Raw genomic sequence first — 57671 nt, 5'->3', positions numbered from 1 at the left:
GTATTCAAAACAACACCATGGATCGCTTCCGTGATAAATACCGCAATTGTGATTATCTCCTCATTGATGATGTGCAGTTTTTTGGGGGGAAAGAGGGCGTGCAAGAAGAGTTTTTCCATACCTTCAATGAACTCCACAACAAAAAAAAGCAAATTGTTATGACAAGCGATAAACCCCCTAAGCAAATCCTAGGATTAGAAGAAAGGCTCAAATCAAGGTTTGAATGGGGGATTATCGCAGATATCCAACCCCCGGGCTTAGAAACAAAAATCACAATCATCAATCAAAAATGTCGGCTCAATCAAATCGAAATCGACAAAGAAGTGATTGATTATCTCGCTGCAAATATCAATGACAATATCCGCCAGCTAGAGGGCATTATCCTCAAACTCAACGCTCAAGCCTCTATCATCGGTCAAAATATCACGCTCATTATGGCAAAAAACGCTATCAAAGATATCCAAGCAGAAAATTTAGAAAACATCACACTAGAAAATATCATCAAAATCGTTTCCAAAGAGCTCAACATCAAGCCCAGCGAAATCAAATCAAAATCCAGAAACAAAACCATAGCAAACGCTCGCAGAATCGTCATCTATCTAGCAAGGACGCTCACGCCCAATTCAATGCCTGATTTAGCGCGATTCTTAAATCTCAAAGACCATAGCTCTGTGAGCAAGGCAATGAAAGTCATCAAAACAGAAATCGATGAAAATATCCATATGAAAACAATGGTCGAAGAAATCAAAAGCAAAATGCAAAATGAACGCACCAGCAAAGAAAGCTAAAAAAGTGGATTTCTTGGATATAATATTGAGATATTAAAAGTAGGCAAAATGTGAAAAAATGTGAAAAGAAATCGCAAAATTTTCACATTACAACTCCCATTGTTGAGGTTGTTTTATAGCATTTTTCACCATTTCACTCAATCCTACTACGCCCACTAAAATTTTATTCTAATAAGGAGATACAATGAAAATCATCATAGGGAAAAGCACTTTAGAAATGCATCTGCGATATTTGCAAAATTTCTTAGACAAAAGAGATTCTTCTCAGATCACCTCACACCTTTACTTTGAAGTGATAGACAATCACCTCACAATGAAAGCTACAGATTATGAGATGGGATTAGAAACAAAAATCAATATTCCCAAAAAAGAATCCGATGGCAATGCTACTGTCAATGGAAAAAAAATCCTCGATATCATCAGTCGGCTCAAAGATGGAGAAGTTCTCTTAGAAACAGACAACGAATTTTTCCATATCAAGCAAGGCAAATCAAAATTCAAACTCCCTATGTTTGATGCTTCCCAATTCCCAACATTTCCAGAAACTAATGACAATATAAAAATTAATATCGAAGCGTCTAAGTTTTTTAGCTCGATCAAAAAAGTCAGCCCCGCTATTGACACAGGCCCTGGCCAAAAGACAGAACTCAAAGGCGCACTCTTAGAAATCAAAAACTATGGCATGAACTTTGTAGCCACTGACACAAAAAGACTCTCTATTGTGAAATTCAACACACAAACAATCGAAAACCTATCCTTTATCCTGCCTAAAAGATCTATCGTAGAGATTTTAAAGATATTTTTTGATGAAACAGAAATTTATTATGATAAGACCCAATTGATACTCAAAACCCCTCAATACAGATTTTTCACAAAACTCATCAATGGCATTTATCCTGATTATGAAAAAATCATCAAAGATAATTTTAAAAATGAAATCAAACTACCCAAAGATAAAATCATAGATTCCCTCAAACTCATCAGTTCTTTGGCTAATAACATCAAGCTCATCATCAAGCCCAATGAAATCATCTTTGAATCCATCAGCAATGAAAAATCCGAATCAGCGAGCACGCAAATGGAAGTCGATACACATATCGATACAGAAATCACTTTAGGGGCTAATTCCAAACATATCCTTGATTTTCTCACACATATTGATTCTACAGAATTTAGCCTATGTATCAATGAAGTCAATATGCCTTTTTCTCTTAAAGATGGGAATTTCTCAAGCATTATTATGCCTGTCATATTTTGATACACGGAGCCACTATGGAAGAAAACAAAAAGGAATATGGAGCGAGCAATATAAAAGTCCTCAAAGGGCTTGAAGCTGTCAGAAAACGTCCGGGTATGTATATCGGGGATACGCACATTAATGGCTTACACCATATGATTTATGAAGTGGTCGATAATTCAATCGATGAAGCGATGGCAGGGCATTGTAATACAATCAAAATCACTCTAACCCAAGAGGGGAGCGCTATCATTGAAGATAATGGCCGAGGGATTCCTGTAGATATGCATCCTACAGAAAATCTTCCTGCTGCAACGGTTGTTTTAACGGTGTTGCACGCAGGAGGGAAATTTGACAAAGACACTTATAAAGTTTCAGGTGGTCTGCACGGCGTGGGCGTGAGTGTTGTTAATGCTCTCTCCAAGCACCTAGTTATGACTATCAAAAAAAATGGCAATATCTACCGACAAGAATTTGCTAAAGGCATACCCCAAACAGACCTAGAAATCATCGGGACAACCAAAGAGCACGGGACAATCATAGAATTTTTTCCTGATGGCGAGATTATGGAGATTTTGGAATTTGACCCAGAGATTTTGAGCAAACGTTTCAAAGAAATGGCGTATTTGAATCAAAATGTGACTATCTTTTTTAAAGACGAAAAGACACAAAAAGAAGAAAAATATCACTTTGAAAATGGCTTGCACCAATTTATAGAAGACATCAATAAAAGGCCTTTAATTTCTCAGATCATTACTTTCAATGCTGATGAACAAGACACAGAAGTTGAAATCGCCCTTGCTTATAATGAGGGCTATGATGAAAAGGTATTGAGCTTTGTCAATAACATACGCACCCCTGATGGCGGGACGCATGAAGCAGGTTTTCGTGCAGGACTTAGCCGTGCGATTATCAATTATATCGATGCCAATGCCAATGCAAGGGAAAAAGACAGCAAAGTCACAGGAGATGATATCCGAGAGGGGTTAGTGGCTATTGTTTCTGTGAAGATTATGGAACCTCAATTTGAGGGTCAAACAAAGGGAAAACTAGGGAGTTCGTTTGTAAAGCCCATCGTGCAAAAACTCACATATGAAAAACTCGCCAAATTCTTTGAAGAAAATCCCACCGAAGCTAAAGCAATCATGCAAAAAGCCTTGCTTGCAGCCAGAGGGCGAGAAGCGGCCAAAAAAGCCCGAGAACTCACACGCAAAAAAGAAAGCCTTTCTGTAGGGACTCTGCCCGGTAAGCTTGCAGACTGCCAGAGCAAAGATCCGAGTGAATCTGAAATTTATCTCGTAGAAGGAGATAGTGCAGGGGGGTCTGCCAAACAAGGCAGAGATAGGGTCTATCAAGCTATTTTGCCCTTGAGAGGTAAAATCTTAAATGTCGAAAAATCCCGCCTTGATAAAATCCTCAAATCAGAAGAAATCAAAAATATGATCACAGCATTTGGCTGTGGTGTGGGGGAGGAATTCAACCTTGAGCGACTCCGTTATCATAAAATCATCATCATGACAGATGCAGATGTCGATGGCAGCCATATCCAAACACTTCTGATGACATTTTTTTATCGCTATTTGAAGCCCCTTGTTCAAAATGGTCATATTTATATCGCCCAGCCTCCACTTTATCGCTTCAAAAAGGGCAAAAAAGAAATCTATCTCAAAGATGAAAAAGCCCTTTGTGATTATTTGATTGAAAATGGGATTGAAAATTTTAACTTTGAGGGCATTGGCACTCAAGAGCTTTTAGAGATTTTAAAATACATCTCTCATTATCGATTCACACTCAAAGAGCTAGAAAAACGTTATACGATGATTGAAGTGATCCGTTTTCTCATCGAACACAGAGAATATGTGTCTTTGAGTTTCCAAGAAATGTATGTAAAGATAGAGGAATTTTTGAGCACGATTGCATGCAATATTTTGAGTAAAACAATCCGTGATGATTCTATCAAACTCTATGTCCAGACAAAAACAGGTCTCGTAGAGCTCCAGATTGATGAAAATCTTTTTGTGGATAATTTCTTTGAAGAAGCTTATTTTATATATAATAAAATTCGCGAGAGGAATTTAGAGTTTTTGCAAGGTAAAGATCTCATTGTATTTTTAGAAGAAATCGAAGAATCAGCCAAAAAAGGTGCTTATATCCAGAGATACAAAGGATTGGGTGAGATGAATCCTGAACAACTATGGGAAACGACTATGACCCCACAAAATCGCACACTTTTAAAAGTGACTTTGCCCGATGAACAAAAGGCCGATGAGATTTTTACTCTTTTTATGGGCGATGAAGTCGAACCTAGAAGAGAATATATCCAACTCCACGCAAAAGATGTCAGACATCTTGATGTCTGATTGATCATAAAAGGAAGTTTTGTCCAATGAATCTTTTTTTAGAGCTTATCACAAATATCAATATTATTTTTTATATTTTGGCTTATTTAGTCGGGGGAATCCCCTCAGGGTTGTTTTTAGCTAGGATTTTTTGCCATATAGATATCCGTAAATCTGGCTCAGGGAGTATCGGGGCGACTAATGTCTATCGAGCACTCAAAGATATTGATGTCAAAAAGGCTAAATTACTCTCTATTTTTACCATCATTTTAGACGCTACAAAAGGCTTGATTATCGTTGCTTTGGCAAAAATTTTTGGCTTGAGCTATGAAACGCAATGGATGATTGCTATTTTGTCTATTTTGGGGCATTGCTATAGTCCTTATTTGAATTTCACAGGGGGTAAAGGCGTTGCAACAGCGATTGGCTCTGTGATATTATTGATGCCTATTGAGGGGATTTTAGGGCTTGTGGTCTGGGGTGTGGTAGGCAAGGTTTTGAAAGTTTCTTCTCTCTCTTCTCTTTTGGGAGTTTTGAGCGGTGTGGGGCTGACTTTTGTGATCCCTTATGTTTTGCCCCTCCCACATAGTATCTCAATTGTTTCACAGATTGGGACACATACCCCTGTTGTGATCATTGGAATCATTGTGCTTTATACCCATATCCCTAATATTATTCGTTTGATCAAAGGCGAAGAAAAAAAGGTGCTTTGATTTGGATACTTTTACGCTCATCATTGAGGATTTGGAGCTAGAGGCTGTGATTGGGATTTTGGACTTTGAGAGAGTGCGATCCCAAAGACTGATTGTGCAAGGGGCGATCACTTACTGCTATGAGGGGAAAAATTTTATCGATTATATCAGTGTGAAGGAAAAGATTAAAAGTCTTTTGCAGACAAAACAATATGGGCTTTTAGAAGAAGCGCTAGAAGATATCACACAAACGCTCAAGCAAAAGTTTGATACCATTATTTCTATTTGTATGACAATCAAAAAGCCTCAGATTTCTGATGATTGCAGTATTGGCGTGAGAATTGATAAAACCTTTTAGCTTAACCAAAAGATTTGATACCCCTCCCCTTTTAGATGATTTGATGTGTACCTTGTTTAAAAGCGATATGAAATCTCAAATCTCCCATCAAACCCTGGCTGTGCGAGTGCCTTTCTGACTTGATTGACTTCCTCGCTTGCTTCACCATCAGCTTCAACCTTGATCGGTGAGGTCTGATCGACATAAGATTTATTGAAAATATTATTGAGGACGACAGAGAAAGTCAGCCCTTTGAGATGTGTTGGTGTCCAGTTGAGATAAATATTATGCACGCCATAGCCGGGCTTATGGATATGGCTATAGTTTTCGTTATAAATATCATAGCCTGTGTAATCCAAATCTTGCACAAAGCGAGAAAGCCAAGAAATATCTAATCCAATGCTAGGAAAGGTATATTGGAGTCTTAAAGTGTAATTAAACCCCGTTGTCGCGCCCAATTCATAAGTATCTGCGATCAAATATCCTTTAGCTGTGGGATAACTCCTAGCAAAGCCCAAGGTCGCTACAAAGTTTTCATAATTAAAACTCGCCCCCAGCTCATAGCCATAGATATTGATTTTGTCTTTGAGATTCAATCGCATATCCCCTGTTCTTGTTGTCCCATCGCTATCTGTGCTGCTGCCGTGCCCATAGCTGTTGATAAAATCACCGATCACTTGATAAAACACAGCCCCCCTCAAGCTAAAATACTCTTGAGTGTAATCGATATCAAATTCGACATTTTGGCCTTTTTCGGATTTGAGATGTTTGTCAATCATCACATCTGAATCAATCAATAATGCATCTCCGGGCAAAGCCCCACGAGTCACATACGCATAAGATAACTTGAAATCTAGTGCATCAAGGGGATTATAAAGAATAGCTATGCTTGGTGAGAAGCCTTGAGTGGTATGATTTTGTGAGCTTTTATCCAGATAGGTATAGACATCATACCGAGTCCCTGCCCCGATGGTTAGAGATTTTAGAAATGAATAATTTGCCTGCACATAAGCCCCGATGATATTGCTATTTTCTTGCCCTCTGCCTGCACCAGGATTTTCTTTGATTTTATCCATCACGGTCATATTTTGGTAGTTGAATCCATAATCGAGCGTGTTGCTGTAGTTTGGAGTGATGGGGTGGGAGAGCTTGAGGTCTACTCCTGAGTTATTGAGGAATATATTACGGGTGGTGGTGCCTTCTTGGTCGGTCTTTTTTTGGTCAGCGCTGAAAGCTTGCTTGGGGGTTAAATGTATATTTCTGATACTTCCATAAGCATCGAGCTTGACCTTAGGACTGCCAAAGTTCTCACCCCCTTGGTGTTCATAAGCCAAGACAAGGTTATTGTTGCTATCGATATGATGGAAAAGCTCTTGGGCGAAATTAAATTTTTCACCATTATCCCCCTCTCCTATGGCATTGGTGACATTAGCCCGAAAAGGTCTGGTCGCATCATCGTGGGTGAGGTTATAAGTGAAACTGATTTTATTTTTTTCATCGATATAAGCATTGGCTTTGAGTAAGACATTGTTTTGCTCTGATGGTGAGCCAATGACTTTATCTTCTGGCTTAGGGTGGAATAGATTTTTAAAGGTCTTATCCCCCTCACGATAATAAAATATATTCTGATAGGTATAATAAGCCAACATATCAAAATGTTTCCCTCGCCCATACACGCTTGCGTTTTCTCTGACCCCAAAGTTAGTGTAAAAAGAACTTGCCACATATGCCCCAAAATTCTGCCCCTTGGCTAGCAAGTCAGAAGCGTCTTTGGTTGTCATACTGATAGCCCCTGCTAGCGCTCCAGGTCCTGCTGAAGCATTGGCAGCCCCTTTGGTGATCACAACTTCTTTGAGCATACCTGGATCGATGATTGTATTGCCTTGATGGTGGAACGCATTGCCATTTTGAGCAGCTCCATCAATCGTTACGCGCAGCAATCTGTCTTCAATCCCTCTGACATAGATTTTTTGAGCCATCACCCCTCCACCCCCGACACTCACATCAGGCTGTGTCGCAAATACATCAGACATTTGATTGGCCTGTCTTTGTGTGAGGTCTTTTTCTCCGATGTAGTCTTTGTTATTGTATTGAAATTCCCTTTCTCCTGTGGCTGTGACCTTATCGAGCGTATAGTCTTGCGTATCTTGCGCATAGAGAAAAGCACTAGTTAAGGAAGTGAGCCAAAAAGCCTTTTGTAATTTGCTTTTAAACATTGAATTTAATCCTTTTTTATTTGATAATAATTATTACTATTATTTTAATCATTTTAAATAAAAATATCTAAATTCTACCTTAAATTATCAATTTTTATCCATAAATATTAATAATTATCAATAAATATTGACAATTACTCAAAGAAACTGCCCTCCTCTTTAACAACGCACAAACAGCAAAAAGCAGCACAGATAGCAAAGATCTCTCCACCAATTAGTAGTATCGCTTTTGTATCTCTTGTATGATCTGATCAAAGCAGGCTTCCTCTGGCTCAAAGAGGCTTTTAGCATAGGCTTTAGCACGGGTTTTATCCAAATCTTTAGCTGACATATCTAGGGCATTTTTGACTGCGTTATAGACTTCTTGGGTATCTTTGCAATGGCACATCAAATGATGGGTCAAGAGAAATCTATCGTGGAATAAAAATAAAGAACGTGTCGAAATAGTCGGGATACCTAGATAACAAGCCTCTAAATTCATCGTCCCCCCTCCTCCGATTAAAACATCTATAAAAGGATAAAATGTGCTAGGTTCAAGCTTGTCTTCGATGATAAAAACATTGCTTAACCTTCCAAAGTCATTTTTGAGTTTTTCAGATCCATAGCGGGGCATGACCACTAAACTAGCCTCAAGCTCTCTGCTTAATAAGGCAATGCTTTCATAGATTATAGGGAGCTTTTGACTCACATAATGGGCTTTGTATTCTTCTTCACGCACCAAAATCACAGGCTTGTCTTTGGGGATATGATAAATCTCTCTGAAATCCTTGCTTGGATAGAGGTCTTTGAGCCAGAGGGCTACATCGATGAAGTGATAACAGATGAGATTTTCACGCTCAATTCCTAGTGTGGTGAAGCAAATTTCTGGCAAGACAAAGGGATAAAAGACCAACGAGCTCAAAGGCAAGGTCAATCGTGCAAGTTGCGTGAAGTGATGGGGCGTGAAATGGTCGGCTTTAATGGGTGTGTCAGAGAAATGCACGACAGGTATGCCTAAAGCAAAAGCAGTTTGTGCTCCATCAGCACTTGCCCCTGTGATAAAAAGCTTTGGAATACCTGTTTTTGCAAAGAGTTTCAAAAACCCCTCTTGGCGCTCCAATCGCTTCTCAAACTTCCCTAGCAGCCCCTCCCCTCCATAGCCACCGATACAAATATGCTCAATCCCAAAAAGCTCCAAAAGCTTCTTGCATTCGCTATAATCCCCACTCTCTCTGGTGGTGATGAGCACGGTATCTAAACATTTTAGCTGCGGGATAAGATTTTTAAAAAATAAAACATATTTGGGGTCGATAATATCTAGCCAAATCAAAATTCAAAATCCCCGCCCTGCCCTTTATTCATACTCTCATAGACAGCTTTGACATAGTTTTTTCTGCTAGAGCACTCCAAAATCTTTGCACACACAAAGCAGCTATCGATTTGATTTTTTTCTTGGCACATTTTGAGGGCTTTGAGTTCTAAATTGAGATTTTCTTCCCATATATTTTGAGGGTTTTGGGCTTCACTCATAACTTTCCTTTACCTTTTGTATTTCAGACACAGAGCCAAAAAAGCAAGGTGTGCTTTCGTGCAAGCTTTGTATTTCTAACTCCAAAAGCCGCCTTTTGCCATCGATAGCTGCTCCTCCAGCTTTTTCATAGATAAAGGCAAAAGGAAACACCTCAAAGAGCTTGCGTAGTTTGCCTTTAGGGGAATCAGAGGTTTGTGGATAGCTGAATAACCCTCCACCTTTGATGAGTATGTGATGTAAATCTGGCACCATCCCACCCGAATATCGCAAGCGATACCCCTCATCAAAAAGAGAATCGATCAATTTTTTATGCGATGGGCTCCAATGCTTTTGTGTGCCACCAGGTGCGTTGATTTTGCCCTTTTTTTGTAGCATAGATAAGGGGGCTTGCTCCCATTTGCCTCGATGGTAGGTATAGCGAATGAGCGTGGTGCTAGCAAAGACAATCTCTAATCGAGGACCATAGATGATATAAGCAGCTCCAATGAGTTTATCTGCTGCAAATGCCCCTGCATAAAAGCCAAAAATCGAGCCCACGCTTAAGTTTGCATCAATAATCGAAGAGCCATCAAGAGGGTCATAAGCGACTAAAAATGTGCCCTGATCTCTCAAAATAGCTTCAGATTTTTCTTCACTGCAAATACCACAGACAAACTCCAAGTCTAAAAGCTCTTTTTCAATCAAACAATCAGCCTTAACATCGACCCCTAGCTGCTGATCCCCGCTTGCGTTGGTGGAGTCAAGATAGTGGGTGGGGGTGGCTTTGAGGAGCTCTTGGATTTGGAGGGCACATTTTTGTAATGTGGGGATAAAACTTTCGCTCATTTTAGCTCCAAAATTTTTTGTTTAAATTATATCTTATTCGGTTTTATGATATTCTTTAACATTTCATTTTCAAGAAGGTTTTTATGCTCGTTGCTCCAAGTATTTTATCAGCAGATTTTTTGAATCTAGGCTCTGAAGTGCGTTTGATTTGTGAGGGGGGTTGTGATTATGTGCATATTGATGTGATGGACGGGCATTTTGTGCCTAATTTAACGATGGGTCCTGTCGTTGTAGAGAGGGTGGCTAAGGTAGCTAGCAAGCCTTTGGATATCCATCTGATGGTTGAGGGAGCTTCTTTTTTTGTTGATTTATTTGCCCCTTGTAAGCCCGAATTTATCAGCATACATATTGAAGGGGAGAAACATCTCCATCGCTTGATTTCTCAAATCCGTAACCACGGTATCCGTCCGAGTGTCGTTTTGAATCCCCATACAGATGAAAGCCTTCTCAAATATATCTTGACTGATATTGATATGGTTTTGCTCATGAGCGTAAATCCGGGCTTTGGCGGGCAGAAGTTTATCCCCAATGTGCTAGAAAAAATCCGTCATCTCAAAGAGCTCATTTTGACTAAAAACCCAAATTGTTTGATTGAAGTTGATGGAGGTGTGAGTGATAAAAATATTGCTGCACTCCAAGAGGCTGGCGTGGATATGGTTGTGGCAGGGAGTTATATTTTTGGCAGCAGTGATTATAAAAATGCGATTGCTTCTTTGCGATGAATTATTTTAGGCTTTATGATAGGCTCAAAAGCAGCTCTTTGAGCAAGGCAGAGTTTTTGAAGCATTTGGGGTTGGTGGGGCAATGTATCGATTTTGAGAGCGAGATTGAGGTATTAAAATCTTGCGGTTTTCCGTTGCTAGAAGACAAAGAGCATATTTTTTTAGAAACGACAAAGATTAAATGGCAAGAACAGACCTTTTGTTTTGTGGATATTGAAACGACAGGATCGAAGCCACAAAGTGGCTCTATCATTGAGATTGGGGCTTTAAAGTATCGCAATGGAGAGATGATTGGGAAGTTTGAGAGTTTTGTGTATGCTAAAGAAATCCCTGAGAAAATCACTGAACTCACAGGAATTTGTGCTAAAGATATTTGCCACGCCCCTAATGTGCGTGATGTTTTGAGGGATTTTAGGGTGTTTTTGGGGGATAGTGTTTTTGTGGCACATAATGTAAAATTTGACTATAGTTTTATCAGCCATCATATGGAATCGATTGGTTTGTATCCACTTTTAAACCCCAAGCTATGCACGATTGATCTTGCACGCAAAACAATCCTTTCGCCTCGGTATTCTTTAGGATTTTTAAACACATTTTTAGGGATCAATACGTCTGTTTCCCATCGGGCTTATGCGGACGCTTTGAGTGCATTGAGGGTATTTGAGATTTGCTTATATACCTTGCCTAAAGCAGTCAAGAGCACGCAAGATTTGATTGATTTTTCTAAAGGCAAGTGCAAAAATATACACTGAGTCTATGGGAATAAAGCCTTGATGAGGGCATTGATATTGTTTTTGTTGGTCTGCATATTGAGGGTTTTGGCTGCTATGTGAGAGCGCTGTTTGTAGCTGATAATTTCTTCATAGCTGAGTGCATTGATGGCTTTTGCTATGGTTTTGGGGTCAAAGTCTTTGGCAATATATCCATTTTGATAGCTCTGCACAAAAGGTATCATTTCAGGATTGGGAGCGATGATGAGCCCTAGCCTTGCTTGGATATATTCAAAAAATTTATTGGGTAGGGCGTGCTTGAGATTGGCATTGCTTGGTGGGATCATATAAAGCCCTAAATCATAAGCAGCTGTAAAAGGAATAATCTCTTCAAAAGGCACAGGTGGGAGGAGATTGATTTTTTTGCCTTGAGAGCGCATTTGAGCGATGGATTTTTCTAAAAATCTCTGATAATTCTTATCGGTATGGACTAACATCAAATCCAGCTCGAAGCGATCTTGCAGATATGCAGCAAGCTCAATGCAGTGTTCTATCTTGCGACTAGGGTTGGCCCCGCCGTGATAAATGATTTTGATTTTGTCTGCTTTGGGGTGGCTTGGAGTGATGTTGTGGTATTTTGGTAGAGAATAAAACAACTCACAAGAAATGCCATATTGTGTTTGATACATTGTTTGGAGCCCTTTTGAAACGGTGATTATGCGATCAGCTAGGGGGAGGTAGGTCTTGCAAAGATAATCATTGAATCGCGCAAAAAGAAGCCGCCAACGCAGGTTGCTCTTGTTTTGTGCGGGGTAGAATTCTCTTGCATCAAAGAGTATTTTAGCCCCTTTTTTATACGCAAGTGCGATAGGGAGGAGGACAAGATCGCAGCAGATGATGAGATCAAAGCTATGTTGGGTGAGGATTTGGGCGATTTGGAGGCGATTGGGCGTGTAGATGAGTTGTTGCCAATTTTGAGAGAATACATTTTTATAAAGTCGGATTTCTTCAAAAATATTTCTTTTATGAAAGGCTGGGTAGCTAAAAACCTCTACGCCCCTAATTGCTGAAGCATTGATCCCTAGGGCTGTGAGTTTGTGGGTGTCTTTGAGGAGGGTGATGAGCCTTTGGGGTCGGGGGTTGGTCGCTGGGTTGGCCGCGCAGAGTATGAGGATTTTTAACATCAAGCCTGCTTTTTGCGTGCGTGGAAATAAAATATCTTAGCCCCATCTTTTGGCAAAACAAGCTCAAAAAAATCTTCAAAATCAAGCAGAAATCCATAGCGTTTGATGATGGCTTGTGTGTCTTGAAAGATTCGGATATGCCCTTGGGAGTAGAAATTAGGCACCGAGGCAAGGATATGGGTGCGAGGGGGGATTTTGCTCAAAAGCTCTAGGTCTGCACTGATGTGTTCGAGGACTTCAAAGAGGCAAATATGCGTATAAGGCTGGGAGATTCTATGCGTGGTGAGGATATTTTCTTGGATCAATCTTTTAGACCAATGGGGCGTTTTTGCTCGAGCGATTTTGATAGCTTGGGGGCTAAAATCAATGCCTGTGTATTCAAGGATATTGCGTTCATAAAGCATTCTAGCAAAATCCCCTGCCCCGCAGCCAACATCAAGCACACAGACCTCTTGGTTATCTTGCCTATAGTTTTCTAAGATTTCATAAGCATATTCCCAACCTCGATAATACACACTTTTGTCATAAGGCTCGCTATAAGCAGGGCTTGTGCGATATACATCATCATAGAATTGCTGGTTTTTATCAGACTTTGGAGTGTGCTCTAGGAGTGTGCGTAGCTTTTTTTGCAGGGCTTGTAAGTTTGGAGAATCTTCAAGGAGCATAGAGATAAAACAAGGCATATCGATAGAATCAAACCCATATTTGATGGAGTCTTGTAGCCAATAACGCGCATAGAAACAATCTGTATAAAGCCGTATTTTTTCTTCATTGACGCATAGAGTTTTGAGCTCATGGCATAAATGGGCTTGCAAGCTTGCCTTTGCTGTGCAGACAACTATGAGCGCACAAGCTTTGAGGGTGCTAAGATCTGTAGTGATGAAAGCTTTTGAGGGAGATGTATCACAAACAAAAGGAGTAGGCAAGGAAAGGTCTTGGAGTAAATGATAGAAATTTTCTCCGACTTTGCCAAAGCCCAATATCCCTATTTCATGCATTTTGGATAGCTTTTAGAAAGGAATTGATACTGGATTGCTTGCGTATGTTGTCATAGATTTTTCTTATCAAGGATCTTTGTTCTATCAGCCTTTGCTTGGCTTTGGGGGTGAGATTGAGGAGTGCGATGGCTTTTTGGTGGTAGTCTTTTGGGTCAAAGGCAATGCAAGAAGTGTCTTCAATCCAAATTTCTCTCAAAAACTCTGCACTGATATTTTCTTGCTGTTGTGCTACTTCTAGGGCTTGCTTCTGCGCTGCAAACCACTTTTCAAGCCTATGCAAACGCGCTTCTTTACCTTCTTTAGACAAGGTGAGGATTAGCCCGCCTTTGGCGTTAAATTCTACTTTGCTTTCGCCTTGTTCCATCGGGAAACTATCGGGCCAAAAATCAATGATATGCCCATAAAGTGAGCTATCAACATATCCAGGGAAGAAAAAGCGCTCCGTGATTGCTGGGTTGATTGCACTGATTTTTTGCTGGATTTCATAGACATTGCCCACACCACAAGCTAAAAATATGCTATCAGGGAAGTCTTGCATGATTTGGATAATGCATTGCAGATATGGGAGAGAGTCGATTTTAGTCAGTCTGCCAATGAGCCCTAATATTGTCCCTTTTGGGTATTTGGCCCGTTCGTTTTTGATGATTTCTGCTGGGATCGGTGGGTTATAAAATCTAGGTTCCATACCCACACTCACGCCCATAAATGGATAACCCTCACAATCAAGAGGGCCTGATTGACTGCAGATATGCGTGATTTTTAAGTCGAGATAGGGGCTGTCATAGACAAAGTTCCCATGACTCCAAAACACCTGTTTGGGTGCACTTCTGCTTGCGAGGATAAAATCACTGATTCCATAGCCATTATTGGGGCTGATGAGAATATCTACACCATCTTTGATTATCGATTCTCTGATACTCAAGGCCTTGGATAGATGGGAGTTGTAATAGCCTTCTTGATTGATGGGTGCAATCACATCAACAATAGGGATACCTAGGGCTTCATAGGAGCTTTTGATCAAGGGATCGTCATTACTTTTTTCCAAAAAGCCCATCAAATATATGCGGATTTCATAGTGCTTTTGGAAGTATTCATTTTGCACCAAAGTTTTTAAAAAGCTATATTCGACTTTATAAGGCGAATTTTCTACAAATCGATCCCGCAAAAAACCAATGATTTTTTTGGGCTTTGGTGTATGGATAGCTTGTGTGAGGCCAAAATCTTGAGTAAATTTTTCATAAACGCTCGAGGCTTTTTGTGTGATTTTTTGATTGAACTCTCGCCAATTATTTTGAGAAGTGAAGCTATTGCCACACATGTGATAGATAAAAAACTGCACATAAAGTGCTGCATCGATTTTTTGGGCATTGGGATTTTCTAAGAGCGTATAAAATATTTTCTCCCAGAAAGGATAGAGCCCTATCCAATCGCGATGATTGAAAAAATGCTTGATATTCCAAAACACTTGGAGTTGCCAATTGAATATCGAACGTTGTTGTGTGGGGTTTAGGCTGAAAAAATATTCAGGTGCTAAGACCTCTTTGAGTGCGTTGATACAAGTCTGAAAAGGGATTTCTAGCAGAGTAAAAGCCTTGATAATAAAATCTGCTGCCTTATGGGCGCTAGGGGTGCGCATATCAATCAGACAGATATTTTTGATATAGCCCTGCAGCCCTGCAGTTCTTTGACCCGATAAGATTCTAGCGATAGCCCCAAGCTCTAAGAGCATTATATTTTCTTCATCACTGATAGTGGGCGTAAAGAGATGTTTGTCTGAGAGCTCAATAAAGGGATTGAATCGTGGGTCTATTTGGGTATCTGTGTTTGTGAGGGCAAACAAACAAAGATAAGCGCGTTCTAAAATATCCCCTTTTTTCAAGACAAGATGATAGATTTTATCTTGAAAGAGTTCCAAGAGTTGTTGGCAAGTTTTTTTGTATGCGGGGTCTTTGAGCTGATGGGGGAAATCTGATAGATTCAAAAGCGCATTGAGGGCTGCGTCAATATGGGCTTTTTGCGTGGCTACATCAAGGAGCTTGTTGATCTCTTCGATTGAGTGGGGAGCGGGATTTGGGGGCATTATTTCAAGTCTTTGTTGGAGGAATCAAAATGTGTTTGTATGATTTTAGTATCGATAAGCCATACATAATCCAGATGGTTTTTTTGCGCATAGGGGGCGACTTCAGCAGTGATATAGCCGTAGTTTTGGGCTACTGAGATGACTTTGCCTACAGGGATACCAGGGGTAAATATCCCATCAAGCCCACTTGTGATGACTTCATCGCCTGCATTGATCTTGAGCCAAGAGGGGATAAAATCAGCTAAAATCTTTTTGGGATCAGCATTGTCATAACGGATAATAGCAGGGATTTTTTGCTCCCCTACATAGACAGCATAGCTACTATTTTCATCACCATTGAGTAAGCCCATCAATCGTTTCTCTGTGATGATAGCAATACCCAATGCGTTGCCATTTTGCACGATACCAAAAATTTTGTTTGTGGGGTAGCCTGTGATATCTAAGTCGAGCCAAATGCGATTATAATCCCCAATCCCCACATAAGAATACGCCCTAGTTGCGATGAAGTTTGGATTTTGATAGGGGGATTTTTGACTGATGAAGTTTGAGAGTTCATTGAAGCGCGTTTGCAAGGTCTGGAGCTCTAACTCTAGCTTGGAATAGTCTTTGAGTTTTTCTGCGTATTCTTGGATTGTGTTGGCTTGTCGGAGGTATTTTTGATAAGAAAGCTTGATATTTTCTTGCGCATTGAAAAACCAGATTTTGATCTTATCGCTCAAATCAAGCACATCAGATCGCAGCGTCTGGTTGGAGTCAAAGGTAATAAATATCAAAGCCACTATAACAACGATAAAAGAAAGCGGCCTATATCTCATCTGTGCCCTAAAATCAGTCTTGAGCGCCTATATGGTGCAATAAATCCAATTCTTCGATGGCCTTTCCTGTGCCTTTAGCGACAGCAAGGAGTGGTTCATTGCCTACATATACTGGGAGCTTGACAATATCAGAGAGGTATTTATCAAGTCCTCTGATGAGTGCGCCACCACCTGTTAAGACGATACCATTTTCGACAATATCCCCTGCTAGGTCTGGGGGCACAGATTCTAAAACACTCTTGAGTGCATTGCTGATTTCTTTGAGTTGGTCTTTGATAGCATCGCGGATATCTTCGCTCGTGAGCTCTATGGTATTGAGTAAGCCACTGACTTGATCCCTGCCTTTGACCTGCATAGAAAGTGGAGTTTCTAGGGGTGAGGCCGATCCGATTTGGATTTTGATCTCTTCTCCAGTGCGCTCGCCAATGAGGAGATTGTATTTTTTGCGGATATAATCTACGATAGCTACATCGAGTTTATCTCCAGCTACACGAATCGATTTGGATATGACAAGCCCACCTAAAGAAATCACACCAATCTCAGTAGTCCCCCCACCAATATCCACAATCAAGCTGCCTTGGGGCTCTCTGATGGGTAGGCCTGCTCCGATAGCTGCGGCCATGGGTTCTTCGATGAGAAATACCTCTCTAGCCCCTGCGCTCATTGCTGATTCTTTGACAGCTTTCCGTTCGACACCTGTAAGTCCATAAGGGACACAAACCATAATCCGTGGTCGAATCAAAGATTTGCGTTTATGGGCTTTTTCGATGAAATAACGGATCATTTTTTCGGTGATATCAAAATCTGCAATCACGCCATCTTTCATCGGTCGGATCGCTTGGATACCTCCGGGGGTTTTTCCAATCATTTCTTTTGCTTCATGCCCTACAGCTAGAATCGCACCATCTCGATTGTATTTGTTTGTCTTGACAGCTACGATTGAGGGTTCATTGATGATGATACCCTGTCCTTTGAGCAGCACAATCGTGTTGGCTGTCCCTAAATCGATGGCTATATCGTGAGAAAATAGCCCTATTACTTTATCTAATATCATTATGCTCCTTTATCGCCTTGAGAAAGTTTTTTCTTTTTGATCAAAAGTGGTTTACTCATCTTTGTGACACAATCTTCTGTTATTATAACCTCATAACCTTTTAATTCAGGCAAATCAAACATAATATCTGTGCTGAATTCTTCGACAATTGCCCGCAGACCTCTTGCCCCTGTCTTTCTGCCGATAGCAAGTTCGGCTATTTTTTCGATAGCGTCTTTTTGGAAAACAAGCTCTGCCCCATCGAGTTTAAAGAGTCTTTGATACTGCTTGATGAGTGCATTTTTGGGCTTGGTTAAAATAGCGATCATTGCTTCTTTGGTGATAGCTTCTAGGGTGGTGATGACATGGAGTCGTCCGATGAGCTCAGGGATCAGTCCGTAATTAACAAGGTCATCGGGCTCAACAAGATGTAAGACATCATCTTGTTCTATCTGTGTCTTTTTCTCACTGCCAAAGCCCATAATATTTTGACTCGAACGTTTTTTGATGATTGTATTCAAGCCATCAAATGCCCCCCCGCAGATAAAGAGAATATTGCTAGTATCTATCTGGATAAAGTCTTGATTGGGGTGCTTTCTCCCGCCTTTGGGAGGGATATTAACGACACTGCCCTCAATGATTTTTAGCAAGGCTTGCTGCACGCCCTCTCCAGACACATCGCGCGTGATGGAGCGATTTTCAGAAAGACGCGAGATTTTATCGATTTCATCAATGAATACAATTCCATTTTGGGCTTTTTGGACATCACCATCAGCTGCTTGGAGCAAGCGAGTCAAGATATTTTCCACATCTTCGCCGACATACCCAGCTTCTGTAAGGCTTGTCGCATCGCAGATAGCAATCGGGATATTTAAAAACCTCGCTAAAGTCTGTGCCATGAGTGTCTTGCCACTCCCTGTAGGACCAATCAGCAAGATATTGGACTTAGATATTTCTACCCCATCATCATTGTCAGGGAGTTTGTTGAGTATGCGCTTGTAGTGGTTATAGACAGCTACAGAAAATACTTTTTTGGCATTTTCTTGCCCGATGACATATGCATCAAGGGCTTTTTTGAGTTCTTTGGGCGTGGGGATTTTTTTGAGTGGAGATTCTTGGGCGTGTGAGGGGTCTATCAACTCTTTTTGGTTGTCTTGGTTGCCAATAATCCATTCATAAAGGCTTTTGACACAAAATATACAGATATGTGCTTCTGTGCCTGCTTTGCCAGAAAATATCTGGCACTCTTTGGATTCAAATTTACCGCAAAAACTGCAACGTCTTGTTTTAGTCATCTAAGCTACCTTTTTTGATTGGGATCCCTCGTTCTGATTGCAAGATAAAATTACAAATTTTGAGTGTGTATGGATTGTTAGGATCTTTTTGAATCTCATCGCGTGCAATCTCTCTGATAGGGGCTGTGCCAGAAAATAATCTTTTATAAAGCTGACTGATAAAATCAATATCTTGATGGGAGAGGAGCTTGCGCATACGGTGTTTGTTGAGTCCGCGTATGAGAGCCCTATTGCCCTCTGCCATACAAAATGGCGGTATATCTTGTGTCAAGGCCGAGCCCCCAGCTATCATCGCGCCATCTCCGATTTTGACAAATTGATGGATAGGGGTCATGCCCCCGATATTGATATGATCACCCATAACAACATGCCCGCCTAATGTCGCGTTGTTTGCTAAAATGCAGTGGTTGCCAATGATACAATCGTGTGCTACATGCACATAAGCCATCAAGAGATTGTGATCTCCAATCAAGGTCTTCCCGATACCTCCTTTTGTGCCAGGGTTTATCATACAATGTTCGCGTATGAGATTATTATCCCCAATGATAAGCTCTACTTTTTCACCACTATATTTGAGATCTTGAGGCATTGTGCCTAGCACTGCATAAGGGAATATTGTGTTGTTATGACCAATCTGCGTATCGCCTAAAATAGTCACATTATTATAGAGCTTACTGCCGGCTTTGATTTCGACATTTTCCCCTATCACACAAAAATCACCAATTTCAACATCTGCACCAATCTTAGCACCTTTTTTGATAATTGCTGTGTCGGCTATTAATTGTTGTCCTAACATTTGTTTTAGTCCTTTTCTCTATCAGCTACCATTGCTTTGAGCTCTGCTTCAGCGACCATTTTCCCATCAACAAATGCCTTGCCCTCTAGCTGCCAAACAGCTCCTTTGTGCTTGAGGACTTTGAGTTGGTATTCTAATCGATCGCCAGGAACAACAGGTATGCGGAATTTTACTTTATCAATCGTCATGAAATAAACGATTTTATCCTCAGCCATTGCTACATCATCACCCCAAGTGCTTACAAAGGCAAGAATCCCGCCAGCTTGCGCCATACCCTCTACAATCATCACACCCGGATAGATAGGCTGCTTAGGGAAATGCCCCAAAAATACTTCTTCATTGATCGTGATATTTTTATATGCCCTAATGCTGATATTAGGTTCTATATCAATAATTTTATCGACTAAAAGCATCGGGTATCTATGAGGTAGTATCTTTTTGATTTTGTTTATATCCATCATTTTTTGCCTTTGCGTGTTACTGGTCTGTGATTTTAGCAAAATATCTTTTAATTACAAATTTTCTACCACCCTAAAAACTGCCTCCTCTTGAAAAATCCCTTGAATCTGCACACAAATATTGCCAGAAAAAATCTCATCGACAACCACAATGGGATTGATACTCTCTTGACCACATAAAATATTTCTGAAAAATAGCTCATCTTCATATTTGGGTGGGTGGTATGCTAGCTCTTTGATAGATGGATAATGCGTATCGAGTAATAAATTCAAAAGGTGCAAATGCACAAAAATAGTATCGTCTTTTTTTGAAACCCCGATTAAGTATTGCTTGTTCTGATATTTTTCTTTTTTGTCTTCCATCGCATAGAATCGAGGCAAGTTTTCAAACAGATTGGGCTTGATCCAGAGGATAGGCCCCGTCCTTGCGTCTTTTTTATTTTGGGATTTAGCGATGATATAGCTAGGGATTACCTTGCTCAGACTTTGTATTTTGGCATTGAGTAACCTCCATACTATGTATTTTCTTTGGAGCAAAACATATTCTCTGCCCTCTCTCTCAAGGGTATCTCTATGGGCAAAAGTTTTTTGTCTTTCTTCGATACTGCCTGGGAGGATCTGTGCACCGATATGGCTCATCATCTCAAGAGAGAATCGGTTTTGCTTGCTTCTTTGCTGTTGGAGTGCGAATTTACAACCACAATAATTTTGTCTATAGAGATTATCGGCCTTGGCAAGTTCATTTTGTTTTTGCGTCCCGCCATTTGCGCGCACATTGATTTTGATAAACTCTAGGCCGTGATTTTTAGCGATTGTATCCCCTTGCATATAGAGCTTTTCTTGCTCTTTCATCGGACTAGAGAGCAGCGTGGTGGTGAATTTTGTTTCATTGATTTCTTTAGCGACTGCAGCGCTCCTAGCCAAACGGATATCAAAACATTGCGTGCATCGATCGCCCTTTTCTGGTTCTAGCTCAAGCCCCTTGACGCCCTCTAGCCAATGGTGCGTATCATAATCCCCTACAATCAGCTTGACTCCTAGCATTTCGCAGCTTCTTTTTACATCATTGAGCCGCAGATCGTGCTCGCTTTTGGGGTGTATATTAGGGTTATAGAAATAGCCTGTAAATGTTTCTTCAGGATAGACCTTTTGCAATTCACTCAAAAAATAATGGCTATCGACAGAGCAACAAATATGCACCAACATCAATCACTCCTTGCTTTTAAGAACAACCCAGACATAGTAGCCTATGCCGATTACAAATACTAATATCAAAAATATCAGTAAAGACAAATCCAGTAAATCCATTTTGACTCCTTTATCAATGTTTCATATGAAACATCAAGATATTTTTTCTAATTCTTTTTCTCTGAGCTGCCCGCAAGCAGCATCAATATCAATGCCTTTGGACTCTCTGATGGTGCATAAAAGTCCTCTTGCTATCAAAAAGTCAGCAAATGCCTTGACTTGATGGGGGTCAGGGCGCTGGAATTCTGAGCCTTCGTGGGGATTAAACAAGATGAGATTCACTTTTGCTTTGATACCATCGAGTAATTTGAGTAGTTTTTTCGCACTTTGGAGATCGTCATTGATATTTTTGATGACTAAGTATTCAAACATCACCCTCTTGCGTTCATCTACAGGGAAGCTTTTGACTGCTTGGATCACACTTTCTATGTTATAAGCCTTATTCATTGGGATCAGTTTGCTTCGGAGTGTATTATCTACAGCGTGCAATGAAATGGCAAGCTGGACACCGAGCTTGAGTTTGCCTAGCTCGATAATTTTAGGCGCAATCCCGCTTGTAGAGATCGTCTGCCTCCTAGGAGAGATGGATAATCCATCAAGCTCACTCAAGATTCTGATAGCATTTACGACATTTTCCATATTATTGAGTGGCTCGCCCATTCCCATATACACGATATTGACTCGTTTTTCAGGGGCAATGGCATTATCTCTTTTGAGCTGCACGACTTGCTCGACGATTTCACCTCTACTGAGATTGCGCTCAAACCCTCCCTTTGCTGTGTAGCAAAAAGCACAGCCGACCTTGCACCCTATCTGACTAGAAAGGCAAAAAGTCCATTTTTCACTTTCAATGACCTGCCCATCGGGGGCATATTTTTTATCCCGCATTTTGATCAAAACACTCTCAAAACTCAAGCCATCTTTTGTTCGGAATAGATATTTTTTGCTCCCATCTTTGCTTGTTTGGACGCGCATTATTTCTAAATTTTTGATTGTATAGGTATTGTCGAGCTCTTCTCGGAGGTCTTTGGGGAGATTGAGCATTTCTGAAAATGTATCGGCATAGTGGATATAGAGCCATTGATAGATTTGTTTGGCACGAAATGCGGGCGAGATAGTGTTTTGGAGTTCTTTGAGTGCGTAGTCATAAATATTTTTTTTCATCATCTTTCTCGTTTATAGGGGATAGTTTTTGCGGATAAAGTCTTCAAGCTTTTCCTTTGCTTGTGCGTGGCGGGATAGGAAATCTTGATGTGCTTGCTTGTTGCAGTGATTGGTGATACAAAAAATCCCATAACAGGGGATTTGGAATACTTGGGCGACTTTTAGCACAGAGAAAAATTCCATATTTTCTAGCAAGATATTTGCGTGGCACATTTTTTTTGCGAAGTTAGGATCGGTGTGGATATAGTTGCTTGAATTGATGACAGCACTGAATGTTTCATATGGAACAATTGCTTGGCTATCGATATGGTTGTCAATGGGCGTGTAACTTTGAGAATCAGTATAGCTAGCTTCGATTTGTGTTGCTTGCGTGCTGATAAAGATTTCTAGGGGCGAGATATGGGGATTATATGCCCCTGCTGTGCCGACAAAGACCAATAAATCAACAACTTCACGACCGCAAAGATTGCTGAGGTTGATAGCCGTATCGATAAGACCGATACCAATAGGTTGCGCGAAGCTAAAACTTTCAGATTTTCCAGCACAGATAAACATTTAGAGCCTTATGGGGATTTTGTTTGTATGGAGGTAGCGCTTGAGTGTATCAATTTTAATCGTGTCAAGATGGAAGATACTCGCAGCGAGCGCACCATCAGCAATATCTTTTTGAAATACTTCTAAAATATGCTCTTTTTTCCCCGCACCTCCACTAGCAATCAAGGGAATATTGGTGAGTGTTCTGATGGCCTTGAGGGCGTTAATGTCATAGCCTGTGCGCGTGCCATCAGCGTCCATACTTGTCAAGAGGATCTCGCCTGCACCTCTTTGATAAGCTTCTTGCACCCATTGACACATATCCTTTTGAGTATTTTCTCTACCCCCTCGGACATAGACCTCCCATCGATCAGGCAGAGCAGAATGCTTTTTGACATCAATAGCGACCACGATACATTGTGTTCCAAATCGTTTGGCCGCTTCTGTAATCAGCTCAGGGTTTTGGATAGCTGCACTATTCAGACTGACTTTATCGGCCCCTGCATCTAAGAGCCGATAAATATCTTGCAAGTCTTTGATCCCTCCTCCTATGGTTAAAGGGATAAAAGTAACCTTAGCTACAGAAGTCACCACATCAATCATTGTGTGGCGATTTTGATAGGTCGCACTGATATCAAGCAACACCAATTCATCAGCCCCTGTGTCATTGTATTTTTTGGCTATTTGTGCAGGATCGCCCATGTCCTTGAGTCCGATGAAATTAACCCCTTTGACAACCTTTCCATTATGGATATCCAAGCAGGGGATAATCCGCTTTGCAAAGCAGTCCATATTTTCTCCATTTAAAGTTGTGGTGCATTTGGTTAATTATAATATTTTTTACCTTAACTCCACTATTTACAAATGGCGAAAAAATGGATAGAATTGAGAATAAATTTTGATGGAGATACACATACACTACAGAGCCAAAAAGCACTTTGGGCAGAACTTTTTAAAAGATACTGTGTATGTTGATAGGATTGTCCAATCCATTCCCAATATATGGCAAGGTCAGCAGCTTGTAGAAATTGGGGTTGGCTTGGGTGATTTAACAGATAGGCTTCTTGAGTTTTATCAGCTTAAGGCCTATGAAGTCGATAGAGATCTGTGTTCTTTTCTCGTGCAAAAATACAACGACTTTTTTATTTCTGGGAAGCTAGAGCTCATCTGTAAAGATGTCTTGGAATTGCCTTGTGAGCAAGGTTGGCTAGATCCTAAGGAATATATTCTTGTGTCGAACTTGCCCTATTATATCGCTACAGCGATTGTGTTGCGATTGTTGCGAGATAGTCAATGCAAGGGCTTTATAGTGATGACTCAAAAAGAAGTCGCCCAAAAATTTTGCGCTAGGAGTGGGGAAAGGGAATTTTGCGCTTTGAGTGTCATAACCCAAACACTCGGAGAGCCCCAAATACTCTTTGATGTCCCTAAAGAAGCCTTCAGCCCTATGCCAAAGGTCACCTCATCGGTGTTTATGGTCAAAAAAAATGGGAATTGTTTGCAAGAGGGCTTTGAAGCCATGCTTAAAGTTTGTTTCAGTGCTCCCAGAAAGAAACTGCTTAGCAACCTTGCAAGTCAATATGGCAAGCAAACGACAAGGAGAGTGTTTGAGCATTTACTCCTTACACAGAGCGTTCGAGCACACGAAATCGATACAGCGACTTATCACCAAATATTTGAAAATCTAAAGGTAGAGAAATATGGAAAATAATAACGAAAATAGCAACCAAACAGCGACCCCCCCAAATGGGCAAGAAGGACACAATGGACAAAATGGGTCAAATGGACAAAATGGACAGAGAAGGAGATTTTTCAAACCGCGTTTTAAAAAACCTCAAGAAGACAATGAAACACACACAGAAAATCCCCAAACAAGACCCAGAAGATGGATAGGGAAAAACAAAAACACCCCCACAAACCCCAATACCCAACAAAACTCGCTTGCAGAGTCTAAAGATGGTATCAGAGATATTCAGAGTGTCAATGAAAGGGGGAATCTGGGCTTCCATAAAGACCTAAAAAAAGGTGTTGAAGCCAATACACGGATCCAGAAAAATAGCCTCAATCCTCATTTCAAGCTCAATCTCAATACCAAGGCAAAAGTTCGTATCACTCCCTTAGGGGGGCTCGGTGAGATCGGTGGGAATATGATGGTGATGGAAACAGAGCAATCAGCTATCATCATTGATGTGGGTATGAGTTTCCCTGAAGAAAATATGCACGGGGTGGATATTTTGATTCCGGATTTTAGCTACTTGCACGCTATCAAGGATAAAATAGCAGGTGTAGTCATCACGCACGCCCACGAAGACCATATCGGAGCAGTCCCTTATTTGTATAAACAGATGCAGTTTCCACTCTATGGCACACCATTGGCACTCGGTATGATCGGGAATAAATTTGATGAACACGGATTGAAAAAATATCGTTCATTTTTCAAGATTGTAGAAAAGCGCTATCCGATCAAAATCGGGGATTTTGAAATCGAGTGGATCCATATCACACACTCTATCATTGACGCATCTGCACTTGCTATCAGGACAGAAGCAGGCATTATCGTGCATACAGGGGATTTTAAAATCGACCATACTCCTATTGACAATCTCCCCACTGACTTGCATAGGCTCGCTCATTATGGCGAAGAGGGCGTGATGTTGTTGTTGAGTGACTCGACCAATTCACACAAAATCGGTGTCACTGCTAGTGAAGCGAGCGTAGGGCCTACTTTTGATAATCTATTCAAAGGCGCAGAGGGCAGGGTGATCATGAGCACTTTTTCTTCGAATATCCATCGTGTTTATCAGGCCATTACTTATGGGATCAAATACAATAGAAAGGTCGCTGTTATCGGACGCTCAATGGAAAAAAACCTCGATATAGCTAGAGAACTCGGTTATATTGATTTGCCTTATAATATTTTTATTGAAGCACATGAAGTGAGTAAATATCCCGATGAGGAGGTGTTGATTGTCACTACAGGCTCACAAGGTGAAACGATGAGTGCTTTGTATCGTATGGCAACTGATGAGCACCGACACATCAAAATCAAGCCCACAGATATGGTTATCATCTCAGCTAAGGCAATCCCTGGCAATGAGGGCTCTGTATCTACGGTTTTGAATTTCTTGATGAAGGCAGGGGCGAGGGTGGCATATCAAGATTTTAGCGAAATCCACGTCAGTGGGCACGCTGCCCAAGAAGAGCAAAAGTTAATGCTCCGATTGATCAAGCCCAAGTTTTTCTTGCCAGTACACGGAGAATACAACCATGTAGCCAAACATCGTGATACAGCTATCAAATGTGGTGTGCCTGAAAAAAATATTTATTTGATGGAAGATGGGGATCAGATCGAAGTCAATCCTAGTTATATCCGCAAGGTTCGCACGATTAAAAGCGGGAAAACCTATATCGATAACCAAGTCAATCGACAGATTGATAATCATGTTGTTGCTGATAGACAAGCACTCGCAGATTGTGGTATGGTCTTGATCATTGCTTTTATCTCTTCCCAAGAGCAGAAATTGCTTAAAAATACGCGCATTACGACTTTAGGTATCGCAGGCTTCAAGGAAGAAAAAGATCTGGCTAAAGAGATTGAAAACGCACTAGAAATGTATATCAAAACACTCAAAAAAGAGGTTTTGACCCATCAGAAAACACTTGAAAATGAAGTGAGAAATCTAGTCAGAAAGCTCATGTTTAAAAAACTCAAAAAATACCCAACAATCATGAGTAATATTTTTGTGTCCTAAGGAGTGTTTATGGAATTTGCACCTATTGCCAAAGAAGTCCTTGAAATCGAAGCAAAAGAGCTTTTAGACGCAGCTTCAAGGACTCAAAACACATCTTGGAATCATATTGTTGCAATGATTGCAGGTATGCAGGGCAAGCTGATTGTATGCGGTGTGGGTAAAAGCGGCTTGATAGGGGCTAAAATCGCAGCCACTTTGGCAAGCACAGGCACACCTAGCTTTTTTTTACACCCCACAGAGGCAATGCACGGGGATTTGGGTATGGTTGGGAAAGATGACATTGTCCTTGCGATCAGCTATAGTGGCGAGAGTATGGAGCTAGTTTCTATCATGCCCCATCTCAAAAGACTCAGTGCTGGCGTGATTACGATGAGTAAAGATATCAATAGTTCGATTTCTCAATGGGGTGATTATTTTATTTCTATTGCGATCACCTCCGAGGCTTGCCCCCTTGATACAGCCCCTACAAGCTCAACAACTCTCACGCTTGCACTAGGAGATGCGCTAGCAGTTTGTTTAATGCGTAAAAGGGGGTTTGGCAAAAAGGACTTTGCAGCCCTCCACCCAGGGGGGAGTCTGGGGAAGAGATTGTTTGTAAAAGTGGGAGATTTGATGCAGACCCAAGACCTGCCACTCATCGCTCCCACACTCAGTCTCAAAGAAGCGATTATCAAGATGAGTGCAGCGCGTTTGGGTAATGCTATCATCGTGCAAGATGGGCGTTTGGTGGGTGTTTTGAGCGATGGGGATTTGCGCCGTGCTTTAATGCGCCAAGACTTTAGTCTAGAAGATCCTGTAGCTTTGTATGCTTCTAAAGAGCCTAAATATTGTGACAATCCAGATTTGCTCGCTGTCGATGCGCTGCGGTTTATCGAAGATAATAAAATCCAGCTACTCATCATTACAGATACCCATAAAGTCGTTTTGGGAGCTATCCATTTGCATACATTGATTGGTATGGGAATCCGATGAGTGCATACAAGGCAGGCTATCGAGAATCATAGCCTATGGGAGGTGGCATGTGTTTGAAAAAATAGATACGATTTTCAGAAATATTGAGTCTATCCGTGATGAAATCCAGATTTTACTCAATATGGCGCAGATTACTTTGGTCGATTATATTATGATCAAAAGAGGCGCACAAGATATGCCCGAGGGTTTGAGTATGGCTGTATTTTCACAAATCAATGAACAAATCGACGCACTCAAGCTCCAAATTGATGCACTCAATAAACTCAAAAAAGACCTACTTGTCTTTTGAATCCTCGCTATTTGTTTGCTTGATTTTTTTGGCTTGTGTCTTGGCTTGTTCTTTTAGGGCTTTTTCTGTTGGTATCTTGTCAGTATCAAACCCACTGCCTAGTGCGTGGTAGAGATCGATGAGGGATTGGATATAGAGGGATTTGAGATTGGTGATTTGTATTTGGAGGTCTAGGCTGGACTGCTTAGCATTTAAGACTTCAAGATAAGAAGAATAGCCGCTTTCATATCGACTTTGTGCATATTTTAGGGATTGGATAGACATTTGATATTCTTTGACTAAAGAATATTGTTGGTTTTTGATCCACTGAATACTTGCTTGGGCGTTTTTGATTTCTTTGAGGGCATTTAAAACGATTTTTTTATAAGTGTATGCAGCTTCATCTCTTTGGGCATTGGCTATGGCAAATTCTCCTTTGAGCTTACCTCCCTCAAAGATAGGGGCTAAGATACTCGATCCCAAAGCCCCTACAGGGAGCACTGCACCAAGACCGGTAAAATTAGAAGACATAAAAGCCCCGATATTAGCCACTAAGTTAAAATCAGGCAAGAAATTTGCCCGCGCTTTAGCCAGTGAAGCGCTGCTAGCAGCGAGCTTGAATTCTGCATAGGCAATATCAGGTCTGTTTCTCAAGATAGAAGATGGGATTTTTGTAGGCAAATGGGGCTGGGCGATGAGGTCAAGACTTTGGGTGAGGGGCAGGTCTTTTGCGGGGATACCTGTGAGTTCTTCGAGGGCATTTTTTGTTTTGATGATAGCTAATTGCACGGGTGCGAGCTGTGATTTTATGGCTTCATATTGGATTTTGGCTGCTTGTGTGTCATATGTGCTAGTGTATCCTGTGGAGGCTTTGCTTTGGGAAATATCAAGCTCTTTAGCCTTTGTTTTGAGTGTGTCTTGGAGGAGTTTTTGGCGCTCAAGGAGAGAAAGGAGATTGATATAAGTTTTTGCTAAAGTGGCTTCGATGGAAATATCGGTGGCATATTTTTGGGCGATGATGGCTTGGGCAGTATAGAGCTTATTTTTGCGTTCATTGAAATCTTTTTTGAAAAAATCAAAATGATAAGAGATGTTGAGCGAAGGGTCAAAAACTCCAATAGGTGTTGTAAAGCCAAAGAGTGAAGTGAGAGGGTTTTTGCTGTATTGGGGGTTAGCACTGATATCAACAGATGGAATCAAGGTCGCTCTAGCCACTCTAAGTGCACCTAAAGCTTCTTTGATATGTGTTTGAGCGATTTGTATATCGCTGTTATAGCTTCTTGCTTTTTGTATCAAAAATATCAAATTTTTATCATCAAATTGCTCCCACCAATCTCGATTGACGCCCTCATTAGCGCTAGGATCAATGGCGATGGTGATTTTTGCGTCTTTTGGGATTTCAGGGATTTTAGGTGCGCAAGCCCCAAGTATGAGCCCAGAAATGATGACTCCCATCACTGACATACGCATTTTAGTCCTTTTGTGTGTGGATCGTCGCGATCACGCTCATACCAGGCTTGAGCCTTTGGGTCAGTGGGTTGCTTGTGTCAATCTTGATACGCACAGGGATTCTTTGGATCACTTTGATGAAATTGCCCGTGGCGTTATTGACTTTAATGGCACTGAATTCACTCCCTGTAGCAGGCGCAATCCTCTCAACCACGCCTTTGATGACAGCGCCCCCTAAGGCATCAATGCTAAGGCTTACCTCTTGACCGATACGGACATTTTTCATTTTCGTTTCTTTGAAATTAGCTTGCACCCATTTGAGTGTGGGGATTAAAAAAGTTAGAGGTGTGCCTTGTGATACAAACTGCCCTAACCTTGCGCCCACTTCACTGAGTTGGCCATCGATAGGAGCTTTGATGAGTGAATAATCCAGATTGATTTGCGCGAGCTCTAAAAGTGCCTTGCTTTGCTTGACATTAGCCTCTAAGACGGCTTTATTGATTGCATAGGCTTGGAGCTCTTCTATGGCCTTATGGTATTGGGCTTTGGACTCTTCTAGGGCGTATTGTGCTTTTGTCAATGCTGTTTGGGCGTCTTCAAACTCTCTTTGACTCACTGAGCCATTGGTTACAAGCTTTGCTGTGCGCTTGTATTGGGATTGTGCGTTGCGGTAAGTGGCTTCATTTGTGCCAATGATTGCCTTTTTTTCATCGACATCTGCTTGACGCAAGCGATAATTTTGCTCATAGCTATCCAGGGCAGCTTGAGTGCTTTGGAGATTGGCTTGTGCTTCATAGACTTTTTGGATAAATATTGATGGATCGATTTGCAAGATAGGATCGCCTGCTTTGACTTGAGCAAAGTCTTTGACAAATACTTCAGTGACATAGCCATCTACGCGCGGTGCAATCAATGTGACTTTGGATTCGACATAAGCGTCATTAGTGCTTACAGAGTCGTGGAAAAATGGTGGCAACTCCCAAGCATACAAGATAGAAAGGATCGCGCACACAGCAATGATTCCTGCAGCAATGCTGATGATGAGGTTAGGTTTTTTAGGTCTCCAAGGTTTTGAAAATGGCATGATCGATCCTTCAAGATTGATTTTTGAGTTGCTGCATGAAGAGCTGTGTTTTTAGATTGTCTTTAGCACTTTTGCGGGCTAAAATCCCTAGCTCTCGATCCACAGGAGAGGCCTTAGAACGCGCATAATACAGCCAATGTATCGCTAAGAGCACAAAAGTCACACTCGCTACCACACCGATAACACAAAACAAATCATTATAAGCAAGCACGCCTGCTTGTTTGATCATCTCTGCTTGCAAATGCGGGGTGAGGGTCGTGAGTGGGTTGGTATCAGGTGCGTGGTTGATGAGTGTTTGGAGATGTATAGAAGTTCTGACTTTGATGAAATAGCCAATCAATGCAGACCCCAATAGCCCAAAGACACTTTGTGAGAATCCAAAAATAGCAATGAAAGTGATCACATAGTTCCCTCCGCGCGGTATAGAAATTGTCATACCCTCAGTGAAAAGAGGTCCGATAAAAAACACACTTGAGGCTGCGATAAGAAACTGAGAAAAATAAAGATTGGAGGGCATGACAGATGGCGAGAGCCCTGTAGCTGCAAAGGAGCCAACAATCAACATCGCAAAAGAAATCACCATAATCAAGCTAGTCCGCTTATAATTCATCACGACAATGCAAGATAAGCCGCCAAACAAAGCACCCAATGTCACCACACCATAATAGGTGATGAGCTGGTAATCTGTATAGCCCAAAACATTTCTAAAAAGTCCTGTCGCCCCCGTTGTCTGCTCGGCTAGACACATACGAGCAAATGTCGCAGCAAGAGAGAGTCTGAGCACTTGGAACTTGCCGATAAAAGAGAAGTTGATCAAGGGCTTTTCGCGCTGGACTTCAATGATAAAAAATAATGTGATACAAGCTATGGCAACACACAATCCATAGGCAATCCAAGGCTGATCCCACCAGATGGTATTGCCGATACTAAAAATCAGGCAAAAAGTCGCTGTGCCCAGTGCATAGAAAAATATCGAGGGAGCGTCTTTGATGGAAAATGACTTGCCTGTTTGGGAGGGAGGGAGCTCTAAGAGCAAATAGACAGCTAAGGACAAGAGCACTGTGCCCATATCGATAAATACTGCTAATTGCGTATTTTCATTGACCATCAAATAAGGGATCATCCACCGAGCGCCCGAAGATCCCACTTGCATTAATCCCATACTCAAGCATATCGCAAGGTATTTCTTTTTGGCTGGGAGCATTTGGAGGACATAATAAACACACAAAGTCGATAGGCTGCTCCCCACTAAGCCATTTAAAAATCTTGTAGCAATCACAACATAAAAATCTTTATAAAAAATCTGTATTGTATGCACCCCTATCAAAATAGTAAGGGCAAAGCCAAAAAATATTTTCATACCAAATTGCTGCCGTATTTTGAATAAAACGACACTCGTCCAAGCATAGCCCATATAATAAGAAGCTGTGATGATTGTCCCCTCAGCAGGAGTCAGCCCCAACCCCCCTTGCACTTCATAGATATTAGCAATGACAATGTTGTTTTGCAAGCCTGCAGCAAAGAGCAAAACGATCCAACCAAAGGCATAAAACCAACGGATTTTTGCAGGCAGATCAGGCCGCCCCAAAGACCCCCAAAACATCGGCATTTCATTGGGTCTGAGTATCTCAGTGAGGTTGGGAGATGGTTTCATATTGCTTGTGTCCGTATGTTGAGAATTCCAATATTGCTAGGGATTGACTCTAAAAAGGAGTTGGCTTTCTGGCGATATTCTAAGATTTGCCGATAGAATCGTGTGTTTGGCGTTGGGTATCGCTAGATGGTTGTGACTAAAAAGAATCAGCTTTTGTTATTTCTTGTATAAGGCAAACCAATCCTATTTTTAAGCGTCAATTATATGCCTTATTGTTAAATGATGATAACATAAAAGGACTGCTTTTATCAAGGGGTTGGCAATATGAGAAAAATATTTTTTAATCTTTTAAAATAAGTTGAAAAATGCATAGAAATATATACCCATAACAGACAGAGTCAAGAGAAATAGACTTGAATTATGAATTTTTATTTTTAACTATTCTCCTGAGGGTAACAAAAAATTTCTTCCAATCATCAAGCTCCATCAAAGGATGTCCGCCCCATTTTGTGTGTGGTGGGAGGTTTTTGCCTACAGCCCCCCGTCCTGCAATTTGTGTGAAATCACCGATATGGATATGCCCTCCTGTGCCTGCTTGCCCGCCAAAGACGACATTGCGCCCTGTAGTTGTTGAGCCTGCTAGCCCCACTTGAGAAACCAGCAGAGAATGCTCGCCTATAACGCAGTTATGGCCGATTTGGACTAGATTGTCAATTTTTGTGCCTTTTTTGATTCTTGTTTCGCCAAATACAGCTCTATCAATCGTGTTATTTGCTCCGATTTCGACATCATCTTCAATGACAACCAGACCATTGTGTTCTATTTTGATATGCTCGCCTGTGGGCGTGTGTGCGTATCCAAACCCATCAGAGCCGATCACAGAGCCAGCGTGGATACAGACATTGTTACCAATTTGTGTGTCTTTATAGAGTGTTACATTGGGAAATATCTTGCAATGACTGCCAATACTCACACGATCAGCGATCACCACACCAGGCATGAGGAGCGAATTTTCTCCGATACAAACACCGCTACCGATAAATACATTAGGCATAATCGTAGTGTTATCGCCTATGGAGAGAGTGGGGTTTTGCTGGAGATGGATATGGGCTTGGTTTTGCAAAGAGGCTGTGGCAAATTCAGTGGGAGCAAAAAACCTTGAAAGCTGCGCAAAGGCTAAATGTGGATTGGGGACAATGATGGGCTGGATATGGCTAGGGAGCATTTTGGCATCTTCTGTGCGGAGGAGTATCGCTCCAGCACTGCAAGCAGAGAGTTGGCTCAGATATTTGCTTTGGTCGATGTAGCTAATGTGATTGGGCGTGGCCTTGTCTAAAGGGGCGATTCCTAGGACTTCAAAATCTTCTTTGATTGGGGTATGGATTCCTATGGATTGGAGCATTGCAGAGAGTTTCATTGGCGATCCTTATGGGTGAGGGGTTTGGATATTAAGGGGCTGGCTTGAATAATGGGATAAAAATTCTCAAGAGTGAGTGCAGCACTCCCCACTAACACGCCATCTACCTCATCTAAAGCTAGGATTTCTTTTGCATTTTGAGGATTCACACTCCCTCCATAAAGCAGAGGGGCTTTTGCTTGATTTTTGATGATTTGGTGGGTCTGACTGATTTGCTCTAAACTCGCACTCACGCCTGTCCCTATCGCCCATATGGGCTCATAGGCGAGTATGAGCTTGTCATAAGTTGTATCAATGCCCTCTAACTGTGCGTGGATAAACTTTTCTACAGCGTCTAAGCCCTTTTCTCTTACAGATAAATTCTCACCGATACAATAAAATATCTCAAAGCCCTTTTGGGCAAAGAACGCAAACTTTTTGGCACAAATTTCTTGCGTTTCAGCTAAAAGATTGCGCCGCTCACTATGGCCAATGATGATGGTTGTGATCCCTAGTTCTTGGAGGATTTCTAATCCGATTTCCCCTGTGAAAGCGCCATTATAAGCCGGATATGCATTTTGTGTCCCAATAGTAATCATACCACAAGGACTAGACATCAAATTAGAGAGTGCAGGGAAGATATAAACTTGCACCCCATCTTGTGGAGTCAGCTTGCTTTGGAGGGTCTTGAGGTAGGCTTCTGTGCTTGCTCTTGTGAGATTTGCTTTAAAATTTGCTGCGATGATTTTTCGCATATAGCTAGCTCCTTATGTGTGGGATTCTCTCAGATATTTTGGAGTAATTGTAACAATTATTTGATGAGTTTCATAAAATAATACACACTAAAGATAGTAGGGATTTTTAACAAATAAGTTCTAAAATTTAAGAGAATTTTTAATTGTATTTGTTTTATAATATGCACAACCGCTTATGAAATTCTCACTCATAGTGTCGATGAGCGGGGACAAAGGAAAAATGCGGAGTGCAGTGATATTTGGATTCCTTGAGCAGTGTGCTTATTTTAAAAGCCCTAAATTTACAAACACAAACAGGAGAGATCAATGCAACAAGAGAAAATCATTGAAAGCTACTTGGGGGTTACCCCAGAGCGCAAAAAGAGCAAAATGCCTGCTAAGCTTGATTTTTGGCAGAGTGCTACGGGGTTGGTGTTAGCTATTTTTATGATAGCCCATATGTTTTTGGTATCGAGTATCCTTATCAGTGATGAGGCGATGTATAAGGTCGCTAAATTTTTTGAGGGGAGTTTTTTATTCAAAGCTGGTGAGCCTGCTATTGTCAGTGGTGTTGCAGCAGTGATTATTATTATTTTGGTGGTGCACGCATTTTTGGCAATGCGAAAATTCCCTATCAATTACAAGCAATTCATTGTTCTAAGAACACACAAACACTTGATGAAGCATAGCGATACAAGTTTGTGGTTTGTCCAAGCAGTGACTGGTTTTGCGATGTTTTTTCTTGCAAGTATCCATTTATTTGTAATGCTCACCCAGCCTGATACAATCGGACCTAATGGTTCAGCTTATCGCTTTGTGAGTGAGCATTTTTGGATTTTATATATCTTTTTGCTGTTTGCTGTGGAGCTACACGGCTCAATAGGCTTGTATCGGATATGCGTGAAATGGGGGTGGTTTGAAAAGGTGGGTATCAAAAACTTGCGACGAGTCAAATGGTGCATGAGCGTGTTTTTTATCGTTTTGGGCTTATTCACTTATGGTGCTTATGTCAAAAAAGGATTGAGCCAGACAGATACAAGTATCGACTACAAACATCTTGATGTGCAAATATATGGCAAGGGAGAATAAATGAAGGTAACATATTGTGATGCATTGATTGTCGGTGGAGGATTGGCAGGCTTGCGAGCTGGGGTAGCAGCCAAACAGCGAGGTTTGAGCGTGATTATCTTGAGTCTAGTGCCCGTGCGTCGCAGCCACTCAGCTGCAGCCCAAGGGGGTATGCAGGCTAGCTTGGGTAATGGCAAGATGAGCGAGGGGGACAATGAAGACTTGCATTTTATGGACACGGTCAAAGGGAGCGATTGGGGTTGTGATCAAAATGTCGCGCGTATGTTTGTTACAACTGCACCAAAGGCCATCAGAGAGCTAGCAGGGTTTGGAGTGCCTTGGACACGGATTAAGGCAGGGGATCGCCCTGCTGTCATCAATGGTGAGCATGTCACAATCACAGAAAAGACCGATCGCCACGGCTATATCCAATCAAGGGATTTTGGTGGGACTAAGAAATGGCGGACTTGCTTTACAGCGGATGCGACAGGGCATTCAATGCTATATTCAGTAGCCAATGAAGCTTATAAACACGGAGTAGATATTCGTGATAGAAAAGAAGCTGTTGCGATCATCTATGAAAATGGCAGATGTTATGGCGCAGTGGTGCGGGATTTGATTACAGGGGAGATTTCAGCTTATGTATCCAAAGGCACGCTTTTAGCCACAGGGGGGTATGGGCGCGTGTATGCACACACGACAAATGCAGTGATTTGCGATGGTGTTGGTGCAGCAATTGCAATGGAAACAGGCATAGCCAAGTTGGGGAATATGGAAGCTGTGCAGTTTCACCCTACTTGCTTAGTCCCTAGTGGTATCTTGATGACAGAGGGCTGTCGAGGAGATGGGGGCGTGTTGCGTGATAAAGATGGCTATCGTTTTATGCCTGATTATGAGCCAGAGAAAAAGGAGCTTGCAAGCCGCGATGTTGTTTCAAGGAGAATATTAGAGCATATCAAAAGTGGCAAGGGCGTGAAATCGCCCTATGGTGAGCACGTTTGGCTAGATATTTCTATATTGGGTCGCGCCCATATTGAACGCAATCTCAGAGATGTCCAAGATATTGCCAAGACTTTTGCAGGTATCGATCCTGCTGATGAGGGGTCTAAGGGCTGGGTGCCTATCAAGCCCATGCAGCATTATTCTATGGGTGGGGTGCGAACAAACTATAAAGGTGAAACCCATCTCAAAGGTCTGTTTTGTGCTGGAGAGGCTTCTTGCTGGGATTTGCACGGATTTAATCGCTTAGGTGGGAATTCAGTGAGTGAGGCTGTGGTCGCTGGAATGATTATCGGGGATTATTTTGCTGAGCATTGCGTAGGGGCTGATGTGGATATCCATACCAAAACAATCCAAGCTTTTATCGACAAAGAAGAGAGATATTTGGCCTCTTTACTCAATAATAGCGGGAGTGAAGATGTCTATGAAATCCGTAATAAAATGAAAACGATTATGGACGAAAAAGTCGGTGTATTCCGTGATGGACCTTTGCTCCAAGAGGCAGTCAATGAACTCGAAGAGCTTTATAAACGATCCAAAAATATCAATGTCAAAAACAAAAAAATGCATAACAACCCAGAGCTCGAAGACGCTTATCGTGTCCCGCGTATGCTTAAAATCGCACTATGTGTCGCTAAAGGAGCACTCGATAGGACAGAGTCCAGAGGGGCGCACACACGCATTGATTATCCCAAACGCGATGATGCCAATTGGCTCAAGCGGACTTTGGCTTCTTGGCCTGATCCTATGCAGACCTTGCCTACTCTCGAATATGAGGAGCTTGATATCATGAAGATGGAGATCACTCCTGACTTTAGGGGCTATGGAGCTAAGGGCAATTTTATTCCCCATCCACTCAAAGAGCAACGCGATGCACAAATCCGCAAGATCACAGAAGAGATCCAGTCCCAAGGTGGCGATAGATATGCACTGCAAGAGGCTTTGATGCCATTTGATTTGGTGTCTAAATATAAAGCAAAAAACCAACGACTAGGAGATGAGAAATGAGTGCGCAAGAACAACAAGCAAGGGTGATCACAATCAGAGTTTTGAAATTTGACCCCCAAAGTGCAGTTTCTAAACCCCATTTCAGAGAATACAAGCTAGAAGAAACGCATTCGATGACAATTTTTATCGCACTCAATATGATCCGAGAAACACAAGATCCGGACTTGAGCTTTGATTTTGTGTGTCGAGCTGGGATTTGTGGGAGTTGTGCGATGATGATCAATGGACGCCCTACATTGGCTTGCAAGACCTTGACTAAAAGCTACCCTGATGGGGTTATCACATTGATGCCTTTGCCAGCTTTTAAGCTGATTAAGGATTTGAGTGTCAATACAGGAGAGTGGTTTGCAGGTATGAATAAACGGGTTGAGAGCTGGATACACACCAACGAAACTATCGATATTTCTAAGCCCGAAGAAAGGATAGAGCCTGAAGTCGCCCAAGATGTGTTTGAATTAGAACGTTGCATTGAGTGTGGCTGCTGTGTAGCGAGCTGCGCTACAAAGCTAATGCGAGAGGATTTTATCGGTGCAGCAGGTATGAATAAGGCTGTGCGGTTCATGATAGACCCTCATGATAAAAGAAGCGATGATGATTTTTATGAGCTAATTGGCAATGATGATGGCGTATTTGGCTGCATGAGTTTGCTAGCTTGTCACGATACTTGCCCCAAAGAACTGCCCTTGCAGACTAAAATTGCTTATTTGAGAAGAAAAATGGTATCTGTAGGGCTCAAAAAATAAATCAAATCCTTATAAGATTTTAAGGTTTTTATAGAGATTTGATTGTATTTTGTGTTGCTTGGGCACATAGCAATACAGCAATATAGTAAGCACAGCCAAATATATTGATCCAATTGATCCATAGGAGCATTGAGCCCTGCTCTTACATAGAGAGAGGGGCATAATAGAGAGATATGAGAGAGGGGGAGCTTTGGATTTGGATCGATAGTTTTTAAAATTTTGTTATGATTGCCCTAAGAAGATCTTTGAGTGGGTAGGGTATGTTTACTGAAACAAATATAGCTGTGATATTGTTTGTGGTGTTGTTTGTCTTGAGTGGCTGTTCATCTATCATTGCCTCAACGCACGATATCCCGCCCACTAAACTCCCCCACGAAATGTCTATACCGCAGTTTGATCCCCTAGATACAGAGATTGGCAAGGTCTATGCTCCTGCCCTCAAGCACTCCCCGCAAAAAAGTGGTGCAATGATTATCGAAGATGGCTCTTATGCGCTCTTGCATCGTGCGAGTCTGGCTAGAATGGCACAAAAAACTATCGATATACAGACTTATATTTATAAAAACGATATTGCCTCACGCGTTTTAATGCACGAGCTATGGGAAGCGGCCAATCGAGGGGTAAAGATCCGAATTTTGGTCGATGACAATGGGCTTGATTCGGACTTCTCTGATATTATCGCTTTAGACAATCACCCCAATATCAGCGTGAAAATATTCAATCCCTATAAAAACAGAATCCGATTTTTCAGATATTTTGAGATGGTCTATGACTTTGGCAGGATCAATAAACGTATGCATAATAAACTTTTTGTTGTTGATGGGATTGCTTTGATTATCGGGGGGAGGAATATAGCAGATAATTATTTTGACAACAATCTGTCTGTGAATTTTTCTGATACTGATGTCTTTTTCTTAGGGGATATTGCCCATCAAGCCCAAGAGAGCTTTGATAAATATTGGGATTTCCATCGTTCTGTGCCCGCGTCATTGCTGCCCTCTAAGTCAAAAATGAAAAAATACACCAAAAATTATTCCAAATATATTGCTAAGATTGAGGGGTCGCCGAGTGATTGGAAAATCTATGAAACAGCCATCAGTAGCTTTATTTCACGATACCAAAAACATCAAAATATCATCTATTGGGGCAATGCGAAGTTGATTGCTGATCTGCCTCAAAAGATAGAAGAGCCTATTGAAAGCCCATTGACACAGGCCCTAAGAAAGATTTGGACGCACACAAGGGAGTCTATTTATATCTCTTCGGCTTATTTTGTGCCGGGTAAAAAGGGTATGCAATACCTCAAAAACGCTATTGACAGGGGGATTGATATCAGTATTTTGACTAATTCTTTGTCTTCAACAGATGCGTTGGTGGTTTATAGTGCGTGGGAGCGGTATCGAGATGATTTGGTGCGTATGGGAATGAACGTCTATGAATACAAGCACAATGAATGGCGGGTCAAAATCCGCGGGCGATTGAGCTCGGGGGCTTCATTGCATAGCAAGACAATTGTGTTTGATAATAAAATCACTTGGGTAGGCAGCTTCAATCTCGATCCCCGTTCTGAGTCCATCAACACTGAAGTGGTCGCTATCTTTGATAATGAAGATTTTGCACAAGAAACTAAAAAACTCATGCAAATCGATATGCAAAAGTCTTGGCACCTTATCTTAAAGGACAATCGGGTTATTTGGGAGGGGGTTGAAGATGGCAAAGTGATCGATACAACGCATTCGCCAGATACAAGCTGGTTTGTGCGTGCTATCAACTACTTAGCTAGGATATTCCCTGAGAGTCAGATATAGCTATATGCTGATGAGGACAGCTAAATCAATGATACGATTGGCATAGCCCCATTCATTGTCATACCAAGCCATGATTTTTGCCATTTTGCCGATGGTGAAAGTCAAGTCTTTTGCAACAATGCTGCTGTGAGGGTTGTTGAGAAAATCTGTGCTGACCCCGTATTTTTCATCAATATCTAAAATCCCCTTAAGGCGAGTCTGTGAAGCTTCATAGAGGGCGTCATTGATGGCTTGGGCTGAGGTGCTTGTTTCAAGCGCTAAATTCAAATCGACCATAGAAACATCAATAATCGGCACACGCACGCTATGGCCATCGAGTTTGCCCTTGAGCTCAGGGAGGACTTTATAGATGGATTTGGCCGCACCTGTTGTGGTGGGAATGATATTGAGTGCAGCAGCGCGTGCGCGTCTTTTGTCTTTTTTGTGCGCGCTATCGAGGAGGTTTTGGTCATTGGTGTAGCTATGGATAGTAGTCAAAATACCAGATTGTATGCCAAAGTTTTGGTGTAAGACATCACAGATAGGGGCTAGGCAATGCGTTGTGCAAGAGGCGTTGGATACGATGGGTTGGCCTGCGTAGAGATGTGCATTGACCCCGATGACAAAAGTCGGCGTGTTTCCATCAGTAGCAGGGGCAGAGAGGATTACTTTTTTGATACCTTTTTGGAGGTGGTGCTTGACTTCTTGTTGTGTGAGGAATTTCCCAGAAGACTCAATCACCACTTCAGCCCCACAGCTTGAGAAATCAAGCCCATCAGAGTGGGTCGATGAAAAAGTCTGCACAACTTGATTGTTGATAGATAGCTTGCCTTCTTCATAGGCGATGGGCTTAGGGAAACGCCCGTGCGTGCTATCGTGTTCGAGTAAATACGCAAGCATTTCCCAATCGCTTGTATCATTGATACCAACAAGCTCTACATCATCTCTGCTAGCAATCACCCTTGCGATACTCCTGCCTAATCTCCCAAAGCCGTTGATAGCGATTTTTAGTCTTGGCATACCCAATCCTTGCAATAGGTAAAATCATCAGCATTATTGTATCTCAAGGCTAGGGAAAAAGCCATTTATTTAATTTACATTTTCTTGACATAAATATTGTATGATTCTCGCCTAAACTTAAGATTAAGGGGTCAGAAATGGGACTATATGATAGAAATTATATCAACGAAAAAGCCCAAAGTTATAATAACGCACTCAGTGATAGTGCTTTGGTGGGCTTTGTGAAGACAACTTATAAGTTCTTTGCTGGCAGTTTGCTACTTGCGACAATCGGTGCATTGATTGGTTTTCAGTATTTTGAAGTGGTTGTGCAGAATCGATGGGTATTTTTCATTGCTGAAATCGCAGCGTTTTTTGGATTGATGTTTTCAAAAAGAAAGCCAGGGCTCAATGTGGCGATGTTGTTTATCTTCACATTTTTATCAGGGGTCACATTGGTGCCATTGCTAGGTCTTGTGATAGCCAAATCAGGCGTGGGCGCTATCTGGCAAGCATTGGGTATGACAACTATCATCTTTGGAATCATGAGTATTTTTGCACTCAAGACTAAATCCGATCTTGCCAATATGGGCAAAATGCTTTTGATTGCTTTGATTGTGGTTTTGGTGTGTTCAGTGGTGAATATATTTTTGGGCTCTCCTGTGTTCCAAGCTGTGATTGCAGGGGCGTGTGCGATTTTATTCAGTGTGTATGTAGCTTATGACACTCAAAATATGGTTCGTGGTCTGTATGATAGCCCTATAGATGCGGCTGTGAGCTTGTATTTAGACTTTTTGAATATATTCATTTCTATCTTGCAGCTCATCGGTATCTTTGGTGGAAGAGAAGACTGATCTATCAAGTATCCAGCGGATACTTGATGCCAACCTAAATCGCCTCAAAGAGGGCATTAGGGTGGTTGAAGACACCGCTCGCTATCTCCAAAACGACAAAGAGCTCGCCTCCAAACTCAAAGACTTACGCCATCGGGCTTCTTTAAAATCTTTCACTCTTTTACTATCAAGCAGAATTGTTACCTCAGATGTCTTGAGAGATACAATACCATCAGAAACTCGCCGTGATGGGGTTTATGGAATCGTGCTAGCTAATTTCAAACGCGCCCAAGAAAGTGCTAGGACGCTAGAAGAATATTTGAAATGTAAGGAATTGCAAGTCTTTGGAGAGAGCGAGTGTTTCAAAAATATTCGCTATGATCTTTATGAGATTGAAAAAATATTTGTATTGCGATATTTTAAAGAGATCTAAAAGACTCCTAAGAGCTAAGAGTCCTAGGGATTAAAGGGGCTTATGGATTATTCTTGCGGTATTCCATAATCATTGCATAAACTTCATCTTTGAGCTTGAGTTTGAGCTTTTTCATCTTGTCGATTTCTAGATCACTCAATGGGGCGATACCCTTTTCTGCGTTGATGATTTTTTGGTCTAGTTCGTTGTGCTCTTCAAAAATCTTTTCAAAATGAGCATTTTTGATTTTTAGCTGTGAAATATCTTCGCGATACTCGTGGAACATTTCAGACTCCTTTCTTTTTTGATTGATAATCCCTCTATTTTAGACTATTTTTCCCAATAAATCACTTAAACTATCCTAAGCCCTCCCCCATCATTGCCCCTTGTATCAGAGCATTTGGCTGCTGGGGTTTGAATAGTGATAAAAATACAGATGTGAGAAAATGAAACAATCTAAAAAATAGAAAATTTTATCTGCTTGCACTCAAGTTTTGGGGCAAGGATTTTCCCAATCGATAGAATCTCTCAAGCAAATATTGAAGAAAAAATTTTATTTTATGGGATAAAAATCAAAAAATATGTATGGAATTTATAATTTTTGCAATATCATATAAAGGATAGTTCTAAAAATCTTAGGAGGTTAGTATGTTTGGTTGGAGTAGGGGGCAGTTTTTTACTGCTTCAGCTTGTTTTAGTGCTTGGGTGATGGACGCGTTTGATTTTTTTATCTTAGTGTTTGTGCTCAGCTATATGGCAAAGGATTTTAATGTCGAGATTTCACTGATTAGCTATGCTTTGGTGCTGACGCTTGTGTTTCGCTCTTTGGGGGCGTATTTGTTTGGCAAATATGCCGAATCTCATGGCAGAAAGCCCATTTTGATTATCAATATTTTAGCTTTTTCAATCATTGAGGTCTTGAGCGGCTTTGCTCCAAATTTAGCGGTTTTCTTTGTATTGCGCGCTTTGTATGGGGTGGCTATGGGTGGTATATGGGGCGTTTCTTCATCTTTGGCAATGGAGAGTATCCCCGATAAGGCCCGCGGCTTTATGTCGGGGGTTTTTCAAGCAGGCTACCCTTTTGGCTATCTCATTGCTGGGGTGATTTATGGATATTTTTTTGAATATTTGGGCTGGAGGGGAATGTTTATGATCGGTGCGATCCCTATTTTGCTGATCCCTTATATTTATTTTCTTGTCGAAGAATCTGTATAGTTTCATATAAAATAGAAGTGAGAGAAAAAATAGAAAAAGAGCTTGGAAGTGCCTAGGGGGTAGTGATTGGGGGTTATGAGGGAAAAACAAAAGTGAAAACTTAAACTGCACTCTATCTACAAAAATACTGCACTTTGAGTATCAATAACTGCATATCATCTATCATTTAAACGCTAGAAGCTCGGTTTTAAAGGGATTTAAAGGCTCTTTGAATTTTAGTGTTTAAAAATTTAAAGCTGTCTCCCAATCTATTTTTAGAGCCCAGAAGAGCGTATTTATCGTTTAAGGTTTGGAGGACTTAGGACATATTGGTGGACATTGATGGACACTAAGGACACGACTTAGGACATATTGGTGGACATTGATGGACACTAAGGACACGACTTAGGACATATTGGTGGACACTTAGGACAACTAAGAACATAATAAAAGATTGAAACTTATAGAGAACCATGCAAAGAGTTTTTTAATTGTCCAACTACCACACCAATAAGCTCAAAATCTTCATTATCTCCAACAATAATAGGATCATAATCTTTGTTATCGCTGACTAGTTTGATTTTAGGTCTCTTTTGGAGTCTTTTGACATAATATTCATCTCCAATTCTCACTACACAGATCTGATTTTCTCTAGCTTCTCGTTTTTGAACTAGAAGCTGACACCTTGTAGGTATGGTTGGAGACATAGAATCACCACTTGAATTAACGATAAAAAGGTCTTCTGTTGTGATGAGGCCAAAATATTTTTTTAAAAAAGAATCTTCAAGCTCAATATCACCAACTGCAGCATCTTGATTGTTTGAATTAATAAGTCCGTGTCCTGCAGAAACACCTAAATCAAAAATAAAAATCTTTGATTTAGGTGTGCCTTGAGAACTACTGCAAGAATTCTCTTCTTTTTCCAATAAAAAACCTATATCAACATTAAGTGTTTGTGCAATTTTTGTTAATTTCGAAATTTTAATATCGGGACTTTCGCCATTTTCCCATCTCTGTATCGTTCTATAAGGAACTTCTACTTTTTCGCCAAGCTCTGTTTGACTCAACCCTCGCTCTTCTCTGAGCTTTTTTATTCTATAGCCAACCTTTTTGATTTGCTCCATTTTTGACGCTTTCCTATTGACAATATGATAAAAATGTCGTATAATTCTATTAATTTCATTAGAATTATTGCATATTAAAAATAATCTCTAACTGAATTTGTGTTTTTTGACTTTGTAGCGGCGAGACTTCCAAGCCGTTTTTAAATCTCTTATCCCAAGCAGGTGGGCTCTCTCTGATATGGATTTCCATAGAAGACTTTGAGTCTGCTAGCTGTTGCGAAGCTGCCAATAGGACAGAAGCGGGATAGGACAATTCCCTTAAGTGGGGGGCTAAAGCAAATAAATCCTACAAACTCCTAAGCCATCAAAGCTACTAGCCCCCTATTTAAGGGAATCAAACATAAAAATAAAGGAGTCAAAATGAAGAAAAATAAAAAACAAACTCCTATATATAGGGCATTTGATAAAAAAGGTATGAAAATGGCCACTTGGGCAAAGGCTAAGGGGCTATCAGAAAAAGATGTCTCAATAATTAGGAATATGAGCTTTGGACAAACACAAGGCAAGCGTGGCAGGGCAAAAGAGCTCAAAGAGCTTCTCATCAAAGAGAATCTTTGGTGGGGGGTGGCGTGATGGGGGAGTGGCTAGATACAGAAAGGTTTTTAAAATCTTTAAAAAAATTTGATATTTATTACGACAATAATATCGTATCAGCAAGAACGATAAGAAGAAAAGCAAAGAAATCTAGTTCTTATTTTGATTTGAATAGTAAATTTTTTTATTTTAATTATGAAAAAGGTATCGGGCGTGGTGGCAAAGTCCTCCAGATTTGGAGTGAGCCTATTGATCCTGCAGATTTAGAGGCTTTTAGAAACAATGCAAGCGCAAACACAGGAGTGAAAGCAGGAGTAAAAGATGGAGATGCAAGCGATGGATATCAAAGACAAGGAGTAGAAAACGATGGAAATACTAGAAATGATCCTTATCATAGCAAACATTGCAGTAGTAATCTATGGATTGCTAGTCCTAGTGATCCTATTTGGGGATTGAAACGTTTAAAGGGCTTGGAACACTCCGAAAAAGACAAAGATAGTCAAGAGGATAGGAATCATAAAGAAGACAATCATAGTAAAGATAGGGCTGAAGATAAAAATATCAAAGAAGATAAGAGTAGTAGAGAAGACAAGAGCAGAGCAACTCAAGGCTTTAGCACCACTCAAGCTAGCAAAGAAAATATTCCCCCAGTGTCTGAAGGCAGCACTAGCAAAGAAAAAGCCTTGACCCTCACGCCCTTTGGCAAAGCAAGTCCTAAGGCGCAAGAGGGGGCAATGCTAAAAGCTAGGGTCATCAAAGAGTGGGAGGGGGCAAGGGCTAAGGGTGTGAAAGGGGGTGATTTTATCCAGAGTATCAATCACTCTAGGCTCTATCCCTTTGTCCTCACGCCTGCTAAACTCTATGGCTGGCAGAGGGCTTATAAAAGTTTTGGGATTGATGGGCTCATTGAGAGTCGGGGGAAGCATAGGGAGGATATAGGCATTATCAAGAGCAATCAGGTGATTGCTGATTTGGTTATTCGCTTGATATTAGCGTCTAAGGCTAGATTCAATTTAGCCTTGATCTATGAGAGTGTGCATTTTAATCTCTGGCAGATGGGGTTGTTTGAGGATTTGGAGGGGTTTTTGAAGAAGCAATCGTGTCTGTTTTCTTATAACACGCTCAAGCGATTCATTGACTCCTATCTGAGCGATCATAGAGAGGTCAAGCTCTTAGTGGAGGGCGGGGAGAGCAAGCTAGATTCGCATATGATGCCATCAATTGGGGACGCGTCTTGGGCTGTGGGCTCTATCAATGAGATTGTAGAGATCGATGCCTCGCCCATTGATGTGATCCTTGATGTGCCACGGCTTTGTCGTGATTATAACTATGATATTGACACGATGGAGGTGATACAAGCAAGGTATAGCCTGATTTCACTCATTGATGTGTATTCAAGGGTGTGTGTGTTCCATATCTGTGAGAGTGAGAATTCACTAGGGGTTGCACGGGCGATTGCTAAGTATATTTTGACCTATGGCAAGCCTAAGATCATCAAAGGCGATAATGGCAGGGCGTTTAAGAGCAAATATATTCAAGAAGTTTGCTTGAAGCTTGGTATTGACTTTTTACATACTGCGCCTTATAGCGGCTGGCTCAAGCCTTATGTAGAGAGTAATTTCAAAAAGCTCCAGCATAAAGCCGTTGAGCTCATGGCAGGGTATATCGGCCATAATGTGGCACAAAGAAAGGCCATCGAAGAGTTCAATAGCCGCAAGGAACGTAGGCTTTTAAAGGGCGAGAAAACGCATTTAAAAGGGCTTTTAACACTCCAAGAGTTTGAAGAGCAAGTTGAAATCTATAACAAGATAGCGCTCAATAAATTTAACTCCAAGCTCGGCGATTCGCCCATGAATATTTATAACAAAAAGAGCCATGAAGCTGTGGGAATGAGTGAGTGCGAGCTGACATTTTATCTTTCTCATCTTGAAGAAAGGCGCGTGCTTAAAGGCGGGGTGATGTTGAATAACACACTCTATCAGCTTCCTGAGCTTTATGAGCATTCTAGGGTGTTTGCAGGGGTGAATATCAATAATGTCGCGCAAGCCTTTGTCTATGACAAAAATAAGAAGTTCTTAGACATAGCGCTTGCACAAGGGACTTTCAAAGACACACTAGAGGTCGCCAAACAAAGCCGCAAGGTCTTTGAGAGGGCAAAGAAAAAGGTCAAAGAAGAGATGGTCAAAGCAAGGGCGCAGGTAGAGAGTGAGAGTCCTATGCTTTATCAAGAAGTCGCTAGCAAGCTCACTGCAGCCAAAAAGCCCAAAGTCGCCACGATCAATGCAGAGCTTGAGCACTCAAAGCTCAAGGCTCAAGCAAAGATGGCTTCAGGGAGTGAAGAGTTTTTATCATTGATTGCTAACAAGGAGGAAAAAGAAAAAATAGAAAAATCAAAACAAAAGGTCGCAAAAAGACCTACTTGGGAAGAGATCGCAGGTGTGTCAAAGACATAAAAAAACCACCTCCAAATGCTTTTATTCTTAATTTGAAAAGCAATCAAAAGAGGTGGGAGTCATAGAGGAGAAAATTATATGCAAAAAGAATTAAAAAATCAAGGCAAGGTATCAGAAGACAGAGCTATAGAGCTAGGATTAGGCGAGCTCTCAAAGCTTCCCTTAAAAGAACAAGAGGAATATGTCCAGAAAATCAGAGATTTGGTGGAAGATTTCTTGAAAAAAGAGGGGATCTCACAAGTTTCTCTTGGCAAAGCCATTGGCAAACGCGATGGATCAGCACTTTCGAGCTTTCGAAAAGGCGAATACAAGGGCAAGAATTTAGAGCTCGCACATGACTTAGAACTCTATATTAAAAACTACCTTGCTAAAAAGCAAAACAAGCCCTCCAAAGAAGAGGAATACCCAAAGGGCGTGTTTGCTAGCAAGGATAAGTTGATGGCAGAGCTTGTGATTGATATTGCTGTAGATGAAAAGGAGATGGGGATTGTGTATGGCAGTCCTGGGACAGGTAAGAGCGTGATTGCTAGTGCATATGCTAAGACCCACCCAAATGCAATCTTGATTGAAGCGACTTTGCATACCACGGCTAAGACACTGCTAGGGATCTTGAGCGAGAAACTCAGGCTTCAGAAGAGCTCTAATCTTGATGAGAGTGTGCGAGTGATTGCTAAGGAGCTTTTTAAAAGAGATGCTGTGCTATTGATTGATGAGGGCGAGCATTTGCCTATTAGGGCGCTTGAAGACCTAAGGCGGCTGCAGGATTTTAGCGGTGTACCTATTATTTTATTTGGCACGCATATCTTGATGAAAAACCTCTTGGGTAAAAATGGTGAACTCGCACAGCTGAGCTCTCGCATTGGCAGTCGCTATGAGATGAGGGGGTTAGATGAGAGTGAGTGTGTTGCATTTTTTGGAGAGCATATTTTTGGTTTTACAAAAGGGAACTTCAGAAAGGCTGCTAAGCTCACAAAAAGAGTGGCAAAGCTCGCAAGGCACGGCTGTGATCCTAAAGACAAGGAGAGTGTGATGGAAGCAGCAAAAATGATGTTTTTATGAAAGGAGTCACAATGCAAATCAAGATATTTAGGCTCATAGGAGTCAGTGGCAAGGGCTATGATCCGAGGTTTTATTTTGAAGAAAAGGGCTTGATTAGGCTCAAGGTCAAAACAGAGGAGGGGGAGAGGGTCAGAGGGGTGTTATCGCCTTTTGTTGAGGGGTTAAGGGCTATTGAGAGGGTGATTTTATGACGGAATTAAAAGAAATATTTTGGGATGATTCAAGGGGCTGTAAAGATTTGGAGTTTTTAATGAGGCATTGGCAGCATGAGTATATTTTAGCGAGGATAGAAATAGAAATACTCATATCCCAACAAGAGCCAAAGGTTTGGAAAAAGCCCAAAGACAGAATGCGGGCAATGGTGTATGAACGGGCTATGGATAATGTAGAGTTTTTAAAAGATATTTTGAGCGTGCATATAGACCATTGTGATAGCTTTTATTTTATGGGGGAGCGTGGAGAGATAGTTTTGAGGCAAGCAGAGAAAGATTTGTTTGCGTGGTTGTATCTAGTTTTGAGTGATATTTTTGCCATTGACTTTTTACCCAATCCTATCATCAAAATCAAAGCACACCCTTTAGCAAAGAAAAGCACACACGATGTCAGTAAGAGGTATTCAAAAGCAAGCCTAGAGAAGCTTTTAGAAAAGTTTAGCACAAAGGATCTTGCAAAAATAAGGGAATATTATCAGTGGTTACTTGAGAATAGAAAATTCCATAGTTTTAAGATGAGGAATCTATGAATCCCCTATCCTGCCACGCTTAAAGACAGAAAACCTCGGCTTGTTGTGCCTTTGCTCGCGTAGGAGCCAAGGGTGCAAAAAGACAGATTTAAGACTACAGAAGTGCGAACCTCTGAAAACGAGTTGATGAGAAGCTTTGCTTATCATAACTCTATCCTTTAGGAACGCAAGGGATTTTTAATCGTGAGAGTGGTCTTAGGATTCTTCAGAATCCTAGTAAAAATAGATAGGGGGAGGTTGCGAGCTTCCCCCTCCATCGTTTGATGATGGTTTGGGAGAAAAAAAGAGTTTTTTCGGGGTTAAGGTTTTGACCCACCCACCCATTAGGTTAGGGGAGGATAAACCCCTTTTTTGGAAAAGAAGAAATTGGGTCTTAGGATTCTTCAGAATCCCAATTAAAAATAAAATAATGACATAAGGAGTCAAAATGGAAATCAAAAATTATGGTGATGTAGATCTAGCATTGAAGAGAATTTGTGAGTGTGAGGTGGGGATTACCCAGATTGAGGGTGAAGTGACCTTGAAATGCAATCAGATCAAAGAAGAAGCCAAGCCCCAGATCATCGAGTTGCAAAATGAACGCAATTTCTTAGAGCAAGAGATTGAGAATTTTTGCAGTGCCAATAAGGCTGATTTTGCAGATAAAAGGAGTAAGGAGCTGACCTTTGGGACAATTGGCTATCGGCTTTCAAAAAGCGTGAGCCTGCCTAGGGCTAAAGCAAAGATAGAGGGGCTGATTAGCGCGATCAAAAAGTTTGGCTTTAAAGACTGCATTGTTTATGAAGAAAAGCCCAATAAAGAGGCTTTGTGCGAGCTTGATGATAGTGCTTTAGTCAAGCTAGGGATCACAAGGGTTATTAAAGATAATTTTAGAGTTGAGCCCAAGATTGAAAGCTTGCAAAATGTTTCTTAAGAAGCATTGAAGCCTCCTATCAAGGGGGGCATTAAATTCTTTTTGAAAGTCGTTTTAAAGGGCTTTGAAATAGGATTTAAACAAACAAAGGATAAAAGATGACAAAGAAACAAGGATTCTATAGAAAGCAGCTTCTTACTAAAATCCATATCCACCCAAGGTATCAAGAAATCAAAGCCGCAGGGGCATGGGAGGATTGGCTGATTTTACGCTATAGTGAGAAAACTTCGGCAAATCTCTCTTTGAGCGAACTCCAAGAGATTTTATTGATATTTAATGGTAAAAAAAGAGATAGAGACTTTGCTGTTCTTGACCCTAATAGAAAGTTTTTCCTCAAAGATGCTATCTCTTTTGCTCAAAAACAAAAGATCCAAAGACTCCAAGAAGAGCTAGGCTGGAGTGATGAGGACTTGAGCAGGTTTATCCAAAAGCAGATTAAATCCATCAAAAAAATCCTTGATCTGAGCTCTAAAGAAGCCTCTAAAGTCATCACAGGACTTGATCGCACCCTAAATTACAAACTCAAGCAACTCAAAAGCTCTGAGCTCTATAGCAGGGCTTTTAAAGCAGTAAACAATCCAAACTACAAACGATAAAGAGGTGACAATGACAAAGCACAAATTGCACGAGATTTGCGAAGACTACAAGGCAGGAATGAGCTTTGAGAAGATTTGCAAGAAATACGGGGGACTTAGAGTCTATATCCCTCAAGTGATCCCTGATGTTAGAGAACGAATTATTGAAGAGTTCAATGGCTATAACTATGAGCTTTTAGCCACTAAATTTAATCTCTCGGTTGAAAAGGTTAGAGAAATCATCAGAGAGCACAGAAAGCTTACTATGAAGCAGATGGATTAGACTATCCAAAACTAGAGTTTGATTTTAAAATCATAAAAGGCTTGAAGCTTGGATTCTCTTTGCTTGCCCTTGTGTTCTTTAACAAAAATGAAATCAAAGGGTTTTTCTATGAGAGGGGAAGGGGGCTCAAATTGCGAAGTCCGCAGTTTGGGTGGGAGGGTCAAAATTCCCCCTCAAACTCCCCCTTACCCCTGCCACGCTTAAAGGCAGAAAGGCAAAGGCAAATACAGAAAGGCAAGGATAGAAAACTTCGGATTGAATCATATTCGCTCGTCCTTGCGTGGTGCAAAAAGGCAGATTTAAGACTACAGAAGTGTAGTCGCTGGCTTTTTGCTAGCAAGGAGAAAGCGAGCTTCCCCCTCCATCGTTTGATGATGGTTTGCCGAAAAAAAGAGTTTTTTCGGGGCTAAGGTTTTGACCCACCCACCCATTGTGTTAGGGGTGGATAAACCCCTTTTTTGAAGAATAAAAAGAGTTTTTATTAATTCTTGAAAGCCCACAAAGGCAAAGATAGATAGGCGAGGGTTTAACCCTCTGTAGTGGTCTTAGATTCTTTAGAATCAAAACCTTTAAAACTGAGTTGATGAACGACAAAGTCGGGAATAACTCTATTCTTTAGGAACGAAAGGGATTTTCAATCCCTTGAGTGGTCTTAAGGATTTCACAAAGAAATCCCAATCAAAAATAAATAATGACACAAGGAGTAATGATGCCCCTCACACCCCCTACTCAAATCCTATGCAAGCATACAGAAATGGCACAAGCCCCGATAGGAGAATCCACTTTTGAAGGCTTAGCCCTAAGAATCTCACTGAAAAACTATGTCAAAAAGAGCTTGGGAGAGGAGCTTGCAGAGCATATCACCTATTGTTCTATCAAAAACAACACATTATTCATCATCTTAGACCATGCCTCTGCACTCAGCCTTTATCGTATCAGAGAAAAAGAGCTTTTAGACAATCTGCGTAAATGGTATAAAGATCTCAAAAAAGAAGCCCCTAAGGCGTATTGGACAAAGGTCAAAGCCCAATTGAGTAATGATTTTAAGATATTTTCAGAAAAGCCATCGATACAAACCCAAGATTCATTTTTAGAAGCAGCAAAGGGGGATTTTAAGATCGAGTGCAGCAATCCCAAGCTCAAAGAGAAGTTTGAAAAAATCAGAGAAGCCATCAAGGCTAATCAAAATAAACGCCCCCAAAGCACTGCGACAGATGGCTCTGAAGTGGTTGTGATGGGGGAGTTTTAGGTAGAGATTTAATAGTAAAAAGGCTACCAAAAGAAAGACAAGAATAAAAAAGCCCTTTCTAAACCCTCAAATACTTCCAAATAAACCCCTCGATCTCTTTTTCTAATCCTTGAGGTAACTCACCTTTGTTGTTGATAGGCAGATAAGGGCGAGCAGGGATTTTGACTTTTTTATCTCTGCCCCCATAACCTCCAAATTGATGGATAGCTGCATAGCCTTTGGATACATTTGTGCCTAAAGTCACAGAATTGCTTGCTATCTTTGTGCCAATTGAGCGTCTTAGATGTCCGCTGACTTGCAAGATATCGCTTTGAGAGAGCTTTCTTTGTCTTAAGAGCTTGAGTTTGGTCGCAGGGGCTCTGTCTTGCCAAGCTTCTCCAAAAGGACTTTTCTTGTTTTCAAAGCTTTCATCAGAGGTTGATTGCAATGTCTGGGCAGTTGTTTTTAAAAGCTTTGCCATTGATTCAGACTTTTTAAAGTCTTGCAAGGCTTTGATGTCTTTGATGAGTCTTTGGAATTCTTTGAGATTTGGCATAGAGATCCTTTTGGTTTGGATATTTAAGAATTTTAATTGTCTTTTAAAGCGTATTTAAAAATATATATTATAATTGCGAACGGTTCAGATGCTAAAAACGCCTGGCGAATGCGAAGCAAGAGTCCTGTGGAAAAGTGAATAGTGGGTTAAAAGGCTTACCACACATCTGAATGCGAAGAGGTGGGCTCACTCTTCCATTTTTTTTATTTCCTCTTTGTTTCTTTTTAAATTTTCAACATCTTTTAAAAACATCTTATCATCTCTACTATACCTAACTAAACTCGTTACATAGATTTCATTTCTATCTCTTGTCGCTTTATACACAATGCGATATCTCCCTCCTAATTTCTCTACAAACACCACACTATAATCCCCATCTCTGAACTTATATAAAGGCTTATTTCCCATATGGGCGATCAAGTAATAATCAAATGCTCCTAGCTCGGGGTGCTTGTTTTTTTGTTTTTGCATGGTTTCACCTGAGAGATAAATATTGCTTGCTTTTGTCTGTAGAAACTTTTTTAACTCTTCTGAACTTTGAGCAATGACTATTATTTTTCTCTTATCGCTTGGATCTCTATACAACCCCTTAATCTCCCTCCATCTCTTTCTATTTTCTACAATGCTTTGATAATCACTGAAGATTAAAGACTTTAATAGCTTAGAGGGTTCATTGATCCCAATGATTCTTCTGGCTTTTTCTAAATAAATCTTATCTAGGGCTTGATCGCTATTTTCTAAAATATCACCTTGAAAGCTTTTATCAGCAATATTGGGTAATTCTCCCTTGTGTTCGCTCCAGCCTCTTTGGTCTAGCTGCTCTTTTGTATAAGCATAGACTCGACATTGGCAGTTATAGCCATTGGGTGGGTAGTTTTCTTTCCAAAAAGGATCATCTCTGTGCTTGATGATCCCATGCATTGCTTTATGCTTTTCTCTTCTGTTGCCATACATAAGACTCACATAACGCAAATACACAGCTCCATTATCAGGGTCAAACTGAGCTTGTTTCTTTCCCTTAGCATAAGCACTTGCCATATTGGTTTCAAAGATAGTTTTCAGCCTTGAAGCACCAATGATGATATTTTTTATTTCACCAGTCTTTGGGTTTGTGATTTGTTTCTCGCCCCACCAGCCTCTTCTTTGCAGCTTTGGGATAATCCCCATCTTCCACTCACTAAATCCCTCGCCTTTTGCTTGGGCTTTTATCAAGCTTGCTTGGATATCTTCTAACAAATCAATTTGCATCATCTTAGCTACGCTAAAGGCTCTTTGATGGGCTTGGAATTTGAGCTCATCATCATCAAAGCTTATCTGTGGCTTCTTGGCAAGTAGATAGGCAATATTTTCTTCTAGCGGGAGGTTAAAATCAATTTGAATCATTAGTATTCTCCCCCCTCGCTCCCCTCTAGCTCACCTTTGAGCGCTGCATTGCCAATGAGTTCAAACAAGACATCTTCAGCCACTCCAATCATCACGCCCTTAAAGGCTCTTAAAATCTCATTATAAGCGCTCTCAAAGCTTTCAGATTTTTCCACAATTTCTAAGACCTTAGATCTAGTGTCTTCTGTAGAGGCTTGCAGAGCTTTATCACTCACTTCTAAGTCGCTCAAAGGTTTGTCTAGGGCATAGGTTTTAAGAGTTTTTTCAAGAGTCCCCTCTTTTTTATCATCTCTAGCGTTGTAAGCAAGGGATTGACTTCTGTTGTCATAATCCCCACCATCGCCATCACTCAGACTCTCAAAACGCTTTAAGCCTTTGATTTTAAAGGTCTGCTCTAAATGTTCGATGGGGACATCAACTCCGATTTGCTTGAGCTTGACAAACACCTCCATCTGCTCGTTTTCATCGGTTTCTGTGTTGGTATCCATCTCAAAGCTAAAGGGTGCAGGGGTAGAGAAGTTTAGCTTGAGGGCTTTGTCTAAAAGACCCTTGATACTCTCAGATAGCAGCGCTGCATCGTATTCTTCTGTGTTCTTCCTTATCTTATCGTGGATATTCCCTAGGGCTTGTGTGCCATTTTGTGTGGAGTTGCCTGCTAGAACCTGCCCTGTAATGACTTTAGAGATCGCTTCATCACAATATTGGATAAACTCTAAAAATGTGCCTTTATCCACATTGCCGTTTAAAAGCTCAAATACAGAGTTTTTATCAAAGATCCCTACACTATTGCTGCGTAGATTAAAGAGCATTTCCATCATCTTTTCAATGTCTTGCTCGTTGCTAATATCTTCTGTCTTAACGACTAAAGGAGGGATAGAGAGCGAATCTAAATAGTTCATATATTTAGAAAGGGCAATGTATTTTAACGAGGCAATGGAGATGACTTTATAAAACAGCCCTTGATAGATCAGTTCGCCACTATCGGTTGGGTGGAAATGCACCCAGATATCCTCTCTTTCATCTAAAAACACTTGGTTTGAGCCCATTGAGATATAAAGCCTATCTTCTTTAGAAGAGATGAATTTAGTAGAGATATAAGAGAGAGATGGGAAGACTTGATTGTCCTTTAAGTCCCAGTTGAGGATAAAAGGAGCAAAGCCATAAGCAATCGCAGAGCTTGCATCAAATAAGAATCGCCTGAAGTGGGCTTGAGCGCAAAGTTTCTCTAAAAATGCTTGCTGGGTCTTATCTTCACTTTCTACCATAAAGGGGAGGCGAGAGAGGGATATGCGGCGTTTTTGAAATTCGCTAGAAATTTGTGCATCAAACCTCAAGAAATGTGCGTAGATACCAAGCAAGTCTGCGATATTATCACTCTGCAACGCGCCTTTAATACGTTCATAGGGCACAACAGCAGGGATTGCGTTTTTATAACGCGGGTTTAGGTCTAAGTTTGATAACTTAGGGGGTTTGGGGGTTTTGGGATTCATGGTATATCTCCTTTGTTTTTCATTTATTTTTTATTGGGATTTCTTGTGAAATCCTAAGACCACTTTCTGCTTTTTCAAAAGACTTTTTGTTTCTTTCAAAAAAGGTTTTGACCCACCCACCCATTATGTTAGGGGAGGTTAAACCACTTTTTTGAGATTTAAAAAGCCTTTGAAAATAGGAAACAAAAGCCTTTTTGAGTTTAAAAAACCTTTTGATTCATTTTGTTAAAAGAACACAAGAGCCCCACAATGCAACTTAAAGCTCATAGCCTCTGCTTTAAGCCCTGAAATCTCGCTCCACTCCTACCCATTGCCTTGAGCGCTAAAGAATAATCCAGCCTTGCTCCTCCTCTTGCAATCCGTATTGCAAACTCTAGACTATCCAACAAGTCATCATATTTGCTCTTAGGGTATGTGTCTAACTCCAAGATGAGCTCATGACAACTGCTATCAATCATTAAAGCTTCTTCAGAAAGCAGAGGGGCGAGCGTGTCTAGGCGCAGTTCTTTATTCTGCGTGTTTTTAAGCTCAATCACAGGGATAAGCCCTAAGCCCCTTTCCCTTGCTGTTTTCATTAATATCTGTTTGAAAAACTGCTGATAAGCCACAACTTCAATACCTAAAGTCACAAAGGGAGAGATAGTGAGATTTTTGAGATAAGTTTCTAAGATGATTCCAATCATTACTTCAGGATTGACTTGATAGCCTGTGGCTCTGGCGTAATATTTTTGATGGGCTTTAGAATAAAAGAGCGAACAGATACCAAATAAATCCCCCCTTGCCCTGCCCAAAGAAGGGTCAATCCCCATATAGATCGCATCAATTTTTTCAGGTAGGGCTTCAAAGGTTCTATACCTTGATAATGGGGCGTTCTCTTTGGAGAGTGGGGTGTTTTGATATTCGGAGAAAAAAGAATCTTTGTCTTCTAAAAATTCTAAAAGCACACCCCTTTTATCCAAACTCTCATCATCAATAATCATTGCTTGATAAGGCTTTTCTCCCCTCTCTTCATTGGCTAGCAAAGATTGCTTAGACAGCCCCTCAATTTGAGTGCCAAAATCAAGCACCAAGGGAAAATTAAAGCTTTCCACATCGCTCCTCTCTTCTAATCTGGCTAAAAGCGAGTCATGGTGGAGTGTTGTGCCAACAATGAGGATATTATAACTCTGAGTCCTAGCAGGGAGTTTTAAAACAGCTTTTAAAAACCAAGAGTGCAGCTTGTCCCTTTGGGCTTTGCTCTGGATATTCTCATCATTTTCAATATCATCACACACAATCCAATCAGGCCTTTTGCCCAAGAAATTTGTCCCTCTAATTTTTTTCGCTGCTCCAAAGGCTTTGACCTTTACAGAGCTCTCTGCGACTTTTAAGATAAATTCTTCAGCACTCCATACCACGCCTGCACTCAAGGCAAAATCTGCAATCAGATTGGCATTGTCTTCGCACTCAACTTTTAGAGTTTCAATGCTTTCTTTGGCAATATCTAAAGTAGAGGAGATAATGAGGGCATAGCTTTTTTGATGGGTGAGTAAGAGCCAAAGGGAAAGGAGGCGAGAGAGGATTGTTGTTTTAGCTGCTCCTCTATAAGCTTTGAATAAAAGAAGTTTGTGCTCTTGGAGCAATCCATTGATATTGTCATAGACAAAATTGCGAAATAATGAAGTTTCGGGCTCTTGGATATAGTGGGAAAAATAAGTCTTGACAAAGAATCTAAAATCACTCTTAGCTCTTTTGATCCTCTCTTCTCTGTCTGTATCGCTCAGGGCTGGGAGGGACTTGAGGAGGTTACGGAGTTCGCTGAAAGCTTGGGGTTTCATCTGACCCCCGTTTTCATAACACCAAGATAGGGTTTTCTTTTTTGAGATTTAAAAAACAAAAGCCTTTTGAAAGAAAAAACCCTTTGGTTTAATTTTGTTAAAAAAATACAAGGGTGAGTGCAATCTATAACCCCTTTGAAAAGCCGTTTAAAACACCTTGAAAAATCTTTAAAAACTTTTTGGAGTATCAATGTAGCACCCATTGTATTAAAGCCTTTTAAAATGCCTTTAAATGAGTTTT

Annotated in this window: 57 protein-coding genes (1 of these 57 running past the window's edge); 27 read left to right on the top strand and 30 right to left on the bottom strand. The window is 41.0% G+C overall.

Features of this window, described 5'->3' with window-relative positions:
- The 5 genes from dnaA to BKH46_RS02730 form a co-directional block, all read left to right on the top strand.
- A protein-coding gene (gene dnaA, locus BKH46_RS02750; RefSeq protein WP_095225313.1) for a chromosomal replication initiator protein DnaA crosses the window boundary here: on the top strand, nt 1–788 show its 3' portion. Its footprint begins 535 nt before the window's first position; 788 of the gene's 1323 nt are visible here — the last part of the coding sequence; the start codon falls outside the window, past its left edge; it ends in the stop codon at nt 786–788.
- 184 nt (nt 789–972) lie between these two features.
- Nucleotides 973–2046, top strand: coding sequence for a DNA polymerase III subunit beta (dnaN, locus tag BKH46_RS02745; protein WP_095225312.1), 1074 nt, complete (start codon nt 973–975; stop codon nt 2044–2046).
- Nucleotides 2047–2060: 14 nt separating this feature from the next.
- Nucleotides 2061–4385, top strand: coding sequence for a DNA topoisomerase (ATP-hydrolyzing) subunit B (gyrB, locus tag BKH46_RS02740; protein ID WP_095225311.1), 2325 nt, complete (start codon nt 2061–2063; stop codon nt 4383–4385).
- Between the two features lie 26 nt (nt 4386–4411).
- A complete protein-coding gene (gene plsY / locus BKH46_RS02735; RefSeq protein WP_095225310.1) occupies nt 4412–5077 on the top strand; it encodes a glycerol-3-phosphate 1-O-acyltransferase PlsY in 666 nt (221 codons plus the stop codon).
- A gap of 1 nt (nt 5078) precedes the next feature.
- Nucleotides 5079–5414, top strand: coding sequence for a dihydroneopterin aldolase (locus tag BKH46_RS02730; protein WP_095225309.1), 336 nt, complete (start codon nt 5079–5081; stop codon nt 5412–5414).
- A gap of 56 nt (nt 5415–5470) precedes the next feature.
- Here BKH46_RS02730 and BKH46_RS02725 read toward each other — a convergent pair whose 3' ends face one another.
- From BKH46_RS02725 to BKH46_RS02710, 4 genes are all read right to left on the bottom strand, one after another.
- Nucleotides 5471–7609: a TonB-dependent receptor gene (locus BKH46_RS02725; RefSeq protein WP_095225308.1), complete on the bottom strand. Its 2139-nt coding sequence runs from the start codon at nt 7607–7609 to the stop codon at nt 5471–5473.
- Nucleotides 7610–7823: 214 nt separating this feature from the next.
- On the bottom strand, nt 7824–8918 hold the full coding sequence (locus BKH46_RS02720; protein ID WP_095225307.1) for a DUF354 domain-containing protein: 1095 nt from the start codon (nt 8916–8918) through the stop codon (nt 7824–7826).
- A complete protein-coding gene (locus BKH46_RS02715) occupies nt 8915–9118 on the bottom strand; it encodes a hypothetical protein (protein WP_095225306.1) in 204 nt (67 codons plus the stop codon). Before BKH46_RS02715 ends, BKH46_RS02720 begins: the two co-directional genes overlap by 4 nt.
- Complete coding sequence (locus BKH46_RS02710; protein ID WP_095225305.1) at nt 9111–9944, bottom strand: class 1 fructose-bisphosphatase; 834 nt, start codon at nt 9942–9944, stop codon at nt 9111–9113. Before BKH46_RS02710 ends, BKH46_RS02715 begins: the two co-directional genes overlap by 8 nt.
- A gap of 83 nt (nt 9945–10027) precedes the next feature.
- Between BKH46_RS02710 and rpe the strand changes: the two genes are divergently transcribed.
- Nucleotides 10028–10666: a ribulose-phosphate 3-epimerase gene (gene rpe / locus BKH46_RS02705; protein WP_095225304.1), complete on the top strand. Its 639-nt coding sequence runs from the start codon at nt 10028–10030 to the stop codon at nt 10664–10666.
- Nucleotides 10663–11418 carry a 3'-5' exonuclease gene (locus BKH46_RS02700; RefSeq protein WP_095225303.1) on the top strand — a complete coding sequence of 252 codons (756 nt, stop codon included), beginning with the start codon at nt 10663–10665 and terminating at the stop codon, nt 11416–11418. Before rpe ends, BKH46_RS02700 begins: the two co-directional genes overlap by 4 nt.
- Before the next feature lie 2 nt (nt 11419–11420).
- Here the strand turns inward: BKH46_RS02700 and BKH46_RS02695 are convergent, their stop codons facing one another.
- From BKH46_RS02695 to hisF, 12 genes are all read right to left on the bottom strand, one after another.
- Nucleotides 11421–12560: a glycosyltransferase gene (locus BKH46_RS02695; protein ID WP_095225302.1), complete on the bottom strand. Its 1140-nt coding sequence runs from the start codon at nt 12558–12560 to the stop codon at nt 11421–11423.
- Nucleotides 12560–13558 carry a class I SAM-dependent methyltransferase gene (locus BKH46_RS02690; RefSeq protein ID WP_095225301.1) on the bottom strand — a complete coding sequence of 333 codons (999 nt, stop codon included), beginning with the start codon at nt 13556–13558 and terminating at the stop codon, nt 12560–12562. The genes BKH46_RS02695 and BKH46_RS02690 overlap by 1 nt, the downstream gene beginning before the upstream one ends.
- Nucleotides 13551–15638 (bottom strand): hypothetical protein, encoded by a 2088-nt coding sequence (locus BKH46_RS02685; protein WP_095225300.1) that lies wholly within the window; start codon nt 15636–15638, stop codon nt 13551–13553. Before BKH46_RS02685 ends, BKH46_RS02690 begins: the two co-directional genes overlap by 8 nt.
- Nucleotides 15638–16453 carry a rod shape-determining protein MreC gene (gene mreC, locus BKH46_RS02680; protein WP_095225299.1) on the bottom strand — a complete coding sequence of 272 codons (816 nt, stop codon included), beginning with the start codon at nt 16451–16453 and terminating at the stop codon, nt 15638–15640. The genes BKH46_RS02685 and mreC overlap by 1 nt, the downstream gene beginning before the upstream one ends.
- Before the next feature lie 13 nt (nt 16454–16466).
- Nucleotides 16467–17507 carry a rod shape-determining protein gene (locus BKH46_RS02675; RefSeq protein ID WP_095225298.1) on the bottom strand — a complete coding sequence of 347 codons (1041 nt, stop codon included), beginning with the start codon at nt 17505–17507 and terminating at the stop codon, nt 16467–16469.
- A complete protein-coding gene (clpX, locus tag BKH46_RS02670; protein WP_095225297.1) occupies nt 17507–18781 on the bottom strand; it encodes an ATP-dependent protease ATP-binding subunit ClpX in 1275 nt (424 codons plus the stop codon). Before clpX ends, BKH46_RS02675 begins: the two co-directional genes overlap by 1 nt.
- A complete protein-coding gene (gene lpxA, locus BKH46_RS02665; RefSeq protein WP_095225296.1) occupies nt 18774–19577 on the bottom strand; it encodes an acyl-ACP--UDP-N-acetylglucosamine O-acyltransferase in 804 nt (267 codons plus the stop codon). The genes clpX and lpxA overlap by 8 nt, the downstream gene beginning before the upstream one ends.
- A 5-nt stretch (nt 19578–19582) precedes the next feature.
- The gene (fabZ, locus tag BKH46_RS02660) at nt 19583–20038 is read right to left on the bottom strand and encodes a 3-hydroxyacyl-ACP dehydratase FabZ (protein WP_095225295.1); all 456 of its coding nucleotides are present in this window, start codon (nt 20036–20038) and stop codon (nt 19583–19585) included.
- A 51-nt stretch (nt 20039–20089) separates the two neighbouring features.
- Nucleotides 20090–21241, bottom strand: a complete 1152-nt coding sequence (locus tag BKH46_RS02655) for an epoxyqueuosine reductase QueH (RefSeq protein ID WP_095225294.1) — start codon at nt 21239–21241, stop codon at nt 20090–20092.
- A 135-nt stretch (nt 21242–21376) separates the two neighbouring features.
- Complete coding sequence (gene rlmN / locus BKH46_RS02650) at nt 21377–22450, bottom strand: 23S rRNA (adenine(2503)-C(2))-methyltransferase RlmN (RefSeq protein WP_095225293.1); 1074 nt, start codon at nt 22448–22450, stop codon at nt 21377–21379.
- Between the two features lie 9 nt (nt 22451–22459).
- Nucleotides 22460–23002 (bottom strand): purine-nucleoside phosphorylase, encoded by a 543-nt coding sequence (locus BKH46_RS02645; RefSeq protein ID WP_095225292.1) that lies wholly within the window; start codon nt 23000–23002, stop codon nt 22460–22462.
- Nucleotides 23003–23773 carry an imidazole glycerol phosphate synthase subunit HisF gene (hisF, locus tag BKH46_RS02640; RefSeq protein ID WP_095225291.1) on the bottom strand — a complete coding sequence of 257 codons (771 nt, stop codon included), beginning with the start codon at nt 23771–23773 and terminating at the stop codon, nt 23003–23005.
- 109 nt (nt 23774–23882) lie between these two features.
- Between hisF and rsmA the strand changes: the two genes are divergently transcribed.
- The 4 genes from rsmA to BKH46_RS02620 are packed head-to-tail and all read left to right on the top strand — an operon-like array spanning nt 23883 to nt 27994.
- Entirely contained in the window at nt 23883–24692 is an 810-nt protein-coding gene (rsmA, locus tag BKH46_RS02635) for a 16S rRNA (adenine(1518)-N(6)/adenine(1519)-N(6))-dimethyltransferase RsmA (RefSeq protein WP_095225290.1), read from the top strand.
- Nucleotides 24682–26733 (top strand): ribonuclease J, encoded by a 2052-nt coding sequence (locus BKH46_RS02630; RefSeq protein WP_095225289.1) that lies wholly within the window; start codon nt 24682–24684, stop codon nt 26731–26733. Before rsmA ends, BKH46_RS02630 begins: the two co-directional genes overlap by 11 nt.
- 9 nt (nt 26734–26742) lie before the next feature.
- Nucleotides 26743–27705, top strand: a complete 963-nt coding sequence (locus tag BKH46_RS02625) for a KpsF/GutQ family sugar-phosphate isomerase (RefSeq protein WP_095225288.1) — start codon at nt 26743–26745, stop codon at nt 27703–27705.
- A 49-nt stretch (nt 27706–27754) separates the two neighbouring features.
- Entirely contained in the window at nt 27755–27994 is a 240-nt protein-coding gene (locus tag BKH46_RS02620; RefSeq protein WP_095225287.1) for a DUF2443 family protein, read from the top strand.
- On the opposite strand, the gene BKH46_RS02615 is transcribed toward BKH46_RS02620, so the two are convergent.
- From BKH46_RS02615 to BKH46_RS02595, 5 genes are all read right to left on the bottom strand, one after another.
- Nucleotides 27980–29443, bottom strand: coding sequence for an efflux transporter outer membrane subunit (locus BKH46_RS02615; protein WP_095225286.1), 1464 nt, complete (start codon nt 29441–29443; stop codon nt 27980–27982). The two genes, BKH46_RS02620 and BKH46_RS02615, sit on opposite strands and share 15 nt — an antisense overlap.
- Before the next feature lies 1 nt (nt 29444).
- A complete protein-coding gene (locus tag BKH46_RS02610) occupies nt 29445–30506 on the bottom strand; it encodes an HlyD family secretion protein (RefSeq protein ID WP_253248276.1) in 1062 nt (353 codons plus the stop codon).
- Nucleotides 30507–30516: 10 nt separating this feature from the next.
- Entirely contained in the window at nt 30517–32160 is a 1644-nt protein-coding gene (locus BKH46_RS02605) for an MFS transporter (RefSeq protein WP_095225284.1), read from the bottom strand.
- Nucleotides 32161–32518: 358 nt separating this feature from the next.
- Complete coding sequence (gene lpxD / locus BKH46_RS02600) at nt 32519–33517, bottom strand: UDP-3-O-(3-hydroxymyristoyl)glucosamine N-acyltransferase (RefSeq protein WP_095225283.1); 999 nt, start codon at nt 33515–33517, stop codon at nt 32519–32521.
- Nucleotides 33514–34251 carry a triose-phosphate isomerase gene (locus tag BKH46_RS02595; RefSeq protein ID WP_095225282.1) on the bottom strand — a complete coding sequence of 246 codons (738 nt, stop codon included), beginning with the start codon at nt 34249–34251 and terminating at the stop codon, nt 33514–33516. Before BKH46_RS02595 ends, lpxD begins: the two co-directional genes overlap by 4 nt.
- Before the next feature lie 306 nt (nt 34252–34557).
- Between BKH46_RS02595 and BKH46_RS02590 the strand changes: the two genes are divergently transcribed.
- From BKH46_RS02590 to BKH46_RS02575, 4 genes are all read left to right on the top strand, one after another.
- Entirely contained in the window at nt 34558–35319 is a 762-nt protein-coding gene (locus BKH46_RS02590; protein WP_095225281.1) for a fumarate reductase cytochrome b subunit, read from the top strand.
- Nucleotides 35320–37305, top strand: a complete 1986-nt coding sequence (locus tag BKH46_RS02585; RefSeq protein ID WP_095225280.1) for a fumarate reductase flavoprotein subunit — start codon at nt 35320–35322, stop codon at nt 37303–37305.
- Entirely contained in the window at nt 37302–38048 is a 747-nt protein-coding gene (locus tag BKH46_RS02580) for a fumarate reductase iron-sulfur subunit (RefSeq protein ID WP_095225279.1), read from the top strand. The genes BKH46_RS02585 and BKH46_RS02580 overlap by 4 nt, the downstream gene beginning before the upstream one ends.
- 260 nt (nt 38049–38308) lie before the next feature.
- The gene (locus BKH46_RS02575; protein ID WP_095225278.1) at nt 38309–39856 is read left to right on the top strand and encodes a phospholipase D family protein; all 1548 of its coding nucleotides are present in this window, start codon (nt 38309–38311) and stop codon (nt 39854–39856) included.
- Here BKH46_RS02575 and gap read toward each other — a convergent pair whose 3' ends face one another.
- A complete protein-coding gene (gap, locus tag BKH46_RS02570) occupies nt 39857–40855 on the bottom strand; it encodes a type I glyceraldehyde-3-phosphate dehydrogenase (protein ID WP_095225277.1) in 999 nt (332 codons plus the stop codon).
- Nucleotides 40856–40992: 137 nt separating this feature from the next.
- Between gap and BKH46_RS02565 the strand changes: the two genes are divergently transcribed.
- Nucleotides 40993–41688: a Bax inhibitor-1/YccA family protein gene (locus BKH46_RS02565; protein ID WP_095225276.1), complete on the top strand. Its 696-nt coding sequence runs from the start codon at nt 40993–40995 to the stop codon at nt 41686–41688.
- Entirely contained in the window at nt 41672–42100 is a 429-nt protein-coding gene (locus tag BKH46_RS02560; RefSeq protein ID WP_095225275.1) for a thiamine-phosphate pyrophosphorylase, read from the top strand. Before BKH46_RS02565 ends, BKH46_RS02560 begins: the two co-directional genes overlap by 17 nt.
- 40 nt (nt 42101–42140) lie before the next feature.
- Here BKH46_RS02560 and BKH46_RS02555 read toward each other — a convergent pair whose 3' ends face one another.
- Nucleotides 42141–42365, bottom strand: a complete 225-nt coding sequence (locus tag BKH46_RS02555) for a YdcH family protein (protein ID WP_095225274.1) — start codon at nt 42363–42365, stop codon at nt 42141–42143.
- Between the two features lie 362 nt (nt 42366–42727).
- Here BKH46_RS02555 and BKH46_RS02550 point away from each other — a divergent pair, with 362 nt between their 5' ends.
- Nucleotides 42728–43294, top strand: coding sequence for an MFS transporter (locus BKH46_RS02550; protein WP_095225273.1), 567 nt, complete (start codon nt 42728–42730; stop codon nt 43292–43294).
- 440 nt (nt 43295–43734) lie between these two features.
- Here the strand turns inward: BKH46_RS02550 and BKH46_RS02545 are convergent, their stop codons facing one another.
- Complete coding sequence (locus BKH46_RS02545) at nt 43735–44397, bottom strand: XRE family transcriptional regulator (RefSeq protein ID WP_095225272.1); 663 nt, start codon at nt 44395–44397, stop codon at nt 43735–43737.
- Nucleotides 44398–44757: 360 nt separating this feature from the next.
- Here BKH46_RS02545 and BKH46_RS02535 point away from each other — a divergent pair, with 360 nt between their 5' ends.
- The 8 genes from BKH46_RS02535 to BKH46_RS02500 all read left to right on the top strand — a co-directional run bounded on the left by BKH46_RS02535 (nt 44758) and on the right by BKH46_RS02500 (nt 50956).
- A complete protein-coding gene (locus BKH46_RS02535) occupies nt 44758–44970 on the top strand; it encodes a hypothetical protein (RefSeq protein ID WP_095225270.1) in 213 nt (70 codons plus the stop codon).
- Nucleotides 44970–47384 carry a DDE-type integrase/transposase/recombinase gene (locus BKH46_RS02530; RefSeq protein WP_143428904.1) on the top strand — a complete coding sequence of 805 codons (2415 nt, stop codon included), beginning with the start codon at nt 44970–44972 and terminating at the stop codon, nt 47382–47384. The genes BKH46_RS02535 and BKH46_RS02530 overlap by 1 nt, the downstream gene beginning before the upstream one ends.
- 78 nt (nt 47385–47462) lie before the next feature.
- Nucleotides 47463–48443, top strand: a complete 981-nt coding sequence (locus tag BKH46_RS02525) for an AAA family ATPase (RefSeq protein WP_095225268.1) — start codon at nt 47463–47465, stop codon at nt 48441–48443.
- Nucleotides 48444–48454: 11 nt separating this feature from the next.
- A complete protein-coding gene (locus BKH46_RS02520) occupies nt 48455–48634 on the top strand; it encodes a hypothetical protein (RefSeq protein WP_143428903.1) in 180 nt (59 codons plus the stop codon).
- Between the two features lie 59 nt (nt 48635–48693).
- Nucleotides 48694–49185, top strand: coding sequence for a hypothetical protein (locus tag BKH46_RS02515; protein ID WP_143428902.1), 492 nt, complete (start codon nt 48694–48696; stop codon nt 49183–49185).
- 427 nt (nt 49186–49612) lie between these two features.
- Nucleotides 49613–50098 (top strand): host-nuclease inhibitor Gam family protein, encoded by a 486-nt coding sequence (locus BKH46_RS02510; protein ID WP_095225265.1) that lies wholly within the window; start codon nt 49613–49615, stop codon nt 50096–50098.
- A 98-nt stretch (nt 50099–50196) separates the two neighbouring features.
- Nucleotides 50197–50694, top strand: a complete 498-nt coding sequence (locus BKH46_RS02505) for a DUF1018 domain-containing protein (protein ID WP_095225264.1) — start codon at nt 50197–50199, stop codon at nt 50692–50694.
- 10 nt (nt 50695–50704) lie between these two features.
- Nucleotides 50705–50956 (top strand): Mor transcription activator family protein, encoded by a 252-nt coding sequence (locus tag BKH46_RS02500; RefSeq protein WP_095225263.1) that lies wholly within the window; start codon nt 50705–50707, stop codon nt 50954–50956.
- Nucleotides 50957–51082: 126 nt separating this feature from the next.
- Here BKH46_RS02500 and BKH46_RS09445 read toward each other — a convergent pair whose 3' ends face one another.
- Nucleotides 51083–51220: a hypothetical protein gene (locus tag BKH46_RS09445; RefSeq protein WP_172402541.1), complete on the bottom strand. Its 138-nt coding sequence runs from the start codon at nt 51218–51220 to the stop codon at nt 51083–51085.
- 445 nt (nt 51221–51665) lie between these two features.
- Between BKH46_RS09445 and BKH46_RS02495 the strand changes: the two genes are divergently transcribed.
- Nucleotides 51666–52205: a DciA family protein gene (locus BKH46_RS02495; RefSeq protein ID WP_095225262.1), complete on the top strand. Its 540-nt coding sequence runs from the start codon at nt 51666–51668 to the stop codon at nt 52203–52205.
- 58 nt (nt 52206–52263) lie between these two features.
- Here the strand turns inward: BKH46_RS02495 and BKH46_RS02490 are convergent, their stop codons facing one another.
- The 5 genes from BKH46_RS02490 to BKH46_RS09650 all read right to left on the bottom strand — a co-directional run.
- Nucleotides 52264–52740, bottom strand: coding sequence for a phage virion morphogenesis protein (locus BKH46_RS02490; RefSeq protein ID WP_095225261.1), 477 nt, complete (start codon nt 52738–52740; stop codon nt 52264–52266).
- Nucleotides 52741–52926: 186 nt separating this feature from the next.
- Entirely contained in the window at nt 52927–54123 is a 1197-nt protein-coding gene (locus tag BKH46_RS02485) for a phage minor head protein (protein WP_095225260.1), read from the bottom strand.
- Complete coding sequence (locus tag BKH46_RS02480; protein WP_095225259.1) at nt 54123–55613, bottom strand: DUF935 family protein; 1491 nt, start codon at nt 55611–55613, stop codon at nt 54123–54125. The genes BKH46_RS02485 and BKH46_RS02480 overlap by 1 nt, the downstream gene beginning before the upstream one ends.
- Before the next feature lie 263 nt (nt 55614–55876).
- Nucleotides 55877–57430, bottom strand: coding sequence for a hypothetical protein (locus BKH46_RS02475; RefSeq protein ID WP_095225258.1), 1554 nt, complete (start codon nt 57428–57430; stop codon nt 55877–55879).
- Nucleotides 57427–57671 (bottom strand): hypothetical protein (locus BKH46_RS09650; RefSeq protein WP_216358694.1); only part of this gene is annotated, 245 nt, incomplete at its 5' end. The genes BKH46_RS02475 and BKH46_RS09650, both read right to left, overlap by 4 nt.

It is taken from the genome of Helicobacter sp. 12S02634-8, from assembly GCF_002272865.1.
Lineage (GTDB): Bacteria > Campylobacterota > Campylobacteria > Campylobacterales > Helicobacteraceae > Helicobacter_J.
Note: the sequence above shows the minus strand (reverse complement) of the source record. Positions and strands in the feature narration are given on the sequence as shown.

Bases quoted from the DNA above. Each gene is read 5' to 3' on its own strand.
- dnaN (WP_095225312.1), top strand. From the start codon at position 973: ATGAAAATCATCATAGGGAAAAGCACTTTAGAAATGCATCTGCGATAT.
- gyrB (WP_095225311.1), top strand. From the start codon at position 2,061: ATGGAAGAAAACAAAAAGGAATATGGAGCGAGCAATATAAAAGTCCTC.
- plsY (WP_095225310.1), top strand. From the start codon at position 4,412: ATGAATCTTTTTTTAGAGCTTATCACAAATATCAATATTATTTTTTAT.
- BKH46_RS02725 (WP_095225308.1), bottom strand. From the start codon at position 7,609: ATGTTTAAAAGCAAATTACAAAAGGCTTTTTGGCTCACTTCCTTAACT.
- BKH46_RS02715 (WP_095225306.1), bottom strand. From the start codon at position 9,118: ATGAGTGAAGCCCAAAACCCTCAAAATATATGGGAAGAAAATCTCAAT.
- BKH46_RS02710 (WP_095225305.1), bottom strand. From the start codon at position 9,944: ATGAGCGAAAGTTTTATCCCCACATTACAAAAATGTGCCCTCCAAATC.
- rpe (WP_095225304.1), top strand. From the start codon at position 10,028: ATGCTCGTTGCTCCAAGTATTTTATCAGCAGATTTTTTGAATCTAGGC.
- BKH46_RS02700 (WP_095225303.1), top strand. From the start codon at position 10,663: ATGAATTATTTTAGGCTTTATGATAGGCTCAAAAGCAGCTCTTTGAGC.
- BKH46_RS02695 (WP_095225302.1), bottom strand. From the start codon at position 12,560: ATGTTAAAAATCCTCATACTCTGCGCGGCCAACCCAGCGACCAACCCC.
- BKH46_RS02690 (WP_095225301.1), bottom strand. From the start codon at position 13,558: ATGCATGAAATAGGGATATTGGGCTTTGGCAAAGTCGGAGAAAATTTC.
- BKH46_RS02685 (WP_095225300.1), bottom strand. From the start codon at position 15,638: ATGCCCCCAAATCCCGCTCCCCACTCAATCGAAGAGATCAACAAGCTC.
- mreC (WP_095225299.1), bottom strand. From the start codon at position 16,453: ATGAGATATAGGCCGCTTTCTTTTATCGTTGTTATAGTGGCTTTGATA.
- BKH46_RS02675 (WP_095225298.1), bottom strand. From the start codon at position 17,507: ATGATATTAGATAAAGTAATAGGGCTATTTTCTCACGATATAGCCATC.
- clpX (WP_095225297.1), bottom strand. From the start codon at position 18,781: ATGACTAAAACAAGACGTTGCAGTTTTTGCGGTAAATTTGAATCCAAA.
- lpxA (WP_095225296.1), bottom strand. From the start codon at position 19,577: ATGTTAGGACAACAATTAATAGCCGACACAGCAATTATCAAAAAAGGT.
- fabZ (WP_095225295.1), bottom strand. From the start codon at position 20,038: ATGATGGATATAAACAAAATCAAAAAGATACTACCTCATAGATACCCG.
- BKH46_RS02655 (WP_095225294.1), bottom strand. From the start codon at position 21,241: ATGTTGGTGCATATTTGTTGCTCTGTCGATAGCCATTATTTTTTGAGT.
- rlmN (WP_095225293.1), bottom strand. From the start codon at position 22,450: ATGATGAAAAAAAATATTTATGACTACGCACTCAAAGAACTCCAAAAC.
- BKH46_RS02645 (WP_095225292.1), bottom strand. From the start codon at position 23,002: ATGTTTATCTGTGCTGGAAAATCTGAAAGTTTTAGCTTCGCGCAACCT.
- hisF (WP_095225291.1), bottom strand. From the start codon at position 23,773: ATGGACTGCTTTGCAAAGCGGATTATCCCCTGCTTGGATATCCATAAT.
- rsmA (WP_095225290.1), top strand. From the start codon at position 23,883: ATGGAGATACACATACACTACAGAGCCAAAAAGCACTTTGGGCAGAAC.
- BKH46_RS02630 (WP_095225289.1), top strand. From the start codon at position 24,682: ATGGAAAATAATAACGAAAATAGCAACCAAACAGCGACCCCCCCAAAT.
- BKH46_RS02625 (WP_095225288.1), top strand. From the start codon at position 26,743: ATGGAATTTGCACCTATTGCCAAAGAAGTCCTTGAAATCGAAGCAAAA.
- BKH46_RS02615 (WP_095225286.1), bottom strand. From the start codon at position 29,443: ATGCGTATGTCAGTGATGGGAGTCATCATTTCTGGGCTCATACTTGGG.
- BKH46_RS02610 (WP_253248276.1), bottom strand. From the start codon at position 30,506: ATGCCATTTTCAAAACCTTGGAGACCTAAAAAACCTAACCTCATCATC.
- BKH46_RS02605 (WP_095225284.1), bottom strand. From the start codon at position 32,160: ATGAAACCATCTCCCAACCTCACTGAGATACTCAGACCCAATGAAATG.
- lpxD (WP_095225283.1), bottom strand. From the start codon at position 33,517: ATGAAACTCTCTGCAATGCTCCAATCCATAGGAATCCATACCCCAATC.
- BKH46_RS02595 (WP_095225282.1), bottom strand. From the start codon at position 34,251: ATGCGAAAAATCATCGCAGCAAATTTTAAAGCAAATCTCACAAGAGCA.
- BKH46_RS02590 (WP_095225281.1), top strand. From the start codon at position 34,558: ATGCAACAAGAGAAAATCATTGAAAGCTACTTGGGGGTTACCCCAGAG.
- BKH46_RS02585 (WP_095225280.1), top strand. From the start codon at position 35,320: ATGAAGGTAACATATTGTGATGCATTGATTGTCGGTGGAGGATTGGCA.
- BKH46_RS02580 (WP_095225279.1), top strand. From the start codon at position 37,302: ATGAGTGCGCAAGAACAACAAGCAAGGGTGATCACAATCAGAGTTTTG.
- BKH46_RS02575 (WP_095225278.1), top strand. From the start codon at position 38,309: ATGTTTACTGAAACAAATATAGCTGTGATATTGTTTGTGGTGTTGTTT.
- gap (WP_095225277.1), bottom strand. From the start codon at position 40,855: ATGCCAAGACTAAAAATCGCTATCAACGGCTTTGGGAGATTAGGCAGG.
- BKH46_RS02565 (WP_095225276.1), top strand. From the start codon at position 40,993: ATGGGACTATATGATAGAAATTATATCAACGAAAAAGCCCAAAGTTAT.
- BKH46_RS02555 (WP_095225274.1), bottom strand. From the start codon at position 42,365: ATGTTCCACGAGTATCGCGAAGATATTTCACAGCTAAAAATCAAAAAT.
- BKH46_RS02550 (WP_095225273.1), top strand. From the start codon at position 42,728: ATGTTTGGTTGGAGTAGGGGGCAGTTTTTTACTGCTTCAGCTTGTTTT.
- BKH46_RS02545 (WP_095225272.1), bottom strand. From the start codon at position 44,397: ATGGAGCAAATCAAAAAGGTTGGCTATAGAATAAAAAAGCTCAGAGAA.
- BKH46_RS02535 (WP_095225270.1), top strand. From the start codon at position 44,758: ATGAAGAAAAATAAAAAACAAACTCCTATATATAGGGCATTTGATAAA.
- BKH46_RS02530 (WP_143428904.1), top strand. From the start codon at position 44,970: ATGGGGGAGTGGCTAGATACAGAAAGGTTTTTAAAATCTTTAAAAAAA.
- BKH46_RS02525 (WP_095225268.1), top strand. From the start codon at position 47,463: ATGCAAAAAGAATTAAAAAATCAAGGCAAGGTATCAGAAGACAGAGCT.
- BKH46_RS02520 (WP_143428903.1), top strand. From the start codon at position 48,455: ATGCAAATCAAGATATTTAGGCTCATAGGAGTCAGTGGCAAGGGCTAT.
- BKH46_RS02515 (WP_143428902.1), top strand. From the start codon at position 48,694: ATGAGGCATTGGCAGCATGAGTATATTTTAGCGAGGATAGAAATAGAA.
- BKH46_RS02510 (WP_095225265.1), top strand. From the start codon at position 49,613: ATGGAAATCAAAAATTATGGTGATGTAGATCTAGCATTGAAGAGAATT.
- BKH46_RS02505 (WP_095225264.1), top strand. From the start codon at position 50,197: ATGACAAAGAAACAAGGATTCTATAGAAAGCAGCTTCTTACTAAAATC.
- BKH46_RS02500 (WP_095225263.1), top strand. From the start codon at position 50,705: ATGACAAAGCACAAATTGCACGAGATTTGCGAAGACTACAAGGCAGGA.
- BKH46_RS09445 (WP_172402541.1), bottom strand. From the start codon at position 51,220: ATGATTCAATCCGAAGTTTTCTATCCTTGCCTTTCTGTATTTGCCTTT.
- BKH46_RS02495 (WP_095225262.1), top strand. From the start codon at position 51,666: ATGCCCCTCACACCCCCTACTCAAATCCTATGCAAGCATACAGAAATG.
- BKH46_RS02490 (WP_095225261.1), bottom strand. From the start codon at position 52,740: ATGCCAAATCTCAAAGAATTCCAAAGACTCATCAAAGACATCAAAGCC.
- BKH46_RS02485 (WP_095225260.1), bottom strand. From the start codon at position 54,123: ATGATTCAAATTGATTTTAACCTCCCGCTAGAAGAAAATATTGCCTAT.
- BKH46_RS02480 (WP_095225259.1), bottom strand. From the start codon at position 55,613: ATGAATCCCAAAACCCCCAAACCCCCTAAGTTATCAAACTTAGACCTA.
- BKH46_RS02475 (WP_095225258.1), bottom strand. From the start codon at position 57,430: ATGAAACCCCAAGCTTTCAGCGAACTCCGTAACCTCCTCAAGTCCCTC.